The organism is Burkholderia sp. PAMC 26561 (assembly GCF_001557535.2).
In the GTDB taxonomy this organism is placed as follows: Bacteria; Pseudomonadota; Gammaproteobacteria; order Burkholderiales; family Burkholderiaceae; genus Caballeronia.
The window spans coordinates 3,266,181-3,323,851 of the sequence record NZ_CP014306.1; the positions used below are offsets into that span (position 1 = coordinate 3,266,181).

Here is a 57,671-nt window from a genome sequence, read left to right on the forward strand (position 1 = left end):
GCGCATCACTTCCGACAACGACGGATGCGGATGGCAGATCCGGCCGATATCTTCCGATGCCGCCTTGAACTCCATCGCCACCACCGCTTCGGCAATCAGGTCCGACGCATTTGCCGCGATGATGTGGCAACCGAGCAATTCGTCGGTCTTGGCGTCGGCGATCATCTTCACGAAACCGTCCGCCTTGCCAATGCCGAGTGCGCGGCCATTGGCCATCATCGGGAACTGGCCGGTCTTGATCTCGCGGCCTTCAGCCTTCAGTTGCTGCTCCGTCTTGCCGACCCACGCAATTTCCGGTTCGGTGTAGATCACCCACGGAATGCAGTTGTAGTCGATATGCGGCTTCTGACCGTCGATGATCTCGGCCACCAGCACGCCTTCGTCTTCCGCCTTGTGCGCGAGCATCGGGCCTCGCACCACGTCGCCGATTGCGTACACGTTCGGCACGCTCGTCGCGCAGTGGTCATCGACGGGAACAAAACCGCGTTCGTCCGTCTTGAGGCCGATTGCTTCCAGGCCGAGATTGTCCGTATTCGGCACGCGGCCGATCGACACGATCAAACGGTCGGCGTCGAGCGTTTGCGCGTTGCCGTCCTTGTCCGTGTACGCCACCGAGACGCTCGAATCCGTCGTCTTCACTTCGCCGATCTTCACGCCGAGATGAATGTCAAGACCTTGCTTCTTGAACTGCTTCGCGGCTTCTTTCGAAAGCGATTCGTCGCATGCGCCGAGGAACGCGGGCAACGCTTCGAGCACCGTCACGCTGGCACCCAGGCGACGCCACACCGAACCCAGTTCCAGACCGATCACGCCGGCGCCGATCACGGCCAGCTTCTTTGGCACCGAATCAAATGTCAGCGCGCCTTCGTTGTCCGACACGATCTTGTTGTCGACCGGAATGGCCGGCAGGTGACGCGCCTTCGAACCCGTCGCGATGATCACGTTCTTCGCCGTCACGGTTTCGGTTTCCGCTTCGCCACTCACTTCGATCTGCACGCCGGCGTCCGTCTTGCCGGTGAACTTGCCGTGACCCTTGAGCCACGTGATCTTGTTCTTGCGGAACAGGAATTCGATCCCCTTCGTCATCTTCTCGACAATGCCGTCCTTGCGGGCAAGCATCTTCGAGATATCGAGCTTCACGTCGCCCACGTTGATACCGTGATCGCCAAGATGATGCGAGACGTTTTCAAACTCTTCCGACGAAGCCAGCAGCGCCTTCGACGGGATGCAACCCACATTCAGACACGTGCCGCCGAGCTTCAGGGTACCCGCCGGGTTCTTCCAGCTTTCAATACATGCAACCGACTTGCCGAGTTGCGCCGCGCGAATCGCCGCGATGTAACCGCCAGGGCCTGCACCAATCACGACGACATCAAATTCTTTGGACATGACTATCCTTCTCTTGTTGGATACATGGCGCGCCCGAGCCTATCGAGCGTGCCACGAGTCCTAAATAAGGTCTTAATGCTGGATTAAAAGAGCAACTGCGAGGGCACCGCAGGGATCACAGGTCCAGCAGCAAGCGAGCCGGATCTTCCAGTGCATCCTTCATCGCAACCAGCGACAACACCGCTTCACGACCGTCGATGATCCGGTGATCGTAGGACAACGCCAGGTAGTTCATCGGGCGGATCACGATCTGGCCGTTCTCGACCACGGCGCGTTCCTTCGTTGCGTGCACGCCCAGAATGGCCGATTGCGGCGGGTTGATAATTGGCGTCGACAACATGGAGCCGAACACGCCGCCGTTCGAAATCGAGAACGTGCCGCCCGTCATTTCTTCGATCGACAGCTTGCCGTCGCGTGCCTTAGCACCGAACTCGGCGATCTTCTTCTCGATCTCGGCCAGGCTCAGTTGATCGGCGTTGCGCAGGATCGGCACCACCAGGCCACGCGGCGAACCGACCGCGATACCGATATCGAAGTAACCGTGATAGACGATGTCATTACCGTCGATCGACGCATTCACCAGCGGGAACTTCTTGAGCGCATGAACGGCGGCCTTCACGAAAAACGACATGAAGCCGAGCTTCACGCCATGTTCCTTCTCGAAGCGGTCCTTGTACTTGTTGCGCAGGTCCATCACCGGCGCCATGTTCACTTCGTTGAACGTGGTCAGGATGGCGTTGGTCTGCTGCGACTCGAGCAGACGCTCGGCAATCCGTGCGCGCAGACGCGACATCGGCACGCGCTGTTCCGGACGGTCCTTCAACCACTGGTCGGCACCCGGCGCCTTCACGTCCGGCAGGGACGGCTTGGCGGCAGCCGGAGCCTTCGCGGCCGGCGCTTTTGCAGCCGGCGCGGACGCAGCGGCAACGGCCGGCGCGCCTTGCGTGGCAGCCAGTGCATCGCCCTTCGTGACACGGCCATCGCGGCCCGAACCCGATACCTGGTCGCTCGCAATGTTCTTCTCAGCCAGGATCTTGGCGGCCGAAGGCGACGCCGACGTGTTCGTGGCCGAAGCGCTCGCCACAGCGGGCGCAGCTTCCTGTTGCGGTTGCGGAGCCGGAGCTGGCTTCACTTCCGCGTCGCCTGCGGCGGCTGCAACCGGTGCTTCGCCGGCCTTGGCTTCCGTATCGATCATCGCGATCACTTCTTCCGCGGCGACCACATCGCCGTCATGCTTGATGACTTGCGCGAGCACGCCCGCAGCCGGTGCCGGCACTTCCAGCACGACCTTGTCCGTTTCGATTTCGATGAGGATTTCGTCGATGGCAACTGCCTCGCCCGGCTTCTTCTTCCACGACAGCATGGTGCCTTCCGACACGGACTCAGAAAGCTGGGGAACCTTGACTTCTACGATAGACATTATGTTTTTTCCTGAATGTATCTGGGTGCGGCGCGTGACCAATGGGTTCGACGCCGTTAATTCTTGGGATTTCCAGAGCGTGTGAATGCAGCGCGCATCTAACTTACGGCGAGCGCTGCTTGTGCATTCCACGTTCCGAATCGACTCACAGCGAATCACAGGACAGCGCATGAACAACCGGGGAGCCGTTTTAAGGACGCTCCCCGGTCAGAACCGCTTACTTCGAGATCGTCTGCGCGCCCTTCAACCGGCCAAACGCGCCTTCGATCAGCGCCTTCAGTTGCTCGTAGTGCTTCGCGTAATAGCCGACTGCCGGGGATGCCGATGCCGGACGGCCGCTGTAAGCCAGCTTCTGTCCTTCACGCATGCCTTCACGCAGATGGTGCTCGACGTAGAACCAGGCGCCCTGGTTCTGCGGCTCGTCCTGTACCCAGACCACTTCCGTCGCGTGTTCGTATTTCTTGATTTCCGCGTCGAACTGCTTGTGGGCAAACGGATACAACTGCTCGATACGAACGATGGCGATATCGTTCGCCTTCGCTTCGCGGCGATGGGCGATCAGGTCGTAATAAACACGGCCGGAACACACGATCACGCGCTTGACCTTCTTCGGCTCGATCGCAGCATCCGTTTCGCCGATGATCGGCTGGAACGAACCCTTCGCCAGCTCCGACAGGTCCGACACTGCTTCCTTGTGGCGCAGCAGCGACTTCGGCGTGGCGACGATCAGCGGCTTCCTGAACAATCGGATCATCTGGCGGCGCAACAGATGGAAAATCTGCGCCGGCGTGGTCGGCTGGACCACTTGCATGTTGTGATCCGCGCAAAGCTGCAGGAATCGTTCAATACGCGCCGACGAGTGCTCCGGACCCTGGCCTTCATAGCCATGCGGCAAGAGCATGGTGAGACCTGAAACACGGCCCCACTTCACTTCGCCCGACGAGATGAACTGGTCGATCACAACCTGCGCGCCGTTCACAAAGTCACCGAATTGCGCTTCCCATGCAACCAGCGTGTTCGGCTCTGCAGTGGAATAGCCGTACTCGAAACCGAGCACTGCTTCTTCCGACAACACCGAGTCGATCACCGTGAACTTCGCCTGACCATCGGCGATGTTCTGCAGCGGAATATACGTGCCGTCGTTCCAGCGTTCGCGGTTTTGATCGTGCAGAACAGCGTGACGATGCGTGAACGTGCCCCGGCCCGAATCCTGGCCCGTCAAACGCACGGCATAGCCCGATGCCACCAGCGACGCATACGCGAGATGCTCGCCCATGCCCCAGTCCAGCTTCGCTTCGCCACGGCCCATTGCACGGCGGTCGTTGATCACGCGCTCGACCAGCGGATGCACCTTAAAGTTTTCCGGGATCGTGGTGATACGCTCCGCCAGACGCTTCAGTTCAGCGAGCGGCACGGCAGTGTCGGCTGCATCGGTCCACTTGCGGTTCAGGAACGGAACCCAGTCCACCGCGTACTTGCTCTTGTAGTTCGAGAGCACCGGATCGACCGTGTGATGGCCGTCATCCATTGCCTGGCGATACGCCTTCACGTAACCATCGGCGTCTTCCGCCGTGATCACGCCTTGCTGCACGAGCTTTTCAGCGTACAGCGCGCGCGTGCCCGGATGCTTCGCAATCGTCTTGTACATCAGCGGCTGCGTGACCGCCGGCGTGTCCTGCTCGTTGTGACCCAGCTTGCGGAAGCAGATGATGTCGACAACCACGTCCTTGTGGAACTGCATGCGGTAGTCGATAGCGAGTTGCGTACACAGCACGACCGCTTCCGGATCGTCGCCGTTCACGTGCAGCACCGGCGCTTCGATCATCTTCGCCACGTCCGAGCAATACAGCGTCGAGCGCGCATCGCGCGGGTCCGACGTCGTGAAGCCGATCTGGTTGTTGATGACGATATGCAGCGTGCCGTGCGTGCCGTAACCACGCGTTTGCGCGAGGTTCAGCGTTTCCATGACCACGCCCTGACCAGCAAACGCCGCGTCACCGTGAATCTGGACCGGCAGCACTTGCAGGCCGTCGACGTCGCCGCGACGATCCATACGCGCCTTCGCCGAACCTTCGACCACAGGGTTCACGATTTCGAGGTGCGAAGGGTTGAATGCGAGCGAGAGGTGGACTGGGCCGCCGTCGGTCGAAACGTCCGACGAAAAACCCTTGTGATACTTCACGTCGCCGGCCGGCAGGTCATCGACGTGCTTGCCTTCGAATTCGGCGAAAAGATCGGCCGGCATCTTGCCAAGCGTGTTCACCAGGACGTTCAAGCGTCCACGGTGAGCCATGCCGATGATGATTTCCTGCACGCCTGCAGCGCCCGCGTGACGCACGACTTCGTCCATGGACGCGATAAAGCTTTCGCCGCCTTCCAGCGAGAAGCGCTTCTGTCCGACATACTTGGTGTGCAGGAAACGCTCGAGCCCTTCCGACGCCGTCAGGCGCTGGAGGATGTGCTTTTTCTTGTCGGCGGAAAAATTCGGAGTCGAACGGATCGATTCGAGCCGCTCCTTCCACCAGCGCTTCTGTTCCGGGTCGCTGATGTACATGAACTCGGCGCCAATCGTGCCGCAGTACGTATCGCGCAACGCCTTGACGATTTCACGCAACGACGCCTGCTCGAGCCCGAAATACAGGTTCTGCGCATGGAACGTCTGGTCCATGTCGGCTTCTGTGAAGTCGTAGAAAGCGGGTTCGAGCTCGGGAATGGCCGGGCGCTCGCGGCGCTTCAGTGGATCGAGGTTGGCCCATTGGGAGCCGAGGAAGCGGTAAGCACCGATCAGCGACTGAACGAAGACCTGCTTACGAGCTGTCGCCAGATCAGCACTGCTCTCGCGCGGCACAAAGCCGTTCGATTTCGCGCGCTGAGCGAACGACTCCACGATCGGGCCGTGGGCCACGTCGTTGTGATTCGACCCATCCGATGCGGGCACGTTTTGCAACGCATCGAAATAGGTACGCCAGGTCTCGGGCACTGACGCGGGATTATCGAGATATGCCTCGTACTGTTCTTCGACATACGGGGCATTACCGCCGAACAAATAGGAGTTCAGCTGGGATTGCTTCATCATTTTTACGCTCACCTTTCTTCGAGTTTCTCGAGAAATAGCGGGTTACTCAACCTTCCGCAACACGGCCTGACCGTTTAGCGGATTGCGCGAATCAAGTCTGCTTGGAAGGACCTAAAACTGGCAATGCATCCGCTAGCATAGCACATATCATTAATTCGACGCGCCGATGGTCGCGCCCGGAAAGCTTGTCCGGCGGGCTTTCGAGGACCTTTCGCGAATAAGGGACACATGTCAATGGAAGTTGCGGCGCAAGAAAAAAGCCACCCAAGGGTGGCTTTTTTCTTCGCACGTCAACGGACTGGATCAGTCCACTGCGCCCTTGCGGCTGGCGCTGCGACGCTCGTGTTCCTTCAGGTAGCGCTTGCGCAGACGGATGGATTGCGGCGTGACTTCGACCAGTTCGTCGTCATCGATGAATTCAACCGCGTATTCCAGCGACATCTGGATCGGCGGCACGAGGCGCACCGCTTCGTCCGTTCCCGACGAACGCACGTTGGTCAGTTGCTTGCCCTTGATCGGGTTCACAACCAGATCGTTGTCACGGCTATGAATGCCGATGATCATGCCTTCATAAAGCGCATCACCCGGCGAAACGAACATGCGGCCGCGATCCTGCAACTTCCACAATGCGTAGGCGACAGCAGCACCGTCGTCCTGCGAAATCAGCACGCCGTTACGACGCTCGCCAACACCGCCTTCCTTCACCGGCTGATACGAATCGAACGTGTGGCTCATCAGGCCAGTGCCGCGCGTGAGCGTCAGGAATTCCGACTGGAAGCCGATCAGGCCGCGTGCCGAGATACGGTACTCAAGACGCGTACGGCCACGGCCGTCCGACGCCATATCGAGCATTTCGCCCTTGCGACGGCCCAGCTCTTCCATCACGCCGCCCTGGTTTGCGTCTTCCATGTCGACGGTCAGGTTTTCATACGGCTCATGCTTCACGCCGTCGACTTCCGTCATCACCACGCGCGGACGCGACACGGCGAGCTCATAGCCTTCACGACGCATGTTTTCCACGAGAATGGTCAGGTGCAGTTCGCCACGGCCCATCACTTCGAACGTGGTTTCGTCACCGGTTTCATTCACACGCAGTGCGACGTTGTGGTTCAGTTCCTTCATCAGGCGGTCGCGGATCTGACGGCTCGTGACGAACTTGCCTTCGCGACCGGCCAGCGGTGACGAGTTCACCAGGAAGTTCATGGTCAGCGTGGGTTCGTCCACGGTAATCATGGGCAACGCTTCCGGGGTATCCACGGCGCAAATGGTCACGCCGATGCCGATTTCTTCAATACCGTTGATCAGCACGATGTCGCCGGCTTCAGCCTCTTCAACCTGGACGCGCTCCAAGCCCTTGAACGACAGGACCTGATTGATCTTGCGGTTCAGGATTGGGCCGTCAGCACCCGTGCGCACGGCGACAGCCATGCCCGGCTTGATGCGCCCGCGCGTGATCCGGCCAATGCCGATACGGCCGACATACGACGAAAAGTCGAGCGAGGTGATCTGGAGTTGCAGCGGCGCGTCCGGATCCGCCGGGCGAACCGGAACGTGTTCCAGCACGGCGTCGAACAGCGGACGCATGTCGCCTTCGCGCACGTCCGGGTTCAGTCCGGCATAACCATTCAGGCCCGACGCGTAGACGATCGGGAAATCGAGTTGTTCTTCCGTGGCGCCCAGCTTGTCGAACAGGTCGAACGTCTGGTTGATCACCCAGTCGATCCGCGCGCCCGGCCGGTCGACCTTGTTGATCACAACGATAGGCTTGAGGCCGAGCGCCAGCGCCTTCTTTGTCACGAAGCGCGTTTGCGGCATCGGACCTTCGACGGCGTCGACCAGCAACAACACTGAGTCGACCATGGACAGCACGCGTTCGACTTCACCGCCGAAGTCGGCGTGTCCCGGCGTGTCCACGATATTGATGTGCGTGCCTTCGTACTCGACCGCGCAGTTCTTCGAAAGGATCGTGATGCCACGTTCCTTTTCGATGTCGTTCGAGTCCATCACGCGCTCGACCACAGCCTGGTTCTCTCGGAACGTGGCGGTCTGGCGGAGCAATTGGTCGACGAGCGTGGTCTTGCCGTGGTCGACGTGGGCAATGATGGCAATGTTGCGAAGGGCGCGGGTCATAGGAGCTTGAGGAGCTTGTACAGATAGTTGAGCGCCGTGGGTGCAAGCTAGCTATTAGCCGTGGAACGAACCTGAAGACAAATCCACTTCCCCGCACTCGGCGCGATGGGAACCCAAGATTGTAGCACGGCGGCGTGTCCTCTTCCGCCCTGTTAAGCAATAGGACGAAACCCGGAAGCCTTTTCCCCTCGTTTTCCTATTTCGGGACAGCCGAAAATCGCCGTCAAGTCCCGCTGTCAGGCCCCTGGCGAGCGCAATCAAATCTCAAAATAACAACAGTCGGCATCTCACAAGCGCATTAGGAGGAATCTGAAAGTACTTGCCGCGTCAACGAAACGCCTCCTATAATCTTGCATAGTCAATTATTGCAAGCGCACGAGTATCCATGAGCGACGTCCATCAGCCGGTTCCAGAAATTGCCAATTACGTACTTTGCGAGAGCGTCGGCTACCTGCTAAGCCGGGTTCGCTCGACGCTCTGGAACAACGTGACGCAGCTCACCATGGCTGACCTCGGCATCACCAGCACCCAAGCCAGCATCATGTTCATGCTTGCGAGCGGCCGCAATCTGGCCGCAGCGGACCTTGCGCGCGAATATGGCATTGATGCAAGCGCGGTTACACGCCTGATCGACCGGCTGGAGAAGCGCGGACTGATCACGCGCGTGCGCAGCGAGGAAGACAGGCGGGTCGTGCGACTCGCACTGACGCCTGAAGGCCGCGAACTCGCGGGGCAGATACCGGCTATTTTCACGAAAGTGCTGGACAAGCTTCTCGGCGGTTTCACTCCCGAGGAAGTCGGTTTTCTGAAAAGCATGTTGCGCCGGATCCTGCTCAATTCGGGCGATCCTGCCGCCATCGCACTGATCAGCGGATACGAAAGCTCAACGCCGAAAGCATCCTCCTGACCAAGCGAGCGTGTTCTCCTGAATCCGGGTTCCTATCTTGACGACGCACATCGGCGACCGCCCTTTCCGGGTAATAAAACTGAAAGAAATGGTTGCTGCGTCCATCTTTACATATCATCTCTGAGAGTCGAGCGATGAAACTCCCTTATTCGTCCGCGCCTGTCTTCGCGGCGTCTACGATAACAATGAAACGCAGCGCGCTGGCCGCAGCCGTGTTCGTGCTCGCGGGTTGTGCCAATTACGCCGGCATCAGCAGCGACAAGCAGATCACCGCGCCACAGAACGACGCACTGCAGGCCACGCAAAGCGTGCCGTCGCAAGGCGGCCAGTGGCCGTCGCTCGACTGGGCGAAGCAATTCGGCGATCCGCAATTGCCTCAGCTCATCGACGAAGCGCTGGCGGGCAATCCATCGATCGCGCAGGCGCAAGCCCGGATCGCGAAGGCATCGTCCTATATAGAAAGCTCACGTGCGGGCCTTTTCCCGAAAGTGAACGGCTCGTATTCGTGGAGTCGCGAGCTCTATTCGGCAAACGGGCTGTACCCGCCTCCGTACGGCGGCAGCTGGTATAGCGAGAACAATGCGCTCGTGAGCGCTTCGTGGGACCTGGACCTGTGGGGCAAGAACCGCTCGCGGCTGAATCAGGCGGTGTCGCAGCAGAAGGCCGCCGAGGCCGACATGCAGCAAGCCCGCGTGACGCTGGCGGCATCGGTTGCGCAGACGTATAACCAGCTCGCACTGCTCTATGCCCTGCGCGACGTTGCACAGCGCGAGATCGCAAACCGCTCCGACGTAGGCCGGATCACGAACGGCCGCGTGAGCGCCGGACTCGATACCAACGTCGAAATCCGCACGGCCGAAGGCAATATTGCGACGAGCCAGACGAACCTGTCCGAGCTCGACGGCCAGATCACGACCACGCGCTATCAGCTCGGCGCGCTGCTCGGCCAGGGCCCGGATCGCGGCTTGAAAATTGCGAACCCGGTGCTGAACTCGAAGATCGAAGTCGCGCTGCCGGACAACGTGCCGGCCGACCTGATCGCGCGCCGGCCGGATATTGTCGCGGCGCGCTGGCAGGTGGAAGCGGCGACATCGGATGTAAAGGAAGCCAAGGCCGAGTTTTTCCCCGACATCAATCTGTCGGTGGCAGCGGGCTTCGATGCCTTTGGCTGGGGCCGCTTCTTCACTTCGAGCAGCCGTCAGTTCAACGCAGGGCCGGCCATCCATTTGCCGATCTTCGACGCCGGCGCGCTGCGCGCGCAGTTGAAGGGCCGTTACGCGGACTTCGATCTCGACGTCGCGAACTACAACCAGACGCTGATCAATGCGCTGAACGATGTGGCGACGCAGATCGCATCGATTCGCTCGGTCGATCAGCAAACGAGCGATGCCACGCGCGCCCTCGACGCTTCCTCGCACGCCTACCAGCTCGCCGTGATCCGGTACAAGGCCGGCTTGTCGCCACAACTGCAGGTGCTCACCGCCGACCAGAACCGGTTGTCGAACGAGCAAACCGTGACGAACCTGCGGATGAGGCGCCGCGATCTCCAGATCGGCCTGATCAAGGCGCTGGGCGGAGGTTTCGATGCCGCCGACACCAACCTTGCCATCGACGGGCAAACGTCGAAAACCGCATCGGTCGCGGCGAAGACCGCCGACTGAATCAAACCAAATCGAATCGATTAGCAGCAACTCGAGACAGGGAATACGGAGCCATTCATGAGCGACTCTCAACAAAACGCCGCAGCAGCACCGGCGCCTAAAACCAGCAACACCAAGCGCCGCGTGCTGATGTCGCTGATCGTGCTGGTCGTGATCATCGCAGCCGTTGCATACGGGCTGTACTACTTCCTCGTTGCGCGTTTTCACGAAAGCACCGACGACGCTTATGTCAACGGCAACATCGTGCAGATCACGCCGCAAGTGGTCGGCACGGTGATCTCGGTGAATGCCGACGACACGCAAACCGTGAAGATGGGCGATCCGCTCGTCGTACTCGATCCGGCGGATTCGAAAGTCGCGCTCGATCAGGCCGAAGCGAATCTTGCGCAGACGGTGCGCCAGGTCCGCACGCTGTTCGTCAACGACAATCAATACCAGGCGCAAGTCGCGCTGCGTCAGTCGGATTTGTCGCGCGCCCAGGATGACCTGCGCCGCCGCTTGACGATTGCGCAGACCGGCGCGATCTCGGGCGAGGAAATCTCCCACGCGCGTGACGCCGTGCGCGGCGCGCAGGCTTCGCTGAATGCGGCGCAGCAGGAGTTGCAGGCGAACCGTTCGCTGACTTCGAACACGACCATCGCAAATCATCCGAACGTGCTGTCGGCCGCCGCCAAGGTCCGCGATTCGTACATCAACTTTGCGCGCAACACCATGCCCGCGCCGGTGACGGGTTATGTCGCGAAGCGTTCGGTGCAGGTCGGCCAGCGCGTGTCGCCGGGCAATCCGCTGATGGCGATCGTGCCGCTGAATGGCGTATGGATCGATGCCAATTTCAAGGAAGTGCAGCTCACGCATATGCGCATCGGACAGCCGGTTGAACTCACGGCTGACGTGTACGGATCAGGGGTCGTGTTCCACGGCAAGGTGATCGGCTTCTCCGCCGGAACGGGCTCCGCGTTCTCGCTCTTGCCGGCGCAAAACGCGACTGGCAACTGGATCAAGGTCGTGCAGCGCCTGCCGGTCCGTATCGCGCTCGACCCGCAGGAACTTGAAAAGCATCCGCTGCGCATCGGTTTGTCGATGAACGTGGACGTGACGATCAAGGACGAGAACGGCGGCCAGCTTGGCACGGCGCCGAACACCGTGTACCAGACTGATGTGTTCGCCAAGTACGGCGATCAGGCCGACGCTGAAATCGCGCGCATCATCGCCGCGAACGAAGGCACGTCGGGGCCGGGTACGGGCGGCGGCTCGCAGAAGACATCGAAGGAAAACGTTCAGTCCGCGACCAGGCAAGACCTCGCGAAGCTGATGTAAGCGCTCTTCAAAGTTTTCCGGAACCGTTCTTATGTCTCAACCCAACGCCGTTCATCCGCCGCTGCAAGGCGCGAAACTCGTGATCGGGACGATCGCGGTGTCGCTCGCGGTGTTCATGAACGTGCTCGATACATCGATCGCAAACGTCTCCATCCCGTCGATATCGGGTGACCTCGGGGTATCGTCGGATCAGGGCACGTGGGTGATCACGTCGTTCGCGGTCGCCAACGCGATCTCCGTGCCGCTCACCGGCTGGCTCACCCAGCGCTTCGGGCAAGTGCGCTTGTTCATGACGTCGATCGTGCTGTTCGTGATTGCGTCGTGGCTCTGCGGGCTCGCGCCCACCCTGCCCTTCCTGCTCGCCGCCCGCGTGCTGCAAGGCGCGGTCGCCGGCCCGATGATCCCGCTTTCCCAAACCTTGCTGCTCGCCAGTTACCCGCGAGCAAAGGCGCCCATGGCGCTTTCCATGTGGTCGATGACCACGCTGATTGCGCCTGTTGCCGGCCCGATCCTGGGCGGCTGGATCTCCGACAACATCTCGTGGCCGTGGATTTTCTACGTCAACATTCCGGTGGGCATCGTTGCCGCGATCGCCACGTTTGCGATCTTCCGGGAACGCGATTCGGTGATCCGCAAGGCGCCTATCGATACGGTGGGTTTAAGCCTGCTCGTGATCTGGGTCGGTTCGCTGCAGGTCATGCTCGACAAAGGCAAGGACCTCGACTGGTTCAATTCCACTACCATCGTGGTGCTGACATTGATCGCGGTCATCGCGCTGGCGTTCTTCATTGTGTGGGAACTGACCGAGGAACATCCGGTCGTCGATCTTTCGCTCTTCAAGCTGCGCAATTTCACGGGCGGCACGATCGCGCTGGCGATTGGCTATGGGCTGTACTTCGGCAACCTCGTGTTGTTGCCGCTGTGGTTGCAAACCGATATTGGCTACACCGCTACCGACGCCGGCCTGGTCCTCGCGCCAGTCGGGTTGTTCGCGGTCCTGCTCTCGCCCGTGGTCGGGAAGTTCCTGCCACGTATCGATCCGCGCAAGATCGCAACGGGCGCCTTTCTTGTGTTCGCGCTGGTGTTCTGGATGCGCTCGCGCTACACCACGGGCGTCGATACGTTCACGCTGATGCTGCCCACGGTGATTCAGGGCATCGGCATGGCGGGGTTCTTTATTCCGCTGGTCTCGATCACGTTGTCGGGCTTGCCAGGCAACCGGATTCCAGCGGCGTCGGGGTTATCGAACTTCGTGCGGATCATGTGCGGCGGCATCGGGACATCGATATTCTCGACAGCATGGGATCACCGGTCGAACGTGCACCACGCGCAGCTTGTCGAGCAGGCCAACCTGTACAACCCGAACTTCAACGCGTCCATGCAGCAGTTCGGCGCGGCCGGGTTCAGCAAGGAACAAGGGTATGGGCTGTTCAACAGCATGGCGACCCAGCAGGCCGCGCAACTGGGCGTGAACGATCTGTTCTATATATCGGCGGCGATTTTTGTCGCGTTGATTGCGCTGATCTGGATCACCAAACCCGAGCGCTCGGGCGGCGGGGATTCGGCCGCGGCGGCTTCGGCGGCGCATTAAAACCGGTTCGACTCATGTGAAAAAGCCACGGCATGCCGTGGCTTTTTTTATCCCGCCGATACCACCAGCCGTTCCGGCGCCAGCACCCCCTCGCCGGCTCGGGCCACGCCCAGCAGACGGTGTTCGTCGCGCGAATAAACACGCACGCGATCCGCATCCGCCGGCGCGTCGCTGATGTCCGCGAGCTTGAGCCGCTGACCTTGCGTGAAGCGGCGGCTGGCATCGGCGTCGAGAAGAACGGCCGGAAATGTCGACAGCAGCGCATCGACCGGTTGCAGCCAGCGATCGCGTTCTTCGGGCGTTGCCTCCGAAAGCGTATCCAGCGTCACCGCGTTTTCGAGCGTCAACGTGCCCACACCCGTGCGCCGCAGCGCCACCAGATGCGCCCCGCACCCAAGCTTCTCACCGATATCCTCAGCAAGCGTGCGTACATACGTGCCCTTGCTGCACGTCACGCGAAACGTCACGTTCGGCAACGCGCACGCGATCATCTCCAGCGCGAGGATGGTCACGTTGCGCGCTTCGCGCTCGACGGTTTGCCCCGCCCGCGCGTATTCGTACAAAGGCTTGCCGTCGCGTTTGAGCGCTGAATACATCGGCGGAATTTGCGTGATGTCGCCGCGGAAACCGGTCATTGCCGCATGGATCGCGGCTTCGTCGCAGGTGACCTCGCGCGTTTCCAGCGCCTCGCCTTCCGCGTCGCCCGTGATCGTGCGAACGCCGAGGCGCATGGTGGCTTCGTAGGTTTTATCGGCTTCGAGCAAATCCTGCGAAAACTTCGTCGCCTCGCCAAAGCACAGCGGCAACAAACCGGTCGCGAGCGGATCGAGCGTGCCGGTATGCCCGGCTTTTTTCGCCAGATAAATTCGCTTGGCGCGAACCAGCGCGTCGTTGCTGGAAAGGCCGAGGGGTTTATCGAGCAGCAACACGCCGTCGAGCAGACGACGCGGGATCTTCGGACGAGCGGAACCGTTCATCGATCAAGCGCCCTTTTCGTCTTGCTCAGGCTCTTCGTCGTCCTTGGCGCGTGTGGAATTCGCTTCGTCGATCAGCTTCGACATTTCCACCGCGCGCACGACGGTCTGGTCGTAGTGGAAATGCAACGTCGGCACCGTATGGATATGCAGGCGCTTGAACAGCAGGTTGTGCAAATGGCCCGCTGCGTGATTCAGGCCAGCTTCGGTTTCCTTCGGGTCACCGGTCAGCGTCGTGAAATACACCTTTGCATGCGCGTAGTCGGGCGTCAGCTCGACGCTCTGAAACGTCACCATGCCGATGCGCGGGTCCTTCACGTCACGCACCAATTCTGCGAGATCGCGCTGGATTTGATCCGCAATCTGCACGTTGCGGTTAGGGGAAGTACGTTTCTTGGCCATGATATTTCCGATAATGTGTGTATCGCCGGACGCCGCAAATAAAAAGGGCGGAGCGGGCGTGAAGCCCACTCCGCCCTCGAGTCCAGCGGTGAATCTTTTATAGCGTACGTGCGACTTCGGTCACTTCGAAGATCTCGAACTGGTCACCTTCGACCATGTCGTTGTAGTTCTTCAGCGAGATACCGCACTCGAAGCCCTGGCGAACTTCCTTCGCGTCGTCCTTGAAGCGCTTGAGCGAATCGATCTCGCCCGTGTGGACAACCACGTTGTTGCGCAACACGCGAACCATCGAGTTCCGCTTGACCACGCCGTCGGTAACCATACAACCCGCGATCGCGCCGATCTTCGGCACACGGATGATCTGACGAACCTCGACCATACCCGTGATGACTTCGCGCTTCTCCGGCGAGAGCATGCCCGACATTGCCGCTTTCACTTCATCCACAGCGTCATAGATGATGTTGTAGTAACGAATGTCGATACCGTTCGACTCCGCCACCTTGCGAGCCTGAGCATCCGCACGCGTGTTGAAGCCGATGATGACCGCCTTCGACGCGGTCGCCAGATTGACGTCCGACTCGCTGATCGCGCCAACTGCGCTGTGTACGATCTGCACGCGCACTTCGTTGGTCGAGAGCTTCTGCAACGACTGCACCAGCGCTTCCTGGGAACCCTGCACGTCGGCCTTGACGATCAACGGCAGGTTCTGCACGTTGCCTTCCGTCATGGACTCCAGCATGTTTTCCAGCTTCGCGGCTTGCTGCTTTGCCAGCTTGACGTCGCGGAACTTGCCTTGACGGAACAAGGCGATTTCACGCGCCTTGCGTTCGTCCGGCAGGACCATGACTTCTTCACCCGCGCCCGGCACTTCCGACAGGCCTTGAATTTCGACCGGAATCGACGGACCCGCCGACTTGATCGGCTTGCCGGTTTCGTCGAGCATGGCCCGGACGCGCCCGAAAGCCGTACCAGCCAGCACGATGTCGCCACGGTTCAACGTACCCGATGTCACCAGGATCGTTGCAACCGGACCCTTGCCCTTGTCGAGCTTTGCTTCGATCACGAGGCCCTTGGCGGGTGCATCGATAGGCGCCTTGAGTTCCATGACTTCCGCTTGCAGCGACAGGTTTTCCAGCAAGCTGTCGATACCAACGCCCGTCTTCGCCGACACTTCGATGAACGGCGAATCACCACCGTACTCTTCCGGCACGACGCCTTCAGCGACCAGTTCCTGCTTCACGCGCTCGGAAGCGGCACCCGGCTTGTCGATCTTGTTGATCGCCACGACGATAGGCACGCCACCCGCCTTCGCATGAGCGATGGCTTCCTTCGTTTGCGGCATCACGCCGTCGTCTGCAGCGACCACCAGAATCACGATGTCCGTTGCCTTCGCACCGCGGGCACGCATGGCCGTAAAGGCTTCGTGACCCGGCGTGTCCAGGAACGTGATCACGCCGCGCGGTGTTTCCACGTGGTAAGCGCCGATGTGCTGCGTAATCCCGCCCGCTTCGCCCGATGCAACCTTCGCACGGCGAATGTAGTCGAGCAGCGAGGTCTTGCCGTGGTCGACGTGACCCATGACCGTGACCACCGGAGGACGCGGCAGGCGTTCGCCCACTTCTTCCTGCGTTTCGCCTTCGACCAGCAACGCTTCCGGATCGTCCAGCTTGGCCGCAACCGCGCTGTGACCCAGTTCTTCCACGACGATCATCGCGGTTTCCTGGTCCAGCACCTGGTTGATCGTGACCATCTGGCCCAGCTTCATCATCACCTTGATGACTTCCGAAGCCTTCACGGACATCTTGTGCGCCAGATCCGCCACCGATACCGTTTCCGGCACGTGCACTTCGCGCACCACTGGTTCCGTCGGCGCCTGGAAATTGGTCTGGTCCTGATGCTTGCCACGACCCTTCGGGCCGCCGCGCCAGCCACGGTCTACGCCGCCGCTGGTGTCGCCACGCGTCTTGATGCCGCGACGCTTGGCTGCATCGTCCTGCCAGCTGCTCTTGCCGCCGGCCTTCTTCTTGTCCGGTCCGAGCGACGGTGCAGCCGTAGCCGGTGCGCCGGCAGCAGGCTTTTTCGCCGCTGCAGGACGTGCCGGTGCCGAGCCTTCCGGACGCGCCGGTTTGTGCAGCGTGCCCTTGGCTTCGGCAGCCTTCACGCCTTCCGCCACCTTGGCGGCAGCCGCCGCAGCAGCCACGGCAGCCGGAGTCGGCTCGGGCGGCTTCGCCTGCTGGGCCTTGCGCGGGGTATTCATCATTTCGCGGATGGCGCGGGCTTCGGCTTCAGCCGCGGCACGGCGCTTCGCAATCTGATCGTGCTCGGCACGCGCCTTTTCAGTCGCGGCACGTGCAGCGTCTTCTGCCTTCTTCGCAGCTTCGCGTTGAGCGGCGCGCTCGGCGGCGGCCTTCTCATCGACTTGCGGCGCAGCCGCTTCAGCTTTCACAGGTTCGTCAGCCACGTTTTCCGTCTTCGATTCGGTACGCGTATCCTGACGAGCAGTCGCCGCAGCACGCGAGATCTCGGCGGCTTCCGCTTGCGCGGCAGCACGTTTCGCTTCTTCTTCCTCAGCGCGGCGGCGTTCGGCTTCTGCCGCCGCTTCGCGCGCAACACGCTCCGCCTCTTCGCGCTCGAAGCGCTCCTGGCGTTCCTTCAGTTCAAGCGCTTCTTTTTCAAGCAGCTCGGCAGCATGGCGCGCTTCTTCATCGCGACGCTGCAATTCGGCTTCATCCACTTCGTCTTCGACGTGGTTCGCACCTTCGGCTACCTGTTCGGCACCGCTCTGATCGCGCTGCACGAACACGCGCTTCTTGCGGACCTCGACCTGAATGGTGCGAGCTTTACCCGTAGAGTCGGACTGTTTGATTTCCGACGTATGCCGGCGGGTCAAAGTGATCTTGCGTTTGTCGGCATCGGCGGAACCGTGCGACTTGCGCAAGTGTTCGAGCAGGCGCGATTTGTCCGTCTCGGACAAATCGTCATCCTCGCTCGCTTTCGTGACGCCAGCCGCCTGCAACTGCTCGAGCAGGACGCCCGCAGGCATTTTGAGTTCCGCGGCAAATTGGGCTACGTTGTTACTCGCCATTCATTCCTCTTGATGCAAGGACAAATTCCCTGCTGTTTGATCGGGGTCATGCGGCCAGCCGGCCGCGATATATCAGTGCGCCATGGTCATTTCTCACTGGAACCAGTGTTCACGTGCTTTCATGATCAACGCCTTAGCGGCATCCTCTTCAATACTGGTCATCTCGACCAGCTCATCTACAGCCAGCTCCGCGAGATCGTCGCGTGTCCGGACTTGATGTTCTTCAAGCTTCGAAAACAACTCGTCGGTCATGCCTTCGAGGCTCTTCAGGTCGAGCGCAACGCCTTCGACCTTCTCTTCATTCGCAATCGCCATTGTCAGAAGTGCGTCACGAGCGCGGTTACGCAGTTCGTGAACGGTGTCTTCGTCGAAGGCTTCGATTTCGAGCATTTCGTTGAGCGGCACATAGGCGATCTCTTCGAGGCTGGTAAAGCCTTCGTCGATGAGAATGTCAGCGACTTCCTCGTCGACGTCGAGACGCGCCATGAACAGGCCGCGCAACGTGCCACGCTCTTCGTTCTGCTTCAGCGCGGACTCGTCCGGCGTCATGATGTTGATCTGCCAGCCGGTCAGCTCGCTGGCAAGACGCACGTTCTGGCCGCTACGGCCGATGGCGACCGCCAGTTCATTCTCGTCCACGACGACGTCCATCGAATGTTTTTCTTCATCGACGACGATCGACTGTACGGCAGCCGGCGCGAGAGCACCGATCACGAACTGGGCGGGATCTTCCGACCATAGCACGATGTCGACGTTCTCGCCACCGAGCTCGTTGCGCACCGCCTGCACCCGCGAACCGCGAATTCCGACGCACGTACCGATCGGGTCGATACGCTTGTCATAAGCGATCACCCCGATTTTCGCACGCACGCCAGGATCGCGCGCAGCCGCCTTGATTTCGAGCAGGCCCTGCTCGATTTCCGGCACTTCCATTTCGAACAGTTTCATCAGGAACTCGGGCGCCGTGCGCGAGAGTTCGATCTGCGGGCCGCGTGCGGTGCGGTCGACCTTCGCGATATAAGCGCGAACCCGGTCGCCGACCCGCAGGTTTTCCTTGGGAATCAACTGGTCACGGCGCAGCAACGCTTCGACACGGCCCGATTCGACGATGAAATTACCCTTGTCCAGGCGCTTGACCGCGCCGGTCATGATCTTTTCGCCGCGTTCCAGGAAGTCGTTCAGGATCTGCTCGCGCTCGGCGTCTCGAACCTTCTGGAGAATCACCTGCTTCGCAGCCTGGGCACCAATCCGGCCGAACTCGATGGACGGAATGGGTTGCTCGATGTACTCGTCGATTTCCGCGTCGGGCTTTTCTTCCTTCGCTTCGAACAACAGGATTTCCTGGTCCGGCTCCTGAAGACCCGCTTCGTCCGGCACCACTTTCCAGCGGCGGAACGTCTCGTGCTCGCCGCTCTCACGGTCGATCGCCACGCGGATGTCCACATCTTCCTCGAACAGCTTCTTCGTTGCCGAAGCAAGCGCTGCTTCGAGCGCTGCGTACACCACGTCCTTGTTGACGTTCTTTTCGCGCGCCAGCGCATCCGCCAGCATCAAAACTTCGCGACTCATTGTTTGCGGCTCCTAAAGTCAACTTTGGGGACGAGACGTGCTTTATCGAGGTCTGCGAGCGTGAAATCGAGCATCGCAGCGCCGCCGTCCTTCCCTTCGAATTCCAAACCGATCGACTCGCCGTTCGGTGCATGCAGGATGCCCCGGTACGACTTGCGCCCGTCCAGCGGCTTCTTCAATGTAATGGTGGCTTCGCTGCCCGCGAAGCGTTCGAAATCCGCCAATTTCTTGAGCGGACGATCGAGACCCGGCGACCCGACTTCAAGACGCGAGTAATCGATATTCTCCACTTCGAACAGATACTGAAGCTGACGTGTGACTTTTTCACAGTCTTCAATCGCGATTCCGGCGGGCTGGTCGATCGAGATACGCAGCAAACCGCCTCCCGCGCGCTCGATTTCAACAAGTTCGTAGCCCAGGCCCGAGACCGTGGTTTCGATGATTTCCGTCAGTTGCACAGTGAAAGACTCCAAGATGTTCGCGCGCTCCACGCCGAACACCTGCGGACCGCGCCTTGAGCCGGCGCATTCACTTACCCAAGATGCTGAACCGAAAGCCCAAAAAAAATGGGCGCAACGCCCATCCTTCTGTACCGCGATCACATCCGGGCGGCGAAACAATCACCATGCCCATCGACTTCGTGATTTTAGCCATTTTTCGGGATAAACGCAACCAATACGCCTTGTGTGGAGGCGTTTGACGGCCATTTACAAGGCAAATCGAAGGTGTTTATCACGCATTCGCCGCACTTTCGTGCGCTTTCTTATTAGCAAAGGCACGCGGATGCCGCCGCGGGCAGGCTGAGCGGGCAATGCACGCCCAGCCGAATGTCTTTTGCCATGTCGGCAAGCGCTGTTCAGCCGGCGACCGTCGCCTCAGATCAACGACCGATCAGCGTCCGCGTGTACGGTTACGCGGCGCGGGCCGTGCACCATCGCGTGCAGGTCCGCCGCGCGAATTCCCGCTATTGCCCTGCGGACCTGTACCCGGGCCGCCTTGGCGGCCGCCCTGACCGGACCTTTTGCCGCCGGCGTTCGCCGGACGACCGCCCGGTGCGCCGTTGCCCATGCCGGGACTCCCCGGCGGACGGCTGCCGCGCGGACCGCCGGCCGAGCCGCCCGGACGCGGCAACGCGCGGTTTCCGTTCGCTTCACCGCCGGCGCGGTTGCCGTTCGGTTCGCGCCCGCCGTTACTGCCGCGCGCACCATAACCGCCGCCAGTTCCAGCGCCGCTGCCGTTGCCGGCGAAACCGCCGCCGCCAAAACCGCCCGGAGCACCACGACGGCCGCCGGGGGCGCCAGGGCCGCCGCGTGTCGGCGTTTGAGCAAAACGGTTATGGGAACTCAGCACCGGTTCGCGAGTGATGATACCCATGGATGTTTGCAGCGGATCCGGCTGAACGCGGGGCGCAGCGCTGCGCGAGCCGCGTTCCTCCGCCGGCGCCTTGAGTCCCACCGATGCCAGCAGGCCACGCACCTCGTTATCTTCCAGCTCTTCCCAACGGCCGCGCTTCAGGCCCTTCGGCAAGGCGATCGGGCCGTGACGCGTACGAATCAGACGGCTGACCATCAGGCCGGCCGCTTCGAACATGCGGCGAACTTCACGATTGCGGCCTTCAGCCAGCGCCACGTGATACCAGTGGTTCGTGCCTTCGCCGCCGCCATCGCGAATCCGCAGGAAGTTCGCCGGACCGTCTTCCAGTTCGACGCCGCTCAGAAGCTTCTGGCGCATGCCTTCCGACAGCTCGCCGACTACCCGGACCGCGTATTCACGCTCGACGCTATAACGCGGATGCATGAAACGGTTGGCCAGATCGCCGGAGGTAGTCAGCAGCAACAGCCCTTCAGTATTGAAGTCGAGCCGGCCGACCGCAAGCCATTTGGCCGTCTTCATGGGCGGGAGGCTGTCGAACACAGACGGACGTCCTTCAGGATCGGCATGACTCACGATCTCGCCGGTCGGCTTGTGGTACAGCAGGATACGCGGCGGCTTGGTCGCGAGCTTGCGCTTGACCGGCTTGCCATTGATGCGAACCTGGTCGGTCGGCATGATCCGCTGGCCAATATGTGCCGGCTCGCCATTCACCGATACCCGCCCTGCCACGATCAGTTCTTCCATGTCACGGCGTGAACCCATGCCGGCCTCGGCCAGCACCTTGTGGAGCTTCGGCGTGTCGTCATCGGCTTCCAGGACGCGCTTTTGCGGCGTGGGCTTGCCCCGGCGCAGCATGGGCGCGCGAACGCCGCCTGAGGTGTTGTCGGCATCGAAAGCGGGCGATGTCACGTATTCGAAAACATCGTCGACTGCAGCGGCCGCGGGCGTGGGATTGATCGCGGCTTCGTCACGACGGCCACGCTTTTGACCCTGGCCGGCTTGCGCCTGACGCGGTTGACGGCGGCCGCCTTCACGCGGAGCCTGTCCTTCACGTCCTTCACGTCCTTCACGCGGGCCATCGCCTTGCGACGGCCGCGGTCCGCGAGGCGGTCGGCCACCCGATGCTTCGCGGGCGTTTTCTCCATTCGGCGCCGCCGCTTCGCGCGGTGCCCGCGGCGGTCGCGGGGCGCGCGGACCGGCGTCCTTGCGCGGTGCGCGTGTGGGCGCAGCAACTTCACCATCCGAGGACGCTTCCACGCTTGCATCCGGTGACGGCGTTGCGCCGTCGGCGCCCTTAGTCTTCGCAACAGCGCGACGGCGCGCGATCAGGCTGCGAGGACCACGGCGCAAGCCGCGACGCGGACGCTCCTCGCCGTCGGCGGGTTCGTCGGTGCGTGTGCGTTCGCCTGCGTCGGCCTGGTCATGTGCGTCATCGGCACGAACGGGGCGCTCGGATTCGGGCGAATCGCTGTCGTGGGAATGTGTCAAAACAACCTCAAATGTGTCGGGTCGCGCGCCCGTCGCGAGCGCGTCAGAAAAATCCGGCCGATGGTGTAAATAGCCGAATGAAGGTTTCGTACAAACGAGCTAGCCGTTTTACGGCTAGCCGTTACGGCTGGCGATCAACGGCGTCAGGCCCTGCGCGCAGTCCGGTCGTCCGGTGCGTCGAGTTCGTCGGTTTCGTTTGCTTCGTCAGGCGCTTTCGCCGCGCCTGCACTGTCCGATACGCCTTGAACGGACGTAACGTCGATTTCATTTACTGCGGGCGATGCATCTTCCTGCCCCGCGGGCGATGCGTTCGTTTGCACGTCAGCAGGCGCATCGTCGCGCGAATCCAGAATCGGAGCCTCTTCAGCGTGGACCACCGCGTCAGAACCGGGTTCCTCAACTGGCGGCAGTTCGACCGCGGCAACCGGCACAGCATCCGATGCTCCCGGCTCGCCGTCGGCATCGACATCGGCGGCATTGGCCTCAGGCTTGCTCGCTGACTCCGGTCGCACGCCTTGCGCGAGCGCAGCGACAATGGCAGCCGCCGGGTCGTCGCCAGGAAAATCGATTGCATGCTGCGCGAGCAGCGATGCTTCCAGTTGCGCCGACGGGTTATCGAGCGCGGGAAGTTCGTCGAGCGCGCTCAAACCGAGATCATCCAGGAACTGCTTGGTGGTTGCGTAGAGCGCGGGCCTGCCCGGCACATCGCGGTGGCCGATCACCTCGATCCAGCCGCGATCCTCGAGCTGCTTCACCACCTGCGTGTTCACGGTCACACCGCGAATTTCTTCGATATCGCCGCGCGTGACCGGCTGCCGGTAACCGATGATCGCCAGCGTTTCGAGAACCGCGCGCGAATACTTGGGCGGCTTCTCGGGGTGCAGCCGATCGAGATATGACCGCATTGCGGGCTTGCTCTGAAACCGCCATCCGGACGCGAGAGCCACGAGTTCCACACCGCGCCCCGACCAGTCCTGCTTGAGGGAGTCGAGCAAGGTGCGAACCGTATCCGCCGAGATATCGTCGGCGAAGAGCTTGCGCAACTCGGCGAGTTTCAGCGGCTCCTGCGCGCAGATCAAGGCTGTCTCGAGGACGATCTTCGCCTCTTGGGTATTCATGCAGCTAGATAGGACCCTGTATGGTCTATGAACCGGTCAAGCAGGCCGAAACGAAGGACGCCGATTACTCGAACCATTCGCAACGCTCAGACTGGACAATCGTGGACGAGGATACTGACGACGCGCTCGCCCGATTTATGATCGGTCATATTGATTGGGAGCACGCACCGGGGGGAGGCACAACACGGGATCAGATCCTGATCGCCGAGCTTATCCCAGCCGGACGAAGTAGCACTTTCCAAGGCGGAAGCGCGTGACTGCACGCATATTACGCAAAAAAAAACGGTGCGTAAAGGTGAAACATCGCGCCGCGTCCGGCCTCACGTCTGCAAGCTTTACAGGCTCGGCCTGCGGCCTGCTTTGCCGCCATGTCGGTACGACGCGCCAAACGGCCGTTTTCGCGCGGTCTTGCTTCCCCGGGCAAGGTTGAGCCGCTCCAGCCCCGCGCCTGCGGCCGGCTCACACTGTGGACCTTGTTTCCATGAAGCTGCGCAAGCGCGCGACGCCGGCATCCAGACGCGCGGTGTCGCAGGCATAGCACCAGCGCACGTATCCCTCGCCCTCCGAACCGAAAGCACTGCCTGGCGCCAAGCCGAGTCCGCTCTCACGCACCAGCGTCTTGCAAAGCTCGAGGCTGTGATCTGCCCCCGGAAGCTTGAAGAACAGATACATGGACCCCAGCGGCGCACGAACATCAACGCCGGGAATGGCCTGCAGCGCCGTCACCAGATAGTCGCGGCTGGCACGCAGCTCTGCGACCACGGATTGCGTGAACTGCTCGCCATCCCGTACGGCTGCGATTCCGGCCAACTGCACGAAAGACGGCGCGCACGACGTGTTGTATTCAACGAGCTTGCCCAGATCCTCCATCACGCTTTCGGGCGCGACGATCCAGCCAAGCCGCCAGCCGGTCATCAACCACGCCTTCGAGAATGAATTCACCGCGATCACGCGTTCGTCGCGGGAGGCGAGGTCGAGAAACGAGGGCGCGACGGTTGCGTCATTGCCATAATAGAGGCGTTCGTAGACTTCATCTGCGATCAGCCAGATGCCGTTCTGGCGGCATCGGTCCAGCACTGCTTGCTGCTGTTCACGCGTCATCACCCAGCCCGTCGGGTTGTTCGGCGAGTTGATCATCAGCATGCGTGTATCGGGCGTCAGGGCCGCCAGCAAACGATCCAGGTCCAGCACCCAGCCATTTTCCCCATACGTTAGCGAGACAGTTTCGACAGTCGCGCCAAGGATCTTGGGAATTTCCACGAGGTTGGGCCAAAGCGGCGTCACGGCCACCACGCGATCGCCGGCGCCCACCACGAGTTGCGCTGCGAGCATCAGGGCATTGACGCCCGCGCTCGTCACGGCAACCTCCGCCGACCGGGTCGCACCATGCAATCTACCGACGTAACCGGCAAGCGCTTCGCGCAACGGCGCGATACCCAGGTTGTGCGTATAGAAGGTTGCGCCGTCGGCGAGCGCCTGACTGGCGGCATCGCGGATGAACTGGGGCGTCACCTGATTGGACTCGCCAAACCAGAAAGGCAGGACGTCCGGGACACCAAAACCCGCGTTCGCCACCTCGCGAATCTGGGACGGACGTAGTGCGCGCACCGCGTCGCGCGCGTTGGGCGTAAGCACGCCTGACGCGCCGTTGGTACCGGCTTGACTGGACAGCGCGCCAAGCTCCGAGATGACCGCCCCTTCTGATTCGCTCATTACCTTCCCCGCAGATCGAAACCAAAAGTCTAACGCGACGGCTCCCGAAACGCGCGATACGGCTCGCACGTTAGCCATCAGGCCAGTTTTTCGAGGGTTTCATCCTGCTCACTTCGGTTACTCCAGTTCCTCCACACGCTTGGGCAAGCGTGCAACCAGCGTCCACACCGACTCGGCCGCGGGCGAGAGCGAGCGATCGCGCCGGCGCACCAGTTCCACCGTCCGCTCGATGCGCGGCATCAACGGCAACGCTACCAGCGACGAATTCGCCGGCAACGGCAAGGCGAGCCACGGCAATACGCTAATGCCTACGCCCGCCTCCACCAGACCGAAAACCGTGGCCGAGTGGCCGAGTTCCTGCACCACGTCGGCGACCACGGAGTGCTCACGCATGACGGCATCAATGATCGGACGGCTTCCCGACGCGTGGTCGAGCATCACCAGCCGCTCGCCCGAGAGTTCCTCCCATCGAACCTGCCGGGCGCCCGCGAGCGCATGGTCGCGCCTCAGGACTGCGCAGAAGGAGTCGGTGGTCACGACCTCCGCATGCAAGTCGTCGTGAGCAAAGGGCCCGATGGCGACACCAAAATCCACTTCGCCGGACTTCACTTTCCGGATGACGTCGGCCTGGAGATCGTCCCGCAAGCCCAGCGAGATCAGCGGGAATTCATTGAGGCAGGCGGCTAGCACAAAGGGCATAAGGCGGCATGCAACGGTCGGACTCGCCGCCACGATCACGCGGCCACGCTTTTGCTGACCAAGATCGCGGATTTCGCGCAAGGCTTCGTCCAGGTCCAGCAACAGCCGCGACACACTGCCCACCATATTCGTCCCGACGTCCGTGAGCTGGACTTCGCGCGTCGTTCTGTCAACGAGCTTCAGACCAATTTCTGCCTCCAGTTCGCGTACACAGCGGCTTACTGCCGACTGGGTCAGTCCGATTTCGTCGCCCGCGCGGCTGAAACTTTGCAGCTTCGCCACTTCGATAAACACCCGCAGCTGCCGCAAAGTCACGTTCAGCGCGCGATTCATAATATATCCTCATCAATCTATCCTATAAATGCAGATTGTAGATCACTGGCCCCGAAATCGCTGTGGGGGACCGTTGCGCTGCGGTGCAGCAGAAAGGCATTCGCGCACGCGGGATGGGCTTGCTGCACATGATTGGTGATTGTCCCGATTTCATTAACTGCACTTATAGCGTCTCATACGGCCCATGCTGGCAGTACGCCAGCCTACTGCCACGAGGCTTTCCGGCCGATCAGTATTGGCATGGCACGGTTCTCGCATTTACTTGCGCAGAGGTCGGCGCCATTGCAGTTTTAAACGCAAATCGTCCGTCGCAATGTCTGCTCCGACCTTACCTGGGTTCGATCTTCGAATTCCGACCAGAGTGCGCGGCGCGGGGCAGCGCACCGGGGTTAGCTTCGCTGAGGTGAAACATGATGTTCGACGATTTAAGAGATAACGAGTGGGCGCTGGTCGAGGCCTTGTTCTGTGCAGAACCTGCACGCAGCGAACGTCGCGGTCGTCCGCGCGTGGAAGCACGCGCTGTTGTCAACGCCGTCTTGTGGGTGTTGTCGACAGGCGAAGGCTGGTCGAAACTGCCGGGACGCTACCCGTCGCCGCCGACCTGCCGCCGTCGTTTCGACGAATGGCAAGCTGACGGTACGCTGGCCGAGATCGTGAAACGTCTTGGAAACAATGGCCGTGAAGTGTCGTTGCGCGGCCGGATCGGCTCGACGGCTGCAAAACCGCCTGCACCGCCCAGCCGCGACCGCCTCCGTGGCGCGTTCTGGACGAATCCGGAATCGTGGCGCGCTCCGGTCAAGATGGCTTGATTTCGGGCCTGTTTCTACCGGCTTGATTCATATCAGCAAAGTGCATGTCGAGGCATCACGGTCGAGGTAAATCAACCGTGGTCGGCCCGGCAGAATCGCGAAGCACCCGCGCGCAGATTTTTTCTGCGCTTGAAGCCCGGTCCCATCCGATGACCTTTCTCCGTTGGATGCGGATCATCGGTCTGCTCCCTCGCAGACCGTTCCATGCCACCCAATCTGCCAGGAAGCGCCCGGCCTGCACCTTTACGGCCGGGCGTATGGCGCACGTTCTCAGGGCACGATCGGCGCAATCAGTGCGCATGCGGTCGCTCGCCGCGAAACAACTCTTTACCATTATTTACAGCGCCCTTTCGTGCACTGGCATAAGTTATGAGGCTAGCTAACAGACCGCGAAGGTCTGAAGGGAGCTCATCATGAAACCAATGTCATTCGTAGCATGCGGCATTGTGATTTCATCGCTTGGCGTGACCATTCCGGTGCAGGCTGAATCACAATCGGGCAATTTCGCGTTGCGCGCTGATACCGAGGCAGACATGCAGGCGTGGAAAAAGGAGCCTGTGCGCAGCAATCAGCCGGCAGAACCGGCGCCTCGTGGCGATTTGCGCGGTGATATCGCGAGCAACGTACATACACGTCCGGAACCGGAGCGCGGAGCACGTCCACGCCGACATTGATCTCGGCATGAGGGGACGCGGTTTTGACGCAATGAACATTCAGGGAACCGTTCTCTAAATGACAAGTCGGACTTGATGCCATGAGCACAGCGTGGCAGAAGTAAATCCGGTAAGCCCGTATCCTCGTGGTACGGGCTTTTTTTTGGCGGAGAACGATATTGGCCCCTGAAGGGCGGCAATACGGCCAAACCAAGCACCGCAACCGTTTGCGTGGCTTGGTACGTCGCGATCGATTCTCCGGCAAACAGATTTTGAATCAACAGGTAAGGAAAACTGATCGGATCTAGGCGCGCGCTTCGGCAAAAGGCTCCTGCACAATCGCCAGTGCATACGGCGCCGCACGGTGCAATTCCCAATCCATGGAGCGCTCGTCGCGCGAAAGGCGGGAAAATTCGAGTTTGCCGCGCTCGGTGACAACCGCTATATCGACCGGAGCATGAAACCCCGGGGCCGGGGCAACGGTGCGCTGCCTGACGAGTTCCAGAAGGCCCAAGTCGCGCAGATGGCTGAAAACGTTTGGGCGCCTTGCCCACGGAACTTGACGATACTGAGCTCGCCGGAGCGCTTCGAGTACGGCTTCGTTTGAATACGTGGTCATCTCGTTATGTCTTCCAGTGCAGCCGTGACGGCGCCACTTGGCAGTAAAGTCGCCTGCCAGCGGCGCCGACTAAACGCGGCACGCCCCGAAACCAGTCAAAATGCCGACAGTGCGGCACCTGACAGGAACTCGCAGCCGCCGCTTGCGCTAGGTGCTGCTTGATTCTTACCGCTGCTTATAATTCCGAGCTCCCGTTAAACGCGCATTACATGACACGTCCCGCAGTTCCGGCGATGCATTCTCCTGAATGCGATGACCACGAAGCGGATTATCTCGAAAACCTATACGTTACCTCAAACCAAATTGGTTCTTATAACTTTATTGCTGCTTTTCTTTGCACTGTTTGCCGTTTGGCGTCATCACAGGCTTCTCGTTGCTGCGGTATGCGCGTTGGTCTTCTGGGCACTTGGCGCCGGCTGGTTAGGAAAGCCCCTGCTGCATCTCGCCCAAACCGGTTTCGAGTCGCCGTCAGCCTCGCAAAACGTGCGTTTCGCATCGCGAACAACTTTTGTGTTGTTGGGCGGAGGCACAACTTATGACGACAACAACCAGCTCGTTCCCCGGCGCGATGCATTCACGCGTGTAGTTGCGGCTGCTGATTTGTACCGGGAATGCCGACGCGCCGGCGGCGTCTGCCGCGTGATCCTGAGCGGAGGCAATCCTGAGCATCACGAACAAGCTGAAGCCGATAACTACGCGCCCTTCCTGTTCGCGCGAGGTGTCGACGCCAGCGACGTGCTGCTCGAGAACGAAAGCGTCAACACCTATGAGAACGCGCGTAACGTCGCAAGGCTGCTTGGACCCGAGCGCGACGGGTCGTTCGTGCTGATCACATCGGCGTACCACATGCGGCGCTCGTTGGCCGCGTTCAGCGCCTTCGGCATGAAAGCGCAACCGTTTGTCAGCAACGTGAGACTCCCGCATGTCTCGCTTTTCCCGCGGCGGCGTGGGTTTGTCGACTCAGAAACTGCGCTCCATGAAATGGTCGGTCTTGCGCGCTTTTACGTGTATCGACTTGTTGGTCTTTATTGAGACACGAATGCATTAAGCGCCCATCGAAACGGTCGTTGCATATCTCGAAATTCAGTACTAGAAAGCATTGAGCTTCGCCGGTATTATCGCCGGCGCGGTCAACCGACTGTCCGGGAAGGCGTGCAGTTGAAACGAAGAGCATGATTGCAGCAGCTAGGCACACGAACCGTAACGATATGTAACAGCCGCGCTGGAGCAGCACTTGCTGACCAGCGTTCAATGTCACGGATAACGTGACAGGCCAACCCGGGTTCAACGAATCTATGGAGGTAACAATGAAGAAAATTTCTCTGGCAGTTCTGGTTTCCCTTAGTGCAATCACCGGTACGGCTTTCGCCCAGTCGGACCAAGGCGTCTCCATGAGCACCGATCCAGGCAAAATCTCTGATATCGAGCAGCGCGCACAAGCCCTGCAATCGAATCAGGCGAACATGCAGGAAATGCCGGCCCACAAGACCGGCGAGCACCACAAGAAATCAGGCTCCAAGCATTCGAAAAAGGCGGCGCACGCTGCCGGCGCGAGCCAATAAGCCCTCGGGGCAAAACGTAGAGGCGGCGCGCAAACGTTAGCCGTCAGACACGGAGCCGGATAAATGCACGAGGCGTTTATCCGGCTCTTTTTTGGCCAGGGTTTTTCCGCAGGGAAAGGTGCCTGGTTCAAGCCGCCGATACATGATGCGGCCTTCAATCCGGCGGTATGCTACATTCCGCGTCGATAAATTGAATCGCACCCGTGTGCGGAGGATCGTATGAGCAACATCCAGCTGGATATTGAATGGACCGAAGCGGCATCGCGCAAGATTGAAAAGCTGATGCCGCGCAATGCGAAGGACAAGGACGCCTACCTCGCCCTACCGCCCGTGGAATGCCTGCCTATGGAAGGCGACGTGCTGTTCCTGGGCCCGGACGGCAAGCAGCAGCCGTTTATCGTTGCCGAGCGCCAGTATCACCACGACGGCGACGCCGACTGGACCATCATCCTGATTCTCGACGTCCCCCAGGAAACGCACTGACGAGCGGCTTGGCACGGCGCCTGGGGCTTCTTGCCGCCCGAAGGCACCGGTGAACGCTCAGAGCTTTGCGACCACGTTGATTTCGCCGCGTTCGATCAAGTCGGGCAAAGCCTTGCTGAGCGCCTTGATGTGAGGCGTCTGATTGTGCTCGGCGAGCGATGCTTCGCTTTTCCATCGCTCGAAAAACACAAATCGGCGTGGCTCCTTGATGTCGCGATGCAGGTCGTATTGAATCGCGCCCGGTTCGGCGAGCGTCGGCGCCACGATGCCCTGCAGCAGTTCCTTCAACTTCTCCTCGTTGCCAGGCTTGGCTACGAACGTTGCGACCACCGCGATTTCCGTCATGTTCAGACTCCCAGATTAAAGGGGCAAGCATAACGTTCGCGCAGCACTTTCGCAGAAATCAAGCGCCGCAAGAAAAAAGCCCGCGTTCCCATTTGGGAGCGCGGGCAAAAGCCGTCGCCCTACGAGGATAGGCGACGGGGCCATCGAGATCCGCTTGGCCAGCGGATCGCAATTCGTGAAAGATAAAACAGGTCGGCACGGACAATGTGGAGCGTGGCGCACTACATCGCAGGCGTCACGCAGATTACATGCCATGGATGCAATGTAACCCCTATGCGGTTGATTCCTATAAGCTTTCCCGCACATAAAACCGCAGAAAGCGCTTTGCTCCGATTCGTGTAACGCTCATCCGTAACGTGACATCGATTACATGCGGCTCGCTCGATATCTTCGACGAAGCTTAAGCGCCCACAAATGATTTCCACGCGTGCTACCGCGCATTCCAATACGAGGGTTTGCTCTAAATCGCCATTGGCGTTTCGCAGGCATAAAAAAACCCGCCTAGGCTCAGGCGGGTTCGTTCGAGACAGTCCGAAGATCTTTACTCCGGGCTCAGCGCAATTGATCGTCGAGCAAGGCCATGATCTGTCGTGCTTGCGGCGACGAGTCCACATTCCCCTTGCTGTCGATGATCGACACCCGGGTTTGCGTTTCCGTGAGCGCACGGACGTTGACTTCGTAATTTTTCGGAAGCTTTTCTTTCTTGCCGTGGAACACCTGGTTCCAGAAGCCCTGCTCCGCCGCAGTCATGTCCTTCGGATCGACATAACGGACAAAATAAATTCCGCGGCCACGATCACGGTCATCGACCGTGAAGTTGGTCCGGTCGAGCGCAAGACCGACGCGCAGCCACGCGCGGTCGTACGCCTCCGGCAACGTGATCTCATCCGAAGTGGCTTCGGGAATCACGTCTTCCTTGATCGGCGTCTGTGCCGCCAGCGCAACGTTCTGCGCCGCGCGCGACGATGCCGTCGCCGCCGATGGTCCACTCGCCGCCGCTGCCGCCATGGCGGCGTCGCTCATGCCTGTCTGTCCGCTTGCCTGCCGCGCATCTGCCAACGCGAGCGACGACATGAGGCGCTTGAGGTACTCGCCTTCCAGGGCCGGGTCGTTCGGTTTGGCTTGCCATTGGCTGTTGTCGTTGTTCGTGCCTGTCAGCGCCTCGCGCATGCCCTTCTGACTCACGAACACATAAGTGCCGCCGTTCGGACCCGCTTCCAGGCGAGTACGGTACTTGTTGCGCTCGGCAGCCACGTACGAGTTGCCCGTTGCAATGGACAGCGTGTTGCGAATCAGGCCGTCTGAAATCTGTGGATGCGTTTCGTTCCAGTCGGTTTCCATGACGCCCTTGTCACGCGCGTCCACAACGAGCAGAAAACCCTGTTCCTGCCAGAAGCGGCGAATCTGCGGCCACGCCTGTTCCGGCGACTTGTTGTCGATGACCAGCCACCGCTCCGTACCGTCGCGCTGGATATGCATGCCGGAAACCGGCGGAATCACCGTAGGCGCGCTCGGCGCGACCTTCTGCGTCTGCTGGAGGTCGGACAGCGACGCCTGGCCACCCTGCGGCGGCAACGAGCGCTGGTCGCCCGATTCCTCGAGGAGATTGGGCGGGACGGCAAGGGATGCCTGCTTTGACCGGGAATCGCTCTTGTAATTGATTGCGTTAGGCGACGACGTACCACATCCGGCAACCAGGCCACCCGCCAACAGGAGGGCTGCCACCTTCAAAGCCGGCTTGTTCACACGAAAATCTGTCATGTTTGGGAAATCCTTCCGCTACGCCACGGCGTTTTCCGTGGATCAACCAAGCATTTTACCGGTCCCGCGCGCCGCCGTGCAAAAACAGTGGCCTCGCAGGTCTGCAATGGTCGTGGGCTGAGCCGGCTATTTACCTTCAAAGATGAAATCTGCGCGCCGAAACGGACGGATCATTGCGTCGCGGCGCACCCTCAATTGCACCGTTTCGAGATCCACTTTTTGTGTCGTCCCAGCGCATCGTTTCAGTATCGGTTCAGACCGCATCGTTCAACTGAAATCTCAAAAATAGTCGCACCCACGCTTTGAGCGACAATTTATGACAATCGATCTCGTATTGTCCTAGTCATTAATTCATCACCAACACTTTGTTTAATAAGCAGTTTTAACTAATTTTTTGAGCCGCACGAAAGACCCTACAAGATAATTCCTAACTTGATTCCTGATTACTTCGTCATCTTAAAATTAAGCCTCAATAACAAGAATGGCCACGAGAACGGAGTACATCATGTCTTACCTACATACGCTCACCTCACTTCGGGCAGCGAGCGCTGTCTTGCTGGCTGCAGCGGCTGGCTCAGTGCATGCACAACTGGGATCGACGCTCGGCAATGCTGCGATTGGTTCGGGTACCTCCAACGCGCTTGCAGCGGTGATTCATCAAGCCGGTAACAGTGCGGTGCGCTGGCAGGAAACAACCGATGCCAACCAGATCCGCGTGCGGCAGTACTTATCGCCAGCGACGGGACTGGTCTACGCGGTCAGTTGGGATGGGCCAGCCATGCCCGATGTATCGGCGTTGCTCGGCACCTGGTTCGACCGGTATCGGCAAGGCGCGAGCGCTGCGCTGGAGAGCGCAAGCGGACTGCATTCATCGCGGGTGGACGGCAGCGATTTTGTCGTGGAGACGCACGTGCGCCTTCGCGACTTCAGCGGCCGCGCCTGGCTTCCCGATGCGCTGCCCGCCGGCGTTGCTGCGGCTGACATCGAATAAGGGGGAATCATGCGAAAGAGTCCGACCCGCCTCTTGTTCCCGATGCTGATCGTCGCGTGTTTCATCCTCACGGCGTGCGGTGGAGGAGGTGGAGGCAGCGACTCCACCTCCTCCACCGCCGCCGCGCCTGCAACTGCAAGTGGTGCGCCCGCTGCCAGCGCACCTGCTGCTGCCGCGCCCGCTTCTGCCGCCACCTCCGCTTCCGCGCCAGCGGCTGCATCGAGTCCGCCAGCTAACACCGTCGCTCAGTCGACCACACCGAATGTCTTGCCCATCACGGTCGCGGCGATCGCAACGGGAACGCGCAACATGTTGCAGACAAGTGTGACGATCTGCGTGCCCGGAACGACGACCTGCCAGACTATCGACAACATCCAGGTCGATACCGGATCGCAGGGATTGCGCATTCTTGCTTCGGCGCTCACGCCTGCTTTGGCCCTCCCTGCTGTAACGGGAACCGGTGGCACCCCGACGGCTTCCTGCACGGTGTTTGGTTCGGGCTACACGTGGGGTTCCGTGCGTACCGCCGATGTCCATCTGGCGGGCGAAGTGGCTGCATCGACATCGATCCAGATCATCGCCGATCCAGCGGTTCCAGCCGTTCCCGCGAGTTGCAGCAACTCCGGCCTGCCCATGCTTACAGCCACCGCGCTGCGAAGCAACGGCATTCTTGGCGTCGGCCCGTTCACCGCCGACTGCGGCAGCGGCTGCGCCACCACCGCCCTGCCTCGCTGGTACTACAGTTGCACATCTGGAGCGTGCGTGTCTGCGACGTTGCCCGTTGCTCAGCAAGTGACCAATCCGGTAAGCAATTTCGCCACCGATAACAACGGCGTCCTGATCGAGTTGCCAGCGGTGGCCGACACAGGTGCATCGAGTGTTTCCGGCACCATGACGTTCGGCATAGGCTCGCAGTCGAACAATCAATTGGAAAGCGCGCAGGTTCTGCCCGGCAACGGCGTCACCGGATTTGTGAAAACGATGTTCCAGGGCAGTACCTACGCCACGAGCTTTATCGATAGCGGTTCGAACGGCTTGTTCTTCCCGTTGACTTCCATGCCGGGATGCGGTGTGTGGTTTTGCCCGACAGCGCCGCAGAGTCTTACTGCCAGCATTACTGGCACCAACGCTGCGACGACAAGCGTGACATTTGCCGTAGGCAACGGACTATCGCTTTTCGCGACCGGCAATAATGCGCTCAGCAATCTAGCCGGTCCCGCCAACGGCTACTTCGATTGGGGCTTGCCTTTCTTTTATGGCAGACGCGTCTTCACCGCGATCGAAGCTCAAGTGACGCCAGAGGGCCAAGGGCCTTACTACGCGTTTTAGGCTTGGGCGAGCGCATCGGCACTGCGACTCCCTGGTGCGGGAGTCGCAGCGTTCAATCATGAGCGTTTTCGCCGCTTTCGGCTTCAGTCCGCTGGAAGCGCAACTCCACACGCCGGTCACTCGCGAGACAAGCGACCAGCGCATGCCAGTCACGCATCTGGCATTGCGCACCCGGCGACGCTCGCCCGAAGCCCTGCGCCCTCACTTCCGCCTTCACACCGCCGGCGAGCAAATAGCGCCGGACAGCATCTGCGCGCCGCTGTGATAATCGAAGGTTGTAGGTATTGCTGCCAAAACGATCGGTAAATCCCGAAACCGAAATCAGCTTTACAGCGCCGTCGTCGTTCAGGCCGTTCATATCGGCGATCACACCGTCGAGCTTCTGGCGTCCGTCCGCGGTGATCGATTCGACCTTGCTGCCGTTGAAAGCGAAAAGCATGTCGGTTGGCAACGCGACAACGGTCGGAGCAGAAGTTGAAGCAACACTTGGCGCATCGGCGTGTTCCGCAGGAATGCCGCAGCTTTGAAGGCTGCGCTGAACATCAGCAAGCGCCGACTGTACTTCGTCGACTTTTGCCTTGGCAGCTTCGAACTGCCGTGTCCAGGCGTCGTGCCCCGCGTGCATCAATTCGACCTCGGCACACGCAATCTGCTTTTGAGCCTGCGGACATTGCAGAACCCGCGGATCAGCGAGCGCCGCGCGCAGGCCGTCCGCCAAGTCGCTACGTAAAGGCGTGACGGTGCGCAGTGGCGGATTATCGACTGTCAGCGGTTGCGCCCCTTCCAGTCCCGCTGTGAGTCGCGCCGCTTCGCCGATGGACTCTTCCACGAAGCCCCATCGATCCCCCGCTTCAAGTTCTTTTTTCGCTGCATTGATCCAGCATTGGTCCTTGAATCCAATATAGGTGCTCTTTCGCTCGTTCATTCGGTCGAGTCGCGCCTGCAAGAGTCCGATCGCCTCATGCGGGTTGCCTACACGACCATAAAGCTCGATCCACGGCTCGACCGCTGCTCCCGCTTGCTCACTCTGCTGAACGCCGGCACCGGTTTGCAATACGGTTGCATCCTGAATGCCAAGTGTGTCGCGCACCGCTGTGTTGGCGCAGCCTGTCAGGACCAAAAGACAGGCAACGCCGAGATTGATGTTTTTCATTATTCGACAAGTTGAGCATTCGTCGCAGATCCCTGCGACGAATTGGAGTTACGCGCCGCGACGTGTTGCGACGCATTGCAACGTGTTGCGGCAACGAGTGGTGGCTGGGTGGCCTGCTGTTCAAGCCGGCCTCAGATGCCAAATACGTAACCCACGCCCGCCCTGACGATGGTGCTGTTGCCACCCGAGGACGAAACGCCACCATTGAAGTTGATGTTTCCCTTGTCGTTCCAGCGCGATACACCAATGCCCAACGCCGCCTGCCCTCGATAAGCCGCGACACCCGCATTCAATGTCGTGCGTCCCGGCAGATACGGCGTGACCACGTTGAGCGCCGAGGCGGACGCAATACCTTTGCGCGTGTTGCGATCGAGATCCCGGATTTGCTGGTCGGTATTGCTGAAACGCTGATCCGTGTAGCTGTTGGCCTGACTGAGCGTTGAACTGGCTGACTTGCTCAATTGATCCAGGTTGACGGCATCGGTCGAGGAAGTACCGGCTGCCACATTGGTGATCTGACGCTCACTGCCAGGTGCGCCGACCGATACCGACGACGCCCGGTCCGCAACCGAACCCGCTCCAAGCGCCACGGAACTGGCAGCAGTGGCTGTGGCGTTCGCTCCGAACGCTACAGCGTGATTGCCCGTAGCAACGGCTGCTTCCTTCGATGCATCGCCGTCGGCCGCGAAAAACGCGGTGCTTGACGCCGTGAAGTTGTTGACCCGTGACACGGCGTCATTGAGCTGACCGAGATTCACTCCGTCCGTAGCAACGACGCCGCTCGCGACGTTATGAAGAAGGGTGCCGCCGGCAATGCCTTTTCCCAGCGTAACGCTGCCGAAGTCCGCAGCGCCGCTCGCATTCTTGTCGTAGGTGAGCGCCGTTTCCGCCTTGCCCGTTTCGTCGACGAGACCCGCGCTTTTCAATTGCGCGACGTTGACTGCATCGGTGTCGGATGTGCCCGCCCTCACATTGGTGATCTGCCTTTCATTACCCGCCGCACCCACCGACACCGTGTTCGTGCGATCTGCCACAGAGTTGGCACCAAGCGCGACCGAATTGCCGGCGCTCGCCTGCGCGTTGCCCCCAATAGCGGCAGCGTCGGCGCCAGTCGCCGATGCCGCCACGAGCGTTGTATTGGCGTTGAAGTATTTGAGCGCTCCACCATTGCGCAAGCTGTCGACGAGTTGCGCTGTCTGGAACAACTGGTCGCCGTTCACTGCGTCCGTGCTGCCCGCCTTGACTGCTCCGGCCGCAACGTTGCGCAACGCGACCGGCACGGCTGCACCCGCCCCGCCCAGCGTCGCACTGCTCCGATCAACCGTACCGTCTGCTTTCATGTCGTACGTGATTGCTGCCGCCGCGTTGCCCGATGCGTCGATCAGGCCGGCGCTCTTCAGTTGAGCCACGTTGACCGCGTCCTGATCCATCACCCCGGCTTTCACATTGGAGATGACAGTACCGTTCGTTCCGCCGAGCATGACGTTCGCTTTGGACTCGTCCGTGTAGCTCAGCTTCAACGGTTCCGCACTGGTCAATTGCGCAAGCGATGTGGCGACGTCATGCACATTCGAATTGGTCGCATAGAGTTGTGCGCCGTTCACCGCGTCGCTGCTCTGCGGGTTCAGCGCACCGACCGCGACATTGCTGATCCGTACTGCCTGACCCGACGTCCCGCCAAGCGCAATCGTCGTCTTGTCCAGGTTGTCGTATGCGACAAATGCATTCGTCGCGACTCCCGCCGTATTCGTTGTTGCGCCAAGCGCCTTGAGTTGATTCAGGTTGACGGCATCCGTACCGTCACGCGCCCCGGCGACATGCACGATCCGCCGCTCCGTGCCGCTATCTCCCACAGAGACCACGTTGCTCAATGAGCCGTCGCTGCTCGCGCCCAACACGACGCTATTGCTTCCTCTAGCGGTGACGTTGCTGCCGAGCACAAACGAGTCGGTGCCGAGCGCCTTGTTGCTATTGCCGACGACATAATTCCCGGACCCGCTCACGAAGTTACCCATGCCAATGCCACCAGCGGCGAGGCCAGTGACTCGCGTGAACGAACCAATTGCAAGCGAATCGTCGCTGGATGTATTGACTGTGGTGCGCCAGCCGATTGCAAGACTTCGATCCGAGTCAGCTCGAGCACCGACACCCAACGCAGTAGATTCGACACCGCTCGAGGAAACGCCGTTCCCCACCGCTACGCCGCCTGCAGCCGCATTTGCATATGAGCCGACGGCGACCGCGTAGTCGCCTGTTGCGCGCGCGTTCACACCCACGGCAACGGCGTTCATGCCAGACGCTCCAGTCGAGTTCGTACCGTCGATTGGTCCTGAAATAACCATCTGGTCCGGAGAAAGACCGGATGTGCCAGACCCGGCGCCCAACGCCGGCGTGGCAGCCGCCAGCATGTTCGATGCCGTCAAGGTTTGCGGCGAAAGAACACCGAGCGCCTGACGAACTTGCGCTGCATAAGCCAGGTTATCGACAAGCGCAGCATTCGCCGTTGCCGACAACGTAAGCAACGAAAGCGGTGTTAGCGTGAGCACGGCAGCCGTTCCAATCCGCATCCGTTGACTGACGAATGAAGATCGCTCGCGAGACCCACGATACGCACCGCCACCACTTTGTTTATTCCATACGACACGCTGGGTCTTGTTCATTTTTTTGGGTTCTCTCAGGTCTTGAGACACGCGTATGCGCACTCGGATTGCATTGACTGAGCGTGCGCGCGCATGCGACCGGTCATCGATCAGTGCCCGTATCTGCATGCGAAAAAGCCGTTGCACGCTCGTGTGACACTGTGACAGATCAAGATAAATTTCCCCCATCAGTAAACTCTTAAAACGGCCGGGACCAGGCCATTCGATATAGTTAAACCGCTTCAATCAAGCATATTTGTGTTTTTTAAGCATCATGAAGACGTTCATCCCGGTGGGGCATGAGCACCTCCTTTATCCTTATCGCGCTATTTCCTGAAGCCTTGATCAGGCGCACGTCACCGATCAAAATCAGGAGCCCAACGCAAAAGCGGCGACGTTGTTTCCAACGCCGCCGCTTTGCGACCCACGGTCCCGTCAAGACATCATCTATAGAGGCCGCCCTTTCATTTCCACCTGAGCGCTTCGCGAGACGCCGCGCTTGATCATCAGCGCAGCCGCCGCGATCAGCGACGGCACCGCGAGCAGTCCGAAGATGGTGCTGAACCCCACGCCGGCTTGAAGAAGGAAGCCGCCCGTCGACGCCCCGAGGATTCCGCCAAAGCGGCCGACGCCCAGCATCCAGGCAACGCCGGTCGCGCGTCCGCTGGTTGGATAAAATGCCGCCGCAAGTACCGGCAGCGAGGACTGCGCGCCGTTCATGCAGACACCGGCCACGAACGTCAGCGCACCGAGCCACATGATGCTCGCCGATTGCTGCCCGACCAGCCACACGAAGAATCCGGTCAGCACATAAGTAACGGCAATGACCCTGTGCGGCTCGAACCGATCCATCAGCCAGCCGACACCAATGGCGCCAATACCTCCGCCAAGCGGAAACAGCGCCGTCACGATGGACGCCTCGCGGATCGTGAAGCCGGTATCGCGTATCAAGGTCGGCAACCAACTCGTCAACAGGTAATAGACGAGCAGCCCCGCGAAGTAAGTAATCCAGAGAAGCACCGTCCCGGCGCGAAACCGCCCGGACAGCACCACGGCCAGTCCACTGCGTTTTTGCGAATCCGAATCTTCGGGCAGCACGAAACGCAGGTTATGCAGCGAGACCTCGGGCGCCATCCGGCGCAAAACCGCGGATATCTTCTCGACGGGCCAGCCACGCAGCACCATGAAGCGGATCGATTCCGGCAGCACGATCAGGACGACCGAAAGCGCCAGCGGCAGAATTCCGCCGACCACAAACACACTGCGCCAGCCGAAATGCGGGATGATCATTGCGGCAACCAGACCGCCGGCGGAAGCGCCGACGGTGAAGCCACAAAACATCGTGTTGACTATCAAAGCACGCATGCGAGCCGGCGAATACTCGGACATGAGCGTGGTGGCGTTGGGCATCGCGGCGCCGAGGCCAATGCCGGTCAAGAGCCGCATGACCGCGAGCATGGAAAGCGAAGAGGAGAACGAGCAGAGCACGCTGAAGATGCCGAACGAAAGCACCGAACCGATCAGGACGCGCTTTCTGCCAATCCGGTCAGCGAGCGGTCCGGCGAACAGCGCACCAATGGCAAGTCCGAAAAGCGCTGCGCTCATCACCGGCCAGAGCGCGGCCTTGGTCGGATGCCATTCCTGCACGAGCGCCGGCGCCACAAAGCCGATGGACGCTGTATCGAAGCCATCGGCGGCCACGATCAGGAAACATAAAATCAGGATCATCCATTGATACGGGGAAAAACGCCGCTCATCGATGAACCGCTGTACATCCAACGTGCCGTCAAGCTGGGCCATGTCTGTCTCCTGCCGTGTTTTTTATTGGTGACTACAACGTGCAACGCGCTCAGTCAGGCCGGGCGGTCTTCTTCATCGAAGATCTTCTGAGCCAGATGAAATGCCGAATTCGCCGCCGGCACGCCGCAATAGATTGCCGTCTGCAGCAGCACCTCCTTGATCTCTTCGCGCGTGACGCCGTTATTCTTGGCGGCCCGCAAATGCAAGGCGAGCTCTTCGCTGCGATTGAGCGCAACCATCATCGATATGGTCAGGAGGCTGCGCGTATGGCGCGGAAGGCCGGGCCGGGTCCAGATGTCGCCCCAGGCGTACCGCGTGATCAGGTTCTGGAATTCCGTGGTGAGATCGGTACGGTTTTCGAGCGAGCGCGTGACGTGTGCATCGCCGAGCACGGCGCGACGCACGGCGAGCCCTGCTTCGTAACGTTCGTCTTCGGTCATGTCAGTCTCCCAGGAACTCGAGCAGCGTCTTCGTAAAGTCGCCGGCTCGTTCAATGTTCGATAAATGCGCGGCATCGAGTTCAACGTAACGCGCGCCTTCTATGGAGCCGGCCAGTTCGCGCCCTTGTGCCGCGGTCGTGGACTGGTCGTGCGTGCCGGCGATCACGAGTACCGGCGCCTTGATGGTCCTGGCTTCCTCACGGGCATCGGCGTCGCGCAGCGCTTCGCAATTCGCCGCGTAACCTTCGCCCGATGTATGGCGAAACACGTCGCGAATACCCGCTAGCAACAGCGGATGATCCGCAATGAACCCCGGCGTGAACCAGCGTTGCAGCACGGGATCGACGAGCGCGGACATGCCGCCTTCCTCGCGCGCCTTTGCGGCACGCGGGCTCCATGTCGCGGCCGACCCGATCAACGCCGCCGTGTTGGAAAGCACCACGCGCCCGAAACGCTCCGGGTGGCGCGCGGCGAGCGCAATGCCGGTGATGCCGCCCATCGACAGGCCGCAATAGTGCGTGCGTGCAATGCCGAGCGAATCCAGCAGGCCGATCACATCGCCGGCAAGCTGGTCGAGCGTGTACGGGCCGTTCGGCGCGTCCGAGCGGCCATGGCCGCGCGTGTCGTAGCGCAGCACGCGAAACTTCGCTGCAAGCGCTTCGACTTGCGGCGTCCACATCGATACATCGCTGCCAAGCGAATTCGACAGCACGATCCAGGGCGCGTTGCTGCCGGCCGAAACATCGACACGATAGAACAATTGAATACCGTTGACGGCGGCGTAGGGCATTACGAAAAGCTCCCGAATGAATTTGACCGATGCCGCTTCAAGACGGCATCGACGAAAGCAGTTGCCTGGCCCGCATAATTGGCCGGATCCAGCAGCGCTTGTAATTGAACAGAAGACACGTGTTGCGTGACGCGCGTGTCGTTCGAAAGCACGTCGTATAGCGTCGTGCCTTTGGCGACCGCTTCCTTCGATGCATGTTCCACGAGCGAGTGGGCATCGAGCCGGCCGATGCGATCGCCGAGCGCAAGCATCACCGCTTCGCCGAGGATCAACCCGTGCGTGAGATCGAGATTGGCGTCGAGCCGCTCTGTGTTCACTTCCATATTGGACACGATGGCCGTGATCTGCGCGAGCGCTCCGCCGGACAACCGGGCAAGATCCGGCAGCGCTTCCCACTCCGCCTGCCAGCCGCCTAGCGCCCGTTCATGTTCCTGCACCATGCCGCTGAAAACGGTCGCGACCAGATTCGGCGCGCGCATCGCGGCGCTCAGAACGGCTGCGCAGCCGACGGGATTGCGTTTGTGCGGCATCGTCGATGAACCGCCCTTTCCCGCCACGGCCGGCTCGGCGAGTTCGCCGACCTCTGTCTGCATGTGCAACGAGATGTCGCGGGCGATCTTCCCCAGCGTACCGATGAGCATCCCGAAACACGCCGCCGCCTCCGCGATCCGGTCGCGCTGGGTATGCCAGGGCAGTGCAGGAAGCTGGAGCTTGAGGTCGTCGGCCAATGCCTGCGCCACGTCCGGCGCCTTGTCGCGCAGACTTGCCAGCGTTCCCGCAGCACCACCGAATTGCAGGACGAGCACGCGCCCACGGCATTGCGCGAGACGTTCGCGATGCCGCGTCAGCGCGTCAAGCCACTGAGCGAACTTCAGACCGAGCGTAATGGGCAAGGCTTGCTGAAGCCATGTGCGGCCGATCATCGGCGTCGTTCGATATGTGCCGGCTTGAAGTGCGAGCGCTTCGGACAATTCGTCGAGTCCGGCTTCCAGCAAGTCAAACGTAGAACGCAATTGCAGGACCGTACCGGTATCGATGATGTCCTGGCTCGTCGCGCCCCAATGCACGAACTTCGCGGCATCGGCATCTTTGATTTTGACGGCGGCCGTCAGTTGCTTCACCAAAGGAATCGCGAGGTTGCCGCCGGATGCGGCGCCTGACATCAGCGCACCGGCATCGATCAGATCTGCATTGCATGCAGCAACGATCGCCCCGACCGCGTCCGCTGGAATCACGCCATGCAAGGCCGACGCCCGGGCGAGCGCCGCCTCGACATCGAGCATCGACTGCACGGTCTCTCGCGCCGACCACACGTCGTTCATCTCGGCCGTGCCGCAGATCAGATCGGTCAGACGCCCGGCCGCAGCAAATGTCGGCTCAGGAGACGACATCACACGCGCTCGATGGCGATCGCAATACCCTGTCCCACGCCGATGCACATCGTGCACAACGCAAAGCGCCCGCCCGTCCGATGCAACTGATACGTCGCGGCCGTCACCAGCCGCGCGCCGCTCATGCCTAGCGGATGGCCGAGCGCGATCGCTCCACCGTTCGGATTGACGCGGGGATCGTCATCGGCAATCCCAAGCAAGCGCAGCACGGCCAATCCCTGCGATGCAAACGCCTCGTTCAGTTCGATCACATCGAATTGATCGATAGTCATGCCCAGGCGCTTCATCAATTTCTGCGATGCCGGCGCCGGTCCGATGCCCATTACGCGCGGCGGCACGCCTGCCGTCGCGATACCCAGCACGCGAGCGCGCGGCGCGAGGCCAAAACGTCTGGCGCTGTCTTCGTCGGCGAGAAGCAAGGCTGCGGCGCCGTCGTTCACACCCGATGCGTTGCCCGCCGTCACCGTGCCGTCCGGCCGCACCACGCCTTTCAGCTTCGCGAGCGCTTCAAGACTCGTTTCGCGCGGATGCTCGTCTTGCGACACGAGCACCGGATCGCCTTTCTTCTGCGCGATGGAAACCGGCACGATTTCCTGCGCGAACGATCCGTCCTTCTGCCCGCGCGCCGCTTTCTGCTGGCTGCGCAATGCAAAGGCATCCTGATCTTCGCGGCTTACCTTATAGTCGGTAGCCACGTTTTCCGCGGTCTCGGGCATGGAATCGACGCCATGCATTTTCTTCATCAGCGGATTGATGAAACGCCAGCCAATGGTCGTATCGTAGATCTCGGCCTGCCGCGAGAACGCGGTCGTCGCCTTGCCCTGCACGAATGGCGCACGGCTCATGCTTTCCACGCCACCCGCCACCATCAGCGCCGCTTCGCCCGATTTGATCGCGCGCGCCGCAACGCCGATTGCATCCATGCCCGATCCGCACAAACGGTTGATCGTCGAACCCGGCACTGAATCAGGTAGACCGGCCAGCAACGCCGACATCCTTGCAACGTTCCGGTTGTCTTCGCCGGCCTGATTCGCACAACCGTAGATGAGGTCATCGAGGGCGCTCCAGTCCACTTCCTTGTTGCGCTCCATCAAGGCGCGCAATGGCACGGCGCCGAGATCATCGGCACGAACCGATGACAGCGCACCGCCATATCGGCCAACCGGCGTGCGGATTGCGTCGCAAATGAATGCTTCTTTCATGCCCATCTCCTGAGTTGTCCTTCAATGCGCCGAGAGCGCCGCAGCCGCTTCTTGCGGCTCGTACGTCAAAGGTACTTGCGCCAGTTTTTGAAGCTCGTCGAACGACAAGCCTTCGATGATTTCCCGCACCACGAATCCGTTCGGCGTTATATCGAACACGCCGTGATCCGTGTACACACGGTCCACGCAGTCCACGCCCGTCACCGGATAGGAGCACTCGGCGACCAGCTTGCTTTCGCCCTGCTTGGTGAGCAGTTCCATCATCACATAAACCTGTTTGGCGCCGATTGCCAGATCCATTGCGCCGCCGACAGCGGGAATCGCGTCGGGCGCGCCCGTGTGCCAGTTCGCAAGATCGCCTTTCGCCGATACCTGGAACGCGCCGAGCACGCAGATGTCCAGATGGCCGCCGCGCATCATCGCAAAGGAATCGGCGTGGTGGAAAAACGCGCCGCCCGTGAGCAGCGTCACATGCTGCTTGCCGGCGTTGATCAGTTCGTCGTCTTCCGCGCCTTTTTCCGGCGCCGGGCCCATGCCGAGCAAACCGTTCTCGCTATGCAGGAAGATTTCGCGGTCCGCCGCGAGGTGATTGGCAACGAGCGTCGGCACGCCAATGCCCAGGTTCACGTAGGCGCCTTCCTGAATGTCGCGCGCCACGCGCTGCGCCATTTCATCACGAGTCAGTTTTTTCATGTCGATGTCCTGTCGATGTCCTGTGTTCACGCCGCCAGCTCGACAGCATGCACAACCTGGGGCACTTCGATCACGCGCTGCACGAAGATACCCGGCGTCACGATGTCCTCGGGGTCCAGCGCACCGAGCGGCACGACTTGCGAAACCTGCACGATCGCGGTTTTGGCGGCCGTGGCCATGATCGGCCCGAAGTTGCGCGCGGTCTTCCGATACACCAGGTTGCCCCATCGGTCGCCCTTGAACGCCTTGATCAGTGCGAAGTCAGCATGCAGCGGCGACTCCAGCACGTAATGCCGGCCATCGATGAAACGCGTTTCCTTGCCCTCCGCCAGCTTCGTGCCGTAGGCAGTCGGCGTGAAGAATCCGCCGATACCCGCGCCCGCCGCCCGAATGCGCTCCGCGAGATTGCCTTGCGGCACGAGTTCCAGCTCGATCTCTCCCGCCCGATACAACCCGTCGAACACTTGCGAGTCGCTTTGCCGCGGAAACGAACAGATGATCTTGCGCACCCGCCTGGCTTTGAGCAGCGCGGCCAGCCCGGTCTCGCCGTTACCCGCATTATTGTTGACGATGGCCAGTTCGCGCGCGCCCTGTTCGATCAATGCATCGATAAGTTCGGAGGGCATGCCCGCCGTGCCGAATCCGCCGATCATCACGGTCGCGCCGTCCTGAACGTCTTTCACCGCCGAGCTCAGTGAGTCGAAAATTTTGTTGATCATGATGTTCCTTCCTTTGACTGAATCGAATTGCGCCGCTTGCAATTGATGCACCGCTTGCAATTGAATGTTCGTTGTGCGAACATCGATTCGTTTAGCGAACAAATGTCATGGTATTCCCGCATTCGTTGCGCTGTCAATGAACCTCGGGTTTGTCCCGATGAGTTTCGAACTTCAGGAGGGCTTCAGAATGAATCCTCTCGCTTTGGCGACCGACCTGCCCGAGACGGACCCGGCCTCCCGTCCCGGCGATGCGTTCGTGCAATCGTTCGCACGCGGCTTGTCGGTGATTCGTTCGTTCAGTGCGTCGCGTCCTGCGCAGACATTGTCCGAAGTCGCGGCTGCATCGGGCCTCACGCGCGCCGGCGCACGAAGGATCTTGCTGACACTGCAGGCGCTCGGTTACGTCGAAGCCGACGGCCGCCAATTCACGCTTACGGCCAAGATCCTCGACCTCGGTTTCGCATATCTCACCTCGATGCCCTTCTGGAATCTCGCCGAACCGGTCATGGAAGAGCTCGTCGCGCAAGTACACGAGAGCTGCTCGGCCGCCGTGCTGAACGGCACGGAAATCGTCTACGTGCTGCGCGTACCGACGCACAAGATCATCACGATCAACTTGTCCATCGGCAGCCGTTTGCCGGCGTTCTGCACGTCGCTAGGACGCGTGCTGCTCGCGTCACTCGATGACGACAAACTCGACGCCCTTCTCGACGCCAGTGCGCTCGAAGCCCGCACGCCCCGCACGATCGTCGATAAAACCGCGCTCAAGGCAGCGCTTGCCCTGGTGCGCAAACAAGGCTGGGCTATCGTCGATCAGGAACTGGAAGAAGGCCTCATTTCGATGTCCGCGCCCATCCGCGACCGCCAGGGCCGCGTGATAGCCGCGCTGAACATCAGCGGCAACGCGCAGCGCAAGAACGCGAAGCAAATGGTGAAAGCGTTCCTCGAACCGCTCCTCGACGCAGCGCAGCGCGTGTCCGAAATGGTCGCGAGGCGCGGCTGAACCATGGCGGCGCTCAAGCCCGGCGACCTCGCGCTCCACGACCTCGATCTGAATTTGATCCCGTATCTGGTCGCCATCGAAGAGACGCGCAACGTCAGCCGCGCAGCCGAACGGCTGGGCGTGAGCCAGCCGCGTGTCAGCACCGCGCTCGGCCGGTTGCGCACGTATTTCAACGATCCGCTGTTCGTGCGGACATCGCGCGGCATGGACCCCACGCCGCGCGCCCTCGCCCTTGTGCCCGTGGCGCGCGAGGCGCTGAACCGCATCGAGCGCGGTCTGCTCGACACCCAGCACTTCGATCCCGCCGTGACGACCGATACCTTTGCCATCGCATTGTCGGATGTGGGGGAAATCGTCTTCTTGCCGCGCTTGTTGCAAACACTCGCGGTCGCGGCGCCGCGGGCGAATTTGCGGTCGGTATCGTTGAAACACGATCAGGTCGAACGTGCGCTGGAAAATGGCGAAATCGATCTGGCCGTCGGTTATTTCCCTGATCTCGATGGCGCCAACTTCTTCCAGCAGCGGCTCTTTTCGCATCGGTTCATCTGTTTGATGCGGCGCGATCATCCGTGCGCACGTGGACCGCTGACGCTCGCGCAGTACATTGAATGCGGCCACGCCGTGGTGCGCGCGGAAGGTCGCAGCCAGGAACTCCTCGAAGATTTCCTCCATAAAAAACGTCTCCGCCGCCGCGCCGTGCTCGAGACGCCGCACTTCATGAGCCTGCCCTTCATCCTCTCGCGCACCGACCTGATTGCGACCGTGCCGCACGCGATCGGCTACGCGTATGTGGAGGAGCACGCGTCCATCATGCTTGCCGAGCCGCCGCTGCCCTTGCCCCACTTCGACCTGAAACAGCACTGGCACCGGAAGTTTCACAACGATCCCCGCACCATGTGGCTGCGCGGCGTAATTGCATCGCTCTTCAACGACGAACTCGATGAATGGCCGAAGCGCCCGACCACACCCCGTTCCATCGATAAACGCCGCTAAACTGAGCGTTTTGTTTCCTGCCGGGAAAGTCTCATGGACGGATTGACCAGCTTGCGCGTGTTCCGCGATGTCGTTGAAGCCGGCAGCTTTGTGAAGGCAGCCGAGCGGCTCGACATCTCGACGGCGATGACCAGCAAACACGTCGCGAACCTGGAGCGGCAACTCGGCGTGCGCCTCTTGAACCGGACCACGCGGCACCTGAGCCTGACTGAAGCAGGCAGCGTCTATTACGAGCAATGCCGCGAAGCGCTGGACATCCTGCAGGCCGCTGAATCCGCGGTCGGTTCACAAACCGACAAACCGCGCGGCGTGCTGAAGATCACGGCGCCGGGCTGGTTCGCCAATGCGAAATTCGCCGATATCCTTGTGGCTTATCGTGCGCGATATCCCGAAGTGCTGATCGATCTGCGGCTGGAAAACCGCTTCGTCGATCTCGTCGAAGAAGGTTACGACATGGCCTTGCGCGCGACGTCGGAACCGTCGCCGACCATGATCGTCCGCCCGCTTTGCAAGGTGCCGTTCGTGCTCGTGGGTTCGCCCGATTATTTGCAGCGTCGTGGTCGGCCGGAACATCCACGCGACCTCGGCGAACGCCATGAAATCGTCTTGCCGACCTACACCAGCGTGGACAGCGTCGAATTCACCGGCCCGGACGGTGTATTCGCCGTCAAGAACAACGCAGTGCTGAAGACCAACGATAGTTCCATGTCGCTTCAGCTCGTACGCGCAGGTCTTGGCCTCGCCTATTTGCCGAAATGGATCGTGGAGCACGATCTGGCGTCGGGCGCGCTGACGCATCTCTTTCCTGCTTACACGACCTTCGCACCACGCGTCTACGCCGTCTACACGAGCCGCAAGTACATGACGACCAAGGTGCGGACATTTATCGATTTTGTCTCCGAGACGCTTTCGACCAACGACTTCATCGGTACGCGGGGCCCTTCAAACCCGCCCCAAAAACTAGGATAAATCGTATTCAAAACGTGTCACCGCCCGTGTGAAGATCGCGCCGATTCGCAATTTGTTTCGTTGAAGCGACCTTTTACTCTCAAGACAACCCCGTCGGGCTGGTGATGACTTTCCCCTGGTTTCCGTTGATCCTCAATTTCGTGCTGCTGGCCGCTGCCATCCTGATCTGCAATGCGTTGAACAACGCGCGGCGAGAGCTTGTCTGGAACGGCGCACTGCTCTTTGTTGGCTTCTCCATTCTCGCGATGGTGCTGGACTTCGTTCTGACTTTCGTCTTCGCATCAGCGACGACGACGGACAAGGAGCACTACATCGATTTATCGTCGTTATCTGCCTGTGGAGAGCGCGCGATTGCTTACGTGATTCCGTGCATGGTTGCGGCCATCATGGCGCTGAGATTCCGTCTGCGCGACCGCAGCGAGGACGAGCCATCCGTGATGATCCAGACGTCCGAATACACGCAGTCCGAATTGCGTTATTGACTGGCGCTTGTTCGGAGGCCGATTGTGCCTTGACAGAATGAACGCCATTTGCTTCGTGCAGGAGTGAATTGCTCGGAACTTCGCTCGAAAATGAGTCCGCCGGTTCAAAATTTCGAAAGTCTCTGATATACTTTTCCTCTTTCGGGGCGTAGCGCAGCCTGGTAGCGTACCTGCATGGGGTGCAGGTGGTCGGAGGTTCAAATCCTCTCGCCCCGACCAGTTTGATGAAGGACTTAGGCTTAACCGCCTAGGTCCTTTTTTCGTTTACTTCCTGATCGGTCAACGATTTTGCTGCGCTGCACGCATCCGAGTGCGCCTTCCCCGCGTATAGACATTTGTGAGCACCATTCGAGTTTCTTTTCAAGGTGCTCACAACGCTATCAATCAACTATAAAAGCCAAGGCCAGACAAGCCGGCGCAGTTCCACCGCGACCTGTACTGCCGCATTCCGGGGAAACACATATGTCAGCCAGCAAGAGCAACAATTTACGCAAGCCAGCCCGCAAAAAGACAAACAACCCCGCCTTCGACAGCAAGCTCTGGCCCGTTCACGCCATGATCGTGTCCAGAAGCGCATCCCATATCGCAAGCACGTTGTCAGCGCAGCCGCGCATCAATGCACTCGCCGAAGCGCTCGCGGAAGTCGCGCAGGATTTCGGCGATGACGCCATCGACGGCTTCCTGATCGCCCTGAAAAGCTGGTTCGTCCAGCGGGAATACGGCGCCGCCATAGAATTGATCGGGTACTTCCAGGAGCATGGCCGCCTGCCCGAAATCGCGCAGCCGTCGCAAACAGGAGGTCGACGTATATCGCGGCGGAGCTCGAAGGACGACAACGTCACTTCGCTGCGCGCAGCATGACCCAATCGCGAAAACGCCCGGTTATCGTCTAAATAACCGGGCGTTTTTCGAACAGCTTCGCTTATCAACGCAATGCTGAATAAGCCGTCGGCGCCAAAAAGTGATTCTCGATGCGTTCGACGATCGGCGACTTCGCCTCGGTGTCGGCGCGCTTGGCGATCCACTCCGCATCGGCCTGGAACGCGTTCCACTTTTCTTCGCGCTCAGCGAGACTTTCCCACTTCAACAGATAAGTCAGGGCGTGATTGCTCGGGCCGGCGATCGTCGTCCAGAACCCGATCGGTTCGATGCCATATTTCTTGAAGAAATCCAGCGTGATGTTGGTGAACCGGTCGTTCAACGCTGGCAAACGGCCCGGCGCGCAATGATAAATACGCATTTCAACGATCATCTTTTCCCCGTGAACATAAAGTAATGCAGCCGTAAAACAAGCCGCGCTTGGACTCACCACGAGCAATCGTACCGGCGTTTCATCTCATTCGCACGCGGTGCTGCATCAAGCCATCACTGAGCCGCAACCAAGCCAACATCAAGCCTGCTTGGCCGGCCCGAAATCCTCGGCATCGACGTCATAGCCTGACGGTTCCCATCGGATGGCAAGCAACGCGATGAGCCCCGCCAGCGGCGCCACCGCAATGATCCAGAAGACCTTCGTGCCAAGCGCCGCCGAGAGCACAGGAAACAGAAAGAGCGATACAGTCGAACTGGCACGCATCAGCGTCTGGTTGAAACCCACGCCAACGCCCCGCAGCGACGTTGGATAGCTGAGCGACGCGAAGGTCATGCTGTGCGAGCCGGGACCGAATCCCTGGCCGAGCAGGAACACGGCGAGAAAGCCGATCGCCATGACGACTTGTGCGCCGCCGGCCGGCCGCCCGACCACAGCAAGACCGATCAGCGCCGCCAGTTGGAAGGCATAGCCCAGCACGGTCAGCTTCCACGCGCCGACCTTTGGCACGGTGCGCACGGCGATCAGTCCACCTACGAACGCAAAACACAGGTTCAACGCGAGCGAGGCAAGGATGGTGGTGAGCATCGACTGCGCGAGGAAACTCGAGATGATCACGGGCAGGCCAAAGGCCACGGCGTTATACGCAAACGATGAAGCCACGGCAATGATGGTCGCGAGCACGGTCCGGCGAAGATAGACACCACGCAACAACGCGCCGTAGTTGCTCCACGTTGCCTTGTGCACCGGCGCCTTTGTGCCCTGGAGCGCGGTGGCATCGACTTCGACATCGATGCCGTACGAGCGCTTCAATATCTGGGCCGCGCCGCGCAGATCACCCTGGTTCGCGGCCCAGACCGGCGATTCGCTGATGTAGCGGCTGCGGATCGCGATGATCACCAGCGCCGGCAATGCGCCGAAGCCCAGAGTCAGGCGCCACAACCAGCCTGAATGGCTGGCCGGAAGCACGGCGTACAAAGCGAGCACGAGCAGATAGGACACACTGATGGCGGCGTACCACGTCGGGCACCACATCGCGATGCGCGCCGCCTTGTTGCCGCGGCCGTTCAAACGCGAAAACTCGGCGAGAAACGCCATCGCGACAGGCAAATCGATACCGACGCCCAACCCCATCACGAAACGCGCTCCGCCCAGCACCCAGGCATTGGGCGCGAGGCCGCACGCAATCGCCGCGACGACGAAGAAGAACATGTCGGCCATGAAGACGCGGTATCGGCCGATCTTGTCGGTGAGATAACCGCCCAGGAACGCACCGATGATCGCCCCGAAAGTAATGGCCGACGCGACAAAACCCGTTGCCGCCGGCGTCAGCGAAAACTCGCGGGCGATATCCTTGATGCCGAACGCTAGCGCGCCGAGATCGTAGGCATCGAGGAAAACACCACCCAACGCAATCGCGATGACGATGCGCGCATCGCTTCCCACTGCAGCGCCGCGGTTGACGAGCTGGGAGACATCGGCGGCACTGCGGATGACGGGACGCGCTGCGTCGGAGGCCGAAGACGCAATTGCGGGCTCTGCCGCGAAGGAAGTAGACATGGGATGGGCTACGCTGAATGAAGCCGGAAAATAAGCTGTAAAAAAGCTATCAAGCGCGCGATGGTACCGGCGCGCGTGCCTCATCCCAAATTCATTTTTGTTATTTGATGAATGAAGGCGGAGCCAATCCGCCTTTCGTTTCGAATTACTGTTGCGGCATTGCCGCCATTGCTTCCCGGATCTGTTCCGGGCTCAAATCACGGGTATGCGTTGCGAGCGACCAGCGGTGACCGAACGGATCTTCGACCTGGCCATACCGGTCACCCCAGAACATGTCGGTCACCGGCATGATGACCTTGGCACCCGCGTCAACGACTTGAGCGAACGCGGCATCTACGTCGTTCACGTATAAATGCAGCGTCACCGGCGAGCCTTTCAATGTGAGCGGACTATGATTGCCGCAATTCTCGAACTCTTCGGCAAGCATCAGCGTGGAATCGCCGATACCCAGCATGGCGTGCATCACCGTGCCGCCAGGTCCGGGCAGCCGCGTGTGTTCGACTGCATTGAACGCCTTGATATAAAACGCGATTGCGTCGGCGGCGCCTTTGCAAACCAGATGAGGCGTAATCGTATGCATCCCGTCCGGGATTGGCTTGACTGTAGACGTGGGCATTGCAGTGCTCCTTGATTGAGAGGATTTGACCACCAGAGCCGGCGCAGCTCGAGCGCCTGCCATAACGCGACGTGCCAAACCCTGATAGATCGACAAACTCAGTCAAAAAAACTGGGTGAGCCATTCGTGCTGCGCCGCCATCTTTGAATTTATCGTATCCATGCAAACCGCAGTACTTTTTGCCATCTAAAATTACGTTCGAAGTACATACATGAATCACTTTTACCGTTAATCCGGGCATTGCAGGCAATCTCGATGCATAATCCCGTTCGGCTGGAAATCTTGAACAAACGTGTGGTGAGACGATTCAAGGGTTGATTACGTTAATTGACTGATTTAATGCGAACTTTATTTCTCTGACCATTTACCTTTCTTCTGATTGAATCGCCTGTTGTTTATATGGCTTGGGCTGCTTCTCTCTTCCAGTGAAGCGCGATACCGTTCTACGTTTACATACGCAGCCTCGCTTCCGTCCCTTTAAATAAAGCTAAAGTTTTACTGCCGGTGGCCGAAAGCCCATCTATGGACCACGAACTTAACACTCCCGACAACTCCAATGATCCGACCTTTCTACGAGCTCGGGCGTTGAGCATCAGTGTCGGCGCAATTCGCAAGGCGCAAGGAAAGGCGTCTCCCGCTGACTTTCCGGTAGGAACTGTAGAGTGGCATGCAGTCGTCGAAGATTTCGCCAATGATGTGTTGAAGGCAATGCTCTCGGAACCGGATTTACCGCTGATCGAAATCCGGCGCGACAATGCGAGAAAATGACGAGGCGTGAAGCCATTAACAATCATTTTCCAATTCGTCAGTCCGATAAAGCCAAAAGGCGTCGCTGATTAATCGGCGACGCCTTTTCGCGTACATGAAACTGGCCTTTGACCCAGCCTCTCGTTCAGCCTCTAACTCATCCGCCCAATAAATCGATCACTTTAAGCAAATCTTTACGCAACTGATCGACATCGACCGAGACATTCACCTCGGATACTCCACCCGACTCTGCAATGTCGTCAGTATCGGCGGCATTCCCATTCGGACGTCCGTGTGAATCGAGCCGGTTACGCGCGCCGTTGATGGTAAAACCCTGTTCATACAACAGTTCGCGAATGCGGCGGATCAGCAGGACTTCATGATGCTGGTAATAACGACGATTGCCCCGCCGCTTCACGGGCCGCAGTTGCGTGAATTCCTGTTCCCAGTAGCGCAGCACATGCGGCTTGACGCCGCAAAGCTCGCTCACTTCACCAATGGTGAAGTAGCGTTTGGCAGGGATTGGAGGCAGGACGACTTTTTCCATCGTCAATCAACCGTGGTGGTGAATGTCGCGAAACTTGCGGATATCGCTAATAAGCGCTCGGGCGATACATACCGTATGCCCGTCACTTCAGCGGCCGAAACTGTTTTCAGCACCAGCTTCCACCAGCGCTTTCAACTTCTGACTCGCATGAAACGTGACGACACGGCGCGCCGCAATGGGAATGGCTTCTCCCGTTTTTGGATTACGGCCGGGACGCTGCGGTTTGTCGCGCAATTGGAAGTTGCCAAAGCCGGATAGCTTGACACTGTCGCCGCTTTCAAGGGCGTCGCGAATCACCTCGAAAAATGCTTCCACCATGTCTTTGGCTTCGCGCTTATTCAACCCGACATGGTCGAATAGCATCTCCGCCAATTCGGCTTTGGTGAGCGTAGGCGTTTCCGCCGTTGCCGCACCGTTCGAAGTGGAGACGTCTCGGATCATGGCGCTGCGTTGCGCCGAAAGAAGGGCTTCGAAATCACTCGAGTTCATTTGGTTCATATCGAAAAAATGGCGTGACGATGAAGACGGAGGGGGCCAGCTACTGGCTATCCGCGCAATCGCGCGCCATGTACTCGAGTCAAGCGTTCCACCAATGTTTTGATGGCCGTATCGACCGTTTCGTCCTGAAGCGTCCCGCCAGTATCTTGCAACGTTACACGGAAGGCAAGGCTTTTCTCATGCTCACCCAACCCACCGGAAGTGCTTGATTTTGGACGGAATTCATCGAATAAAGCAAGCTTCGTGATGTACTTGCAGGCGGGCTCCGAACGAGCGCTTTCGAGCTCGTCGAGGAGCGCCTGAACCTCCACTTTCTGGTCAACGACAACCGCGATATCACGGCGGACCGGCGGAAATTTTGTCACGTCGGCGGGCACCGGCAGCGCACGCTGCATCAGTGCTTCAGCTTCGATTTCGAACAACACCGGCGCGTGCGGCAAGTCGTACTTTTGCATCCAGCGCGGATGCAGGTCGCCGACCCAGCCCACCGCGCGGCCGTCGATCTCGATGCGGGCACTGCGCCCCGGATGCAGCGCCGGATGTTCCGCCTTCACGAAACGCGGCGTTACCGGCGCAAACAAGGCCTCGACGTCGCCTTTAACATCGAAGAAATCAACGGCGCGCGACGGCGCGCCCCATTGTTCTTCGAGCGCCGGGCCATAAGCCAGGCCACCGATCATCTTCGGTTGAGCGAATCCTTCAACCGCCAACTCGCCCGCCTTGATCGACGGGTCGTGCAGGAAAACGCGGCCGGCTTCGAACACACGAATCCGGTCCGCGCGACGGTTCAGGTTGTAGCGCAAGACACTGATCAGGCTGCCGAACAGCGTGGTCCGCATCACCGAAAGCTGGCTTGCAATCGGATTGAGCAATTTCACCGGGTTCGCATTTCCGGCGAAATCGGCTTCCCATTCGGCATCGACGAAACTGAAGTTCACCGTTTCTGCATAATCGCGCGCGGCCACAGCATGACGCAGCACGTGAATGGACCGCTTGGTCTCGTTCGTCGGCCGCATTTCGCTAATCGCAACAGGCGGACGCGCCGGAATCTTCTCGAAACCGTAAATGCGCGCGACTTCTTCAATCAGGTCTTCTTCAATCTCGATATCGAATCGATACGGCGGCGGCGTCACCGCAAAGACATCGCCGTCGTGCGTGAATTCCAGGCCGAGCCGCGTGAAGATTTGCGCGATCTCTTCAGCACTGATCTTCACGCCGATAATCCGGTTCGCGCGCGTGACACGCATGTTCACCGGCTCACGTTTGGGCACGTTGAGCGTCTGGTCATCGACTGGACCGGCGTTGCCGCCGCAGATATCGAGAATCAGGCGCGTAATGCGTTCGATATGTTCAACCGTGGTCGAGAAATCCACGCCGCGTTCGAACCGATGCGCCGCATCCGTCGAAAAGTTGTACTTGCGCGCGCGGCCGCGAATGCTGTCCGGCCACCAGAACGCGGCTTCAAGATAGATGTTCGTGGTATCGAGCGACACGGCCGTGCTGTCACCGCCCATGATTCCGGCGAGGCTTTCGACTTGCTGGGCATCCGAGATCACGCCGACGGATTCATCCAGTTCAACCGTGTTGCCGTTGAGCAGTTTGAGCGTCTCGCCCTTCTTGCCCCAGCGCACTTCGATTCCGCCGTGGATCTTGTCCAGGTCGAACACATGCGACGGACGGCCGAGTTCGAGCATGACGTAATTGGAGATATCGACGAGCGCGGAAATGCTGCGCTGTCCCGAGCGTTCGAGGCGTTCAATCATCCAGGCCGGCGTTTTAGCGTGCGCGTTTACACCGCGGATCACGCGGCCGGAGAAACGCCCGCACAGGTCCGGCGCCGACACTTTGACCGGGAGGATTTCATCGAGGGTCGCCGTCACCGGCTTGAAATCAAGCGCGTGCAGTGGCGCACCCGTGATCGCAGCAGTTTCGCGCGCCACACCAAACACCGACAAACAATCAGCCTTGTTCGGCGTGAGCTTGATTTCGAAGACGGTGTCATCGAGATTCAGCGTCTTGCGGATGTCCTCGCCAATTGGCGTCTCGGCGGACAGGATCATCAACCCGCTATGATCTTCCGACAATTTCAGTTCACGCGCCGAGCACAGCATGCCCTGGCTTTCCACGCCACGCAACTTGGACAGCTTGATCGCGAAAGGCGCACCACCGGCTTCAGCCGGCGGCAATTCCGCGCCGACCAGGGCAACGGGCACCTTGATGCCCGGCGCCACATTCGGCGCGCCGCAAACAATGGTCAGGGTCTCGCCTGTACCGGCATCGACCTGACAAACATTGAGCTTGTCAGCATTGGGGTGCTTCGCCACTTCCAGCACTTGCCCAACAACGATCTTCGTAGTCGGCGGCGCGACCGGCGCGAGCCCCTCAACTTCGAGACCCGCCATGGTGAGCGCGTGCGAGAGTTCGTCGGTCGACAGCTTCGGATCGACGAAAGTTCTAAGCCAGGATTCCGGGAATTGCATGTGTGTCTAGTTCGAAATGAGGTGTGTCTGCGTCTGGACGACGGCCTGTTGCAACATGCTCCAAGACAGATTTCTCAGGCAAATTGCTCAAGGAAACGCAGATCGTTTTCGAAGAAAAGGCGCAGATCCTGCACGCCGTAGCGCAGCATGGTCAGGCGTTCGAGACCGCTGCCGAACGCAAAGCCGATATACCGTTCCGGATCGAGTCCCATGTTGCGGATCACGTTGGGATGCACCTGGCCCGAGCCGGAGATCTCCAGCCATTTACCTGCGTTCTTGCCATGCTCGAACATCATGTCGATCTCGGCGGACGGCTCGGTAAATGGGAAATACGACGGCCGGAAGCGCACGAGAATGTCATCGCGCTCAAAGAATTTCTTCAGGAAGTCCGAGTACACGCCTTTCAGGTCGGCAAAGCTGATGTTCTCTTCAATCCACAGGCCTTCGACCTGGTTGAACATGGGCGAATGCGTGGCGTCGCTGTCCACACGATACGTCCGGCCCGGCACGATCACCTTGATCGGCGGCTTGTTCATGCGCGCGTAGCGCACCTGCATTGGACTCGTATGCGTGCGCAGCAGCAGTTGCCGCCCGTCGGCATCTTTCCCGTCGATATAAAACGTATCCTGCATCGAACGCGCCGGATGATTTTCCGGGCTGTTCAAAGCAGTGAAGTTGTACCAGTCCGTCTCGATTTCCGGGCCGTCGGCCACATCGAAACCAATCGTGCTGAAAATCTGTTCAACGCGTTCCCACGTGCGCATGACCGGATGCAGGCTTCCGGCGCCAGGCCCACGGCCGGGCAACGTGACATCGATCGATTCCGATGCAAGCCGCTGGTT

General features: G+C 60.2%; 49 protein-coding genes, 1 tRNA gene and 1 pseudogene (2 of these 51 cut by a window edge). 19 read left to right on the forward strand and 32 right to left on the reverse strand.

What is annotated here, in order from left to right; all coding sequences use genetic code 11:
• From lpdA to typA, 4 genes are all read right to left on the reverse strand, one after another.
• Positions 1–1,389, reverse strand: partial view of a dihydrolipoyl dehydrogenase gene (gene lpdA, locus AXG89_RS14975; RefSeq protein ID WP_061999630.1) — the 5' portion only. It extends 42 nt beyond the left edge of the window; only the first 1,389 of its 1,431 coding nucleotides appear in the window; its start codon is at positions 1,387–1,389; the stop codon falls past the left edge of the window.
• Positions 1,390–1,504: 115 nt separating this feature from the next.
• On the reverse strand, positions 1,505–2,809 hold the full coding sequence (gene odhB, locus AXG89_RS14980) for a 2-oxoglutarate dehydrogenase complex dihydrolipoyllysine-residue succinyltransferase (RefSeq protein WP_061999631.1): 1,305 nt from the start codon (positions 2,807–2,809) through the stop codon (positions 1,505–1,507).
• Positions 2,810–3,026: 217 nt separating this feature from the next.
• On the reverse strand, positions 3,027–5,885 hold the full coding sequence (locus AXG89_RS14985; protein ID WP_061999632.1) for a 2-oxoglutarate dehydrogenase E1 component: 2,859 nt from the start codon (positions 5,883–5,885) through the stop codon (positions 3,027–3,029).
• Between the two features lie 303 nt (positions 5,886–6,188).
• A complete protein-coding gene (gene typA, locus AXG89_RS14990; protein ID WP_061999633.1) occupies positions 6,189–8,015 on the reverse strand; it encodes a translational GTPase TypA in 1,827 nt (608 codons plus the stop codon).
• A 385-nt stretch (positions 8,016–8,400) separates the two neighbouring features.
• Between typA and AXG89_RS14995 the strand changes: the two genes are divergently transcribed.
• The 4 genes from AXG89_RS14995 to AXG89_RS15010 all read left to right on the forward strand — a co-directional run bounded on the left by AXG89_RS14995 (position 8,401) and on the right by AXG89_RS15010 (position 13,491).
• On the forward strand, positions 8,401–8,922 hold the full coding sequence (locus AXG89_RS14995) for a MarR family winged helix-turn-helix transcriptional regulator (RefSeq protein ID WP_061999634.1): 522 nt from the start codon (positions 8,401–8,403) through the stop codon (positions 8,920–8,922).
• A gap of 134 nt (positions 8,923–9,056) precedes the next feature.
• Entirely contained in the window at positions 9,057–10,583 is a 1,527-nt protein-coding gene (locus AXG89_RS15000) for an efflux transporter outer membrane subunit (protein ID WP_061999635.1), read from the forward strand.
• A gap of 57 nt (positions 10,584–10,640) precedes the next feature.
• Entirely contained in the window at positions 10,641–11,900 is a 1,260-nt protein-coding gene (locus AXG89_RS15005) for an EmrA/EmrK family multidrug efflux transporter periplasmic adaptor subunit (protein ID WP_062170067.1), read from the forward strand.
• Between the two features lie 31 nt (positions 11,901–11,931).
• Positions 11,932–13,491 (forward strand): DHA2 family efflux MFS transporter permease subunit, encoded by a 1,560-nt coding sequence (locus AXG89_RS15010; protein ID WP_061999637.1) that lies wholly within the window; start codon positions 11,932–11,934, stop codon positions 13,489–13,491.
• 47 nt (positions 13,492–13,538) lie between these two features.
• Here AXG89_RS15010 and truB read toward each other — a convergent pair whose 3' ends face one another.
• From truB to scpB, 7 genes are all read right to left on the reverse strand, one after another.
• Complete coding sequence (truB, locus tag AXG89_RS15015) at positions 13,539–14,468, reverse strand: tRNA pseudouridine(55) synthase TruB (protein WP_062170068.1); 930 nt, start codon at positions 14,466–14,468, stop codon at positions 13,539–13,541.
• 3 nt (positions 14,469–14,471) lie between these two features.
• Positions 14,472–14,867 carry a 30S ribosome-binding factor RbfA gene (rbfA, locus tag AXG89_RS15020; RefSeq protein WP_062000891.1) on the reverse strand — a complete coding sequence of 132 codons (396 nt, stop codon included), beginning with the start codon at positions 14,865–14,867 and terminating at the stop codon, positions 14,472–14,474.
• Between the two features lie 97 nt (positions 14,868–14,964).
• Entirely contained in the window at positions 14,965–17,952 is a 2,988-nt protein-coding gene (gene infB / locus AXG89_RS15025; protein WP_061999639.1) for a translation initiation factor IF-2, read from the reverse strand.
• 93 nt (positions 17,953–18,045) lie between these two features.
• Positions 18,046–19,521, reverse strand: coding sequence for a transcription termination factor NusA (gene nusA / locus AXG89_RS15030; protein WP_061999640.1), 1,476 nt, complete (start codon positions 19,519–19,521; stop codon positions 18,046–18,048).
• The gene (gene rimP, locus AXG89_RS15035; protein WP_062000892.1) at positions 19,518–19,979 is read right to left on the reverse strand and encodes a ribosome maturation factor RimP; all 462 of its coding nucleotides are present in this window, start codon (positions 19,977–19,979) and stop codon (positions 19,518–19,520) included. Before rimP ends, nusA begins: the two co-directional genes overlap by 4 nt.
• Before the next feature lie 433 nt (positions 19,980–20,412).
• The gene (gene rluB, locus AXG89_RS15040) at positions 20,413–22,383 is read right to left on the reverse strand and encodes a 23S rRNA pseudouridine(2605) synthase RluB (protein WP_062170069.1); all 1,971 of its coding nucleotides are present in this window, start codon (positions 22,381–22,383) and stop codon (positions 20,413–20,415) included.
• 143 nt (positions 22,384–22,526) lie between these two features.
• Positions 22,527–23,501: an SMC-Scp complex subunit ScpB gene (gene scpB, locus AXG89_RS15045; protein ID WP_062170070.1), complete on the reverse strand. Its 975-nt coding sequence runs from the start codon at positions 23,499–23,501 to the stop codon at positions 22,527–22,529.
• Positions 23,502–23,521: 20 nt separating this feature from the next.
• Here scpB and AXG89_RS15050 point away from each other — a divergent pair, with 20 nt between their 5' ends.
• Positions 23,522–23,758 carry a hypothetical protein gene (locus tag AXG89_RS15050; RefSeq protein WP_062170071.1) on the forward strand — a complete coding sequence of 79 codons (237 nt, stop codon included), beginning with the start codon at positions 23,522–23,524 and terminating at the stop codon, positions 23,756–23,758.
• Between the two features lie 202 nt (positions 23,759–23,960).
• Here the strand turns inward: AXG89_RS15050 and AXG89_RS15055 are convergent, their stop codons facing one another.
• Both AXG89_RS15055 and AXG89_RS15060 read right to left on the reverse strand, forming a co-directional pair.
• Positions 23,961–25,214: a pyridoxal phosphate-dependent aminotransferase gene (locus AXG89_RS15055; protein ID WP_082771433.1), complete on the reverse strand. Its 1,254-nt coding sequence runs from the start codon at positions 25,212–25,214 to the stop codon at positions 23,961–23,963.
• A gap of 117 nt (positions 25,215–25,331) precedes the next feature.
• Positions 25,332–26,234 (reverse strand): LysR family transcriptional regulator, encoded by a 903-nt coding sequence (locus tag AXG89_RS15060; protein ID WP_062170646.1) that lies wholly within the window; start codon positions 26,232–26,234, stop codon positions 25,332–25,334.
• Between the two features lie 422 nt (positions 26,235–26,656).
• On the opposite strand from AXG89_RS15060, the pseudogene AXG89_RS15065 reads away from it, so the two are divergent.
• Positions 26,657–27,052: pseudogene (locus tag AXG89_RS15065) on the forward strand (transposase); the annotation flags it as partial.
• A gap of 416 nt (positions 27,053–27,468) precedes the next feature.
• Positions 27,469–27,729, forward strand: coding sequence for a hypothetical protein (locus AXG89_RS15070; protein ID WP_069638357.1), 261 nt, complete (start codon positions 27,469–27,471; stop codon positions 27,727–27,729).
• Between the two features lie 283 nt (positions 27,730–28,012).
• Here AXG89_RS15070 and AXG89_RS15075 read toward each other — a convergent pair whose 3' ends face one another.
• On the reverse strand, positions 28,013–28,327 hold the full coding sequence (locus tag AXG89_RS15075; protein ID WP_061999645.1) for a hypothetical protein: 315 nt from the start codon (positions 28,325–28,327) through the stop codon (positions 28,013–28,015).
• 390 nt (positions 28,328–28,717) lie between these two features.
• Between AXG89_RS15075 and AXG89_RS15080 the strand changes: the two genes are divergently transcribed.
• The 3 genes from AXG89_RS15080 (at position 28,718) to AXG89_RS15090 (ending at position 30,372) form a co-directional block, all read left to right on the forward strand.
• Complete coding sequence (locus AXG89_RS15080; protein WP_236873344.1) at positions 28,718–29,359, forward strand: YdcF family protein; 642 nt, start codon at positions 28,718–28,720, stop codon at positions 29,357–29,359.
• 275 nt (positions 29,360–29,634) lie between these two features.
• Positions 29,635–29,889 carry a hypothetical protein gene (locus AXG89_RS15085; RefSeq protein ID WP_062170073.1) on the forward strand — a complete coding sequence of 85 codons (255 nt, stop codon included), beginning with the start codon at positions 29,635–29,637 and terminating at the stop codon, positions 29,887–29,889.
• A gap of 219 nt (positions 29,890–30,108) precedes the next feature.
• On the forward strand, positions 30,109–30,372 hold the full coding sequence (locus tag AXG89_RS15090; protein WP_061999647.1) for a hypothetical protein: 264 nt from the start codon (positions 30,109–30,111) through the stop codon (positions 30,370–30,372).
• Positions 30,373–30,429: 57 nt separating this feature from the next.
• Here the strand turns inward: AXG89_RS15090 and AXG89_RS15095 are convergent, their stop codons facing one another.
• Positions 30,430–30,717, reverse strand: coding sequence for a putative quinol monooxygenase (locus AXG89_RS15095; RefSeq protein WP_061999648.1), 288 nt, complete (start codon positions 30,715–30,717; stop codon positions 30,430–30,432).
• A 552-nt stretch (positions 30,718–31,269) separates the two neighbouring features.
• Positions 31,270–32,478, reverse strand: coding sequence for an outer membrane protein assembly factor BamC (gene bamC, locus AXG89_RS15100; RefSeq protein WP_062170074.1), 1,209 nt, complete (start codon positions 32,476–32,478; stop codon positions 31,270–31,272).
• Positions 32,479–32,983: 505 nt separating this feature from the next.
• Here bamC and AXG89_RS15105 point away from each other — a divergent pair.
• Positions 32,984–33,469 carry a DUF2844 domain-containing protein gene (locus AXG89_RS15105; RefSeq protein ID WP_069638358.1) on the forward strand — a complete coding sequence of 162 codons (486 nt, stop codon included), beginning with the start codon at positions 32,984–32,986 and terminating at the stop codon, positions 33,467–33,469.
• 9 nt (positions 33,470–33,478) lie between these two features.
• Positions 33,479–34,798 carry a DUF3443 domain-containing protein gene (locus tag AXG89_RS15110; RefSeq protein ID WP_062170075.1) on the forward strand — a complete coding sequence of 440 codons (1,320 nt, stop codon included), beginning with the start codon at positions 33,479–33,481 and terminating at the stop codon, positions 34,796–34,798.
• 52 nt (positions 34,799–34,850) lie between these two features.
• Here AXG89_RS15110 and AXG89_RS15115 read toward each other — a convergent pair whose 3' ends face one another.
• The 9 genes from AXG89_RS15115 to AXG89_RS15155 all read right to left on the reverse strand — a co-directional run bounded on the left by AXG89_RS15115 (position 34,851) and on the right by AXG89_RS15155 (position 45,625).
• On the reverse strand, positions 34,851–35,951 hold the full coding sequence (locus tag AXG89_RS15115; RefSeq protein ID WP_062170076.1) for an OmpA family protein: 1,101 nt from the start codon (positions 35,949–35,951) through the stop codon (positions 34,851–34,853).
• A gap of 131 nt (positions 35,952–36,082) precedes the next feature.
• Positions 36,083–38,497, reverse strand: coding sequence for a YadA family autotransporter adhesin (locus tag AXG89_RS15120; RefSeq protein ID WP_162916059.1), 2,415 nt, complete (start codon positions 38,495–38,497; stop codon positions 36,083–36,085).
• Positions 38,498–39,037: 540 nt separating this feature from the next.
• Positions 39,038–40,390 (reverse strand): MFS transporter, encoded by a 1,353-nt coding sequence (locus AXG89_RS15125; protein WP_062170078.1) that lies wholly within the window; start codon positions 40,388–40,390, stop codon positions 39,038–39,040.
• Between the two features lie 53 nt (positions 40,391–40,443).
• Positions 40,444–40,830: a 4-carboxymuconolactone decarboxylase gene (gene pcaC / locus AXG89_RS15130; protein WP_061999654.1), complete on the reverse strand. Its 387-nt coding sequence runs from the start codon at positions 40,828–40,830 to the stop codon at positions 40,444–40,446.
• Position 40,831: 1 nt separating this feature from the next.
• On the reverse strand, positions 40,832–41,620 hold the full coding sequence (pcaD, locus tag AXG89_RS15135; RefSeq protein ID WP_062170079.1) for a 3-oxoadipate enol-lactonase: 789 nt from the start codon (positions 41,618–41,620) through the stop codon (positions 40,832–40,834).
• Positions 41,620–43,011, reverse strand: coding sequence for a 3-carboxy-cis,cis-muconate cycloisomerase (locus AXG89_RS15140; RefSeq protein WP_062170080.1), 1,392 nt, complete (start codon positions 43,009–43,011; stop codon positions 41,620–41,622). Before AXG89_RS15140 ends, pcaD begins: the two co-directional genes overlap by 1 nt.
• Positions 43,011–44,213 carry a 3-oxoadipyl-CoA thiolase gene (gene pcaF, locus AXG89_RS15145; protein ID WP_062170081.1) on the reverse strand — a complete coding sequence of 401 codons (1,203 nt, stop codon included), beginning with the start codon at positions 44,211–44,213 and terminating at the stop codon, positions 43,011–43,013. Before pcaF ends, AXG89_RS15140 begins: the two co-directional genes overlap by 1 nt.
• 21 nt (positions 44,214–44,234) lie before the next feature.
• Positions 44,235–44,906, reverse strand: coding sequence for a 3-oxoacid CoA-transferase subunit B (locus AXG89_RS15150; RefSeq protein WP_061999657.1), 672 nt, complete (start codon positions 44,904–44,906; stop codon positions 44,235–44,237).
• Between the two features lie 26 nt (positions 44,907–44,932).
• On the reverse strand, positions 44,933–45,625 hold the full coding sequence (locus AXG89_RS15155) for a 3-oxoacid CoA-transferase subunit A (RefSeq protein WP_062170652.1): 693 nt from the start codon (positions 45,623–45,625) through the stop codon (positions 44,933–44,935).
• A gap of 187 nt (positions 45,626–45,812) precedes the next feature.
• On the opposite strand from AXG89_RS15155, the gene AXG89_RS15160 reads away from it, so the two are divergent.
• The 6 genes from AXG89_RS15160 to AXG89_RS15185 all read left to right on the forward strand — a co-directional run bounded on the left by AXG89_RS15160 (position 45,813) and on the right by AXG89_RS15185 (position 49,933).
• The gene (locus AXG89_RS15160) at positions 45,813–46,628 is read left to right on the forward strand and encodes an IclR family transcriptional regulator domain-containing protein (RefSeq protein WP_062170654.1); all 816 of its coding nucleotides are present in this window, start codon (positions 45,813–45,815) and stop codon (positions 46,626–46,628) included.
• Between the two features lie 3 nt (positions 46,629–46,631).
• A complete protein-coding gene (locus AXG89_RS15165; protein WP_062170082.1) occupies positions 46,632–47,621 on the forward strand; it encodes a LysR family transcriptional regulator in 990 nt (329 codons plus the stop codon).
• A 33-nt stretch (positions 47,622–47,654) separates the two neighbouring features.
• Positions 47,655–48,590 carry a LysR family transcriptional regulator gene (locus AXG89_RS15170; protein WP_062170083.1) on the forward strand — a complete coding sequence of 312 codons (936 nt, stop codon included), beginning with the start codon at positions 47,655–47,657 and terminating at the stop codon, positions 48,588–48,590.
• Positions 48,591–48,694: 104 nt separating this feature from the next.
• Complete coding sequence (locus AXG89_RS15175; RefSeq protein ID WP_062170084.1) at positions 48,695–49,072, forward strand: hypothetical protein; 378 nt, start codon at positions 48,695–48,697, stop codon at positions 49,070–49,072.
• A 142-nt stretch (positions 49,073–49,214) separates the two neighbouring features.
• Positions 49,215–49,291: transfer RNA gene (locus tag AXG89_RS15180), tRNA-Pro, on the forward strand.
• Between the two features lie 243 nt (positions 49,292–49,534).
• Positions 49,535–49,933, forward strand: coding sequence for a hypothetical protein (locus tag AXG89_RS15185; protein ID WP_062170085.1), 399 nt, complete (start codon positions 49,535–49,537; stop codon positions 49,931–49,933).
• A gap of 64 nt (positions 49,934–49,997) precedes the next feature.
• Here AXG89_RS15185 and AXG89_RS15190 read toward each other — a convergent pair whose 3' ends face one another.
• The 3 genes from AXG89_RS15190 to AXG89_RS15200 form a co-directional block, all read right to left on the reverse strand.
• Positions 49,998–50,324, reverse strand: a complete 327-nt coding sequence (locus tag AXG89_RS15190; protein WP_062170086.1) for an NIPSNAP family protein — start codon at positions 50,322–50,324, stop codon at positions 49,998–50,000.
• 138 nt (positions 50,325–50,462) lie between these two features.
• Positions 50,463–51,941 (reverse strand): MFS transporter, encoded by a 1,479-nt coding sequence (locus AXG89_RS15195; protein ID WP_062170656.1) that lies wholly within the window; start codon positions 51,939–51,941, stop codon positions 50,463–50,465.
• A 145-nt stretch (positions 51,942–52,086) separates the two neighbouring features.
• Positions 52,087–52,557, reverse strand: coding sequence for a VOC family protein (locus tag AXG89_RS15200; RefSeq protein ID WP_061999723.1), 471 nt, complete (start codon positions 52,555–52,557; stop codon positions 52,087–52,089).
• Positions 52,558–53,079: 522 nt separating this feature from the next.
• Between AXG89_RS15200 and AXG89_RS15205 the strand changes: the two genes are divergently transcribed.
• Positions 53,080–53,325: a hypothetical protein gene (locus tag AXG89_RS15205; RefSeq protein ID WP_061999724.1), complete on the forward strand. Its 246-nt coding sequence runs from the start codon at positions 53,080–53,082 to the stop codon at positions 53,323–53,325.
• A gap of 136 nt (positions 53,326–53,461) precedes the next feature.
• On the opposite strand, the gene AXG89_RS15210 is transcribed toward AXG89_RS15205, so the two are convergent.
• From AXG89_RS15210 to pheS, 4 genes are all read right to left on the reverse strand, one after another.
• Positions 53,462–53,851, reverse strand: coding sequence for a MerR family transcriptional regulator (locus AXG89_RS15210; RefSeq protein WP_062170087.1), 390 nt, complete (start codon positions 53,849–53,851; stop codon positions 53,462–53,464).
• A gap of 87 nt (positions 53,852–53,938) precedes the next feature.
• Entirely contained in the window at positions 53,939–54,349 is a 411-nt protein-coding gene (locus AXG89_RS15215; protein WP_061999726.1) for an integration host factor subunit alpha, read from the reverse strand.
• A 47-nt stretch (positions 54,350–54,396) separates the two neighbouring features.
• Positions 54,397–56,829 (reverse strand): phenylalanine--tRNA ligase subunit beta, encoded by a 2,433-nt coding sequence (pheT, locus tag AXG89_RS15220; RefSeq protein ID WP_062170088.1) that lies wholly within the window; start codon positions 56,827–56,829, stop codon positions 54,397–54,399.
• A gap of 74 nt (positions 56,830–56,903) precedes the next feature.
• Positions 56,904–57,671, reverse strand: partial view of a phenylalanine--tRNA ligase subunit alpha gene (pheS, locus tag AXG89_RS15225; protein WP_062170089.1) — the 3' portion only. It continues 246 nt past the right edge of the window; only the last 768 of its 1,014 coding nucleotides appear in the window; its start codon lies beyond the right edge, outside the window; it ends in the stop codon at positions 56,904–56,906.

Coding starts and splice junctions, on each gene's coding strand:
- AXG89_RS14995 (WP_061999634.1), top strand. CDS start 8,401: ATGAGCGACGTCCATCAGCCGGTTCCAGAAATTGCCAATTACGTACTT.
- typA (WP_061999633.1), bottom strand. CDS start 8,015: ATGACCCGCGCCCTTCGCAACATTGCCATCATTGCCCACGTCGACCAC.
- AXG89_RS15140 (WP_062170080.1), bottom strand. CDS start 43,011: ATGTCGTCTCCTGAGCCGACATTTGCTGCGGCCGGGCGTCTGACCGAT.
- odhB (WP_061999631.1), bottom strand. CDS start 2,809: ATGTCTATCGTAGAAGTCAAGGTTCCCCAGCTTTCTGAGTCCGTGTCG.
- nusA (WP_061999640.1), bottom strand. CDS start 19,521: ATGAGTCGCGAAGTTTTGATGCTGGCGGATGCGCTGGCGCGCGAAAAG.
- pcaD (WP_062170079.1), bottom strand. CDS start 41,620: ATGCCCTACGCCGCCGTCAACGGTATTCAATTGTTCTATCGTGTCGAT.
- AXG89_RS15170 (WP_062170083.1), top strand. CDS start 47,655: ATGGACGGATTGACCAGCTTGCGCGTGTTCCGCGATGTCGTTGAAGCC.
- AXG89_RS15010 (WP_061999637.1), top strand. CDS start 11,932: ATGTCTCAACCCAACGCCGTTCATCCGCCGCTGCAAGGCGCGAAACTC.
- infB (WP_061999639.1), bottom strand. CDS start 17,952: ATGGCGAGTAACAACGTAGCCCAATTTGCCGCGGAACTCAAAATGCCT.
- AXG89_RS15175 (WP_062170084.1), top strand. CDS start 48,695: ATGACTTTCCCCTGGTTTCCGTTGATCCTCAATTTCGTGCTGCTGGCC.
- AXG89_RS15125 (WP_062170078.1), bottom strand. CDS start 40,390: ATGGCCCAGCTTGACGGCACGTTGGATGTACAGCGGTTCATCGATGAG.
- AXG89_RS15085 (WP_062170073.1), top strand. CDS start 29,635: ATGAAGAAAATTTCTCTGGCAGTTCTGGTTTCCCTTAGTGCAATCACC.
- AXG89_RS15210 (WP_062170087.1), bottom strand. CDS start 53,851: ATGGAAAAAGTCGTCCTGCCTCCAATCCCTGCCAAACGCTACTTCACC.
- AXG89_RS15050 (WP_062170071.1), top strand. CDS start 23,522: ATGGTCTATGAACCGGTCAAGCAGGCCGAAACGAAGGACGCCGATTAC.
- AXG89_RS15155 (WP_062170652.1), bottom strand. CDS start 45,625: ATGATCAACAAAATTTTCGACTCACTGAGCTCGGCGGTGAAAGACGTT.
- AXG89_RS15105 (WP_069638358.1), top strand. CDS start 32,984: ATGTCTTACCTACATACGCTCACCTCACTTCGGGCAGCGAGCGCTGTC.
- pcaC (WP_061999654.1), bottom strand. CDS start 40,830: ATGACCGAAGACGAACGTTACGAAGCAGGGCTCGCCGTGCGTCGCGCC.
- AXG89_RS15195 (WP_062170656.1), bottom strand. CDS start 51,941: ATGTCTACTTCCTTCGCGGCAGAGCCCGCAATTGCGTCTTCGGCCTCC.
- AXG89_RS15055 (WP_082771433.1), bottom strand. CDS start 25,214: ATGAGCGAATCAGAAGGGGCGGTCATCTCGGAGCTTGGCGCGCTGTCC.
- scpB (WP_062170070.1), bottom strand. CDS start 23,501: ATGAATACCCAAGAGGCGAAGATCGTCCTCGAGACAGCCTTGATCTGC.
- AXG89_RS15000 (WP_061999635.1), top strand. CDS start 9,057: ATGAAACTCCCTTATTCGTCCGCGCCTGTCTTCGCGGCGTCTACGATA.
- AXG89_RS15215 (WP_061999726.1), bottom strand. CDS start 54,349: ATGAACCAAATGAACTCGAGTGATTTCGAAGCCCTTCTTTCGGCGCAA.
- pcaF (WP_062170081.1), bottom strand. CDS start 44,213: ATGAAAGAAGCATTCATTTGCGACGCAATCCGCACGCCGGTTGGCCGA.
- AXG89_RS15070 (WP_069638357.1), top strand. CDS start 27,469: ATGAAACCAATGTCATTCGTAGCATGCGGCATTGTGATTTCATCGCTT.
- rbfA (WP_062000891.1), bottom strand. CDS start 14,867: ATGGCCAAGAAACGTACTTCCCCTAACCGCAACGTGCAGATTGCGGAT.
- AXG89_RS15075 (WP_061999645.1), bottom strand. CDS start 28,327: ATGACCACGTATTCAAACGAAGCCGTACTCGAAGCGCTCCGGCGAGCT.
- AXG89_RS15185 (WP_062170085.1), top strand. CDS start 49,535: ATGTCAGCCAGCAAGAGCAACAATTTACGCAAGCCAGCCCGCAAAAAG.
- AXG89_RS15150 (WP_061999657.1), bottom strand. CDS start 44,906: ATGAAAAAACTGACTCGTGATGAAATGGCGCAGCGCGTGGCGCGCGAC.
- AXG89_RS15115 (WP_062170076.1), bottom strand. CDS start 35,951: ATGAAAAACATCAATCTCGGCGTTGCCTGTCTTTTGGTCCTGACAGGC.
- AXG89_RS14985 (WP_061999632.1), bottom strand. CDS start 5,885: ATGATGAAGCAATCCCAGCTGAACTCCTATTTGTTCGGCGGTAATGCC.
- truB (WP_062170068.1), bottom strand. CDS start 14,468: ATGAACGGTTCCGCTCGTCCGAAGATCCCGCGTCGTCTGCTCGACGGC.
- AXG89_RS15090 (WP_061999647.1), top strand. CDS start 30,109: ATGAGCAACATCCAGCTGGATATTGAATGGACCGAAGCGGCATCGCGC.
- bamC (WP_062170074.1), bottom strand. CDS start 32,478: ATGACAGATTTTCGTGTGAACAAGCCGGCTTTGAAGGTGGCAGCCCTC.
- AXG89_RS15205 (WP_061999724.1), top strand. CDS start 53,080: ATGGACCACGAACTTAACACTCCCGACAACTCCAATGATCCGACCTTT.
- AXG89_RS15190 (WP_062170086.1), bottom strand. CDS start 50,324: ATGATCGTTGAAATGCGTATTTATCATTGCGCGCCGGGCCGTTTGCCA.
- AXG89_RS15110 (WP_062170075.1), top strand. CDS start 33,479: ATGCGAAAGAGTCCGACCCGCCTCTTGTTCCCGATGCTGATCGTCGCG.
- AXG89_RS15200 (WP_061999723.1), bottom strand. CDS start 52,557: ATGCCCACGTCTACAGTCAAGCCAATCCCGGACGGGATGCATACGATT.
- AXG89_RS15095 (WP_061999648.1), bottom strand. CDS start 30,717: ATGACGGAAATCGCGGTGGTCGCAACGTTCGTAGCCAAGCCTGGCAAC.
- pheT (WP_062170088.1), bottom strand. CDS start 56,829: ATGCAATTCCCGGAATCCTGGCTTAGAACTTTCGTCGATCCGAAGCTG.
- AXG89_RS15005 (WP_062170067.1), top strand. CDS start 10,641: ATGAGCGACTCTCAACAAAACGCCGCAGCAGCACCGGCGCCTAAAACC.
- AXG89_RS15165 (WP_062170082.1), top strand. CDS start 46,632: ATGGCGGCGCTCAAGCCCGGCGACCTCGCGCTCCACGACCTCGATCTG.
- AXG89_RS15160 (WP_062170654.1), top strand. CDS start 45,813: ATGAATCCTCTCGCTTTGGCGACCGACCTGCCCGAGACGGACCCGGCC.